The following is a 57,671-nucleotide window of genomic DNA, read 5'->3' as shown; positions in this document are numbered from 1 at the left end:
CTTTCTGCTGCAGACTCTTCCATGAACGGTTCCAGCGGCCTGAGCAATCACCGGATGGTGAACAGCTGCTCGAAATTGGAAATGGTTAGAATTTTGCGGACATCGTTGTTGCAGTTCTCAATGGCTATGCTGGCATTGTCACCCCCGGCATAGTCCCTCAACAGGAGCAACATGCCTAGCGCGGAACTGTCGAGGTAAGTCGCGTCTGACAAATCCACAACATAGCCGCCGACATCTTTACCGCCATGCTCGTATGCATCGCGAAACGTCTGATGGGTACTGAAGTCAAAGCGCCCTTCTATTTTGATAATCAGGGTTTGACCGTCGTGACTGCTGCGGGTTTCAATCGGCATCCGCAAAACCTCCGGTGGTATTCGCTGAAGCATCTAGCTGCCATGGTTCACGCAGCCTGTTTGTATAAGGATAGCCCAGCACCGCCAGTTTGCATAAAATTACGATGGATTCAGCGCAAGTGTTAACGGCGGCGACGCGTAAAAGCACGGCCCGCCGCCTCATCGGATAGTTTCTGCTCCTGCAGATCCTGCGCCTTTGACTCTTGCTGACGACAGGTCGCGATGTATTTTTCCATGCCTCGCCGACGCTCCCAGGCTCGCTGCCACTCCTGCCGGCGGGTGTCAAAAACCGCCTCGACCTGGGCCAGCTGCTTTTGTTGTTGCACAATAACCTGATCAAGTTGCGCAATAAATGCCTGCCATGCCTGTAACCGGCTGACCTGCACCACGCCATGCTGGCTATTGCGAATTTGATCCCGGTACTCCTGCTGATAGCGATTTAAGTTTTTCACCTGTTCGCTATGCTGCTCCACCAGTTCACGGGCTTTGCCCATGTGCCCCAGCGCTTCCTTCTCTTTGCGCTCTTCCAGAGCAAGCACTACCCCCAGGCGTTGGGAACGCAACATCAACCATCACCTCGGTTGGCGCTGGCAGCCGCAGGATCAGGAACGGCAGATTTCCGGCGTTCTGGGGAGTACCGCTCGGGCACAACCGATAGCAGCCCCTCAATACTTTCTGGCAGCGAAGCGCGTTCGTTTAGATCCTGTTGCAGGAACTGGCGCATATTGCTGATATGGGCTATGGCAAAGTCGGTTTCCGGGTCGGAGCCTTTCACATAAGCGCCCACACTGATCAGGTCCCGCGCTTGCTGGTAGCGTGAATAAACCTGCTTGAAGCGCTGGGCACGGGCGAAGTGTTCGGTTTCTGTTACTTGCGGCATCACACGGCTGATGGAAGCCTCAACGTCGATGGCCGGGTAGTGCCCTTCTTCCGCCAACCGGCGGGAAAGCACAATGTGGCCATCGAGTATCGCCCTAGCTGCATCGGCAATAGGATCCTGCTGATCGTCACCTTCAGTCAACACGGTATAAAACGCGGTGATCGAACCGCCTCCGGGCAAGCCGTTACCTGTGCGCTCCACCAACTGCGGCAGTTTGGCAAATACGGAAGGTGGATAACCTTTGGTGGCCGGGGGCTCACCAACCGCCAGCGCAATTTCACGTTGGGCTTGGGCGTATCGAGTTAACGAATCCATCAGCAAAAGCACACGCTTGCCTTTGTCGCGGTAATATTCGGCAATCCGTGTGGCGAGCATGGCTGCTCGCAGGCGCATTAATGGTGAGTCATCAGCTGGAGAGGCAACTACAACCGATCGGGCCAACCCCTCCTCACCCAGAATGTCTTCAATAAATTCCTTAACCTCCCGGCCCCGCTCACCAATCAGCCCAACCACAGTGACATCGGCATCGGTAAACCGGGTCATCATGCCTAGCAGCATACTTTTACCAACGCCACTGCCGGCAAAAAGCCCCAACCGCTGTCCCTGGCCAACGGTCAACAAAGCATTGATAGCTCGGATGCCTACATCCATAGACTGCCGCACGGGGGCACGATTGAGAGGGTTAATGATTTCGCCGGTAAGGGGAACCCGGGCCTCGGCCTGAAGCGGCCCTTTACCATCGAGAGGTTCGCCACTGCCATCCACAACGCGGCCCAGCATAAGGGGCCCAACGGGAACACGGCTGGCAGAGGATAACGGAACCACCATGGCGCCTGGCTTCAGGCCTTCAATGGCGGTTAGCGGCATCAGGTATACTTTGTCATCCTCAAACCCCACAACTTCGGCTTCAACGGTACCCGTACCCTGACCTTTGATCACACAACGGTCACCCACTACCATAGGGCAGCCAACGCATTCCAGCGTCAGCCCTACCATTCGGGTCAGGCGGCCGGAAAGCTCGGGCTCTAGATCCGTGCGCAAGTAGGTCTGATATAGGTTCAGACGATCAGCCAGGGAGGTCGTCATCACGCTCGCCTTCGGTGGGGTTTTCTTCTATCGGGTTGTCTTCAATAGGGCTGTCTTCGTTCGGGGTGTTATCCGGCGTGCTCAGTACATCCCGTTGAAAGTCCGTCAGATCATCCATCGGGGAGCCCAGTTCTTCGGGCTCGTCGTTCTCATTGTCATCTATTTGCTGTTCTAACATGCTCTGCACAGCACGCTGAAAGCGTTTTTCAACGGTAAAGTCGACGAGGCTGTTACGGGTTTGAACCCGGCAGCCGCCAGGCAACACTTTATCATCTTCCACAACGGAGGCTGTCGCCTCAAAACGTTCCGCCACGTCACGAACCGCACTGTAGTCGTCTGGATGAACATAAATACGGACGTTCTCCGCCGTTGAGGGCAGTGCCTCAACCGCCCTGCGCACCACCTGCCGGATTTGTGACGAATCGATCGTCAATTCACGATAGACCACCGCCCGGGCGAGCACCATGGTGAGGTTTAGCAGAGAGGTTTCAAGCTCATCTTGGTGTTGGCGTATCGGAAAAAGCAGCTCGCCCAGCAACTGCTCCAGGCGCTCTAAGCTCGCGGTTACTTCAGTTTGGGTTTCATCGTAACCTTCACTCTGCCCACGCTCTCGCCCTTCAGCTAGGCCGGCTTCTAGCCCTTCCTTGTGGCCCTGTTCGTAACCTTCAGAGCGGCCTTCCTGCATACCCTGTTCCCGGCCTTCGTTCAGGCCATCTTCCCGCGCAGCTTCGCGAATCTCGGCGATATCTCCGGCTGTCAGAGGTTTGACACTAAGTTCCTCCTCACGGGCAACCTCGTTGCCACGGGCATCCAGCAATGGGAGCTCCCACCGTTCATAGGCGGTTAGCTGCTCTTTGGGGATACGATTGAGATCTTTGGAGGGGTCTTTCATCACATCATTTCTTCACCCGCACCGCCAAGCGTGATTTCTCCCGCTTCGGCCATGCGACGGGCAATGGTAATAATGTCTTTCTGAGCCGATTCCACGTCACTCACTTTAACCGGGCCTTTGGCCTCAAGGTCGTCTTGCAGCAACTCGGCAGCGCGCTTGGACATGTTTTTGAAGATCTTTTCCTGAACTCCATCATCGGCACCTTTGAGTGCGACAACCAGCACTTCTGAAGACACTTCTCGCAGCAGCGCCTGAATACCCCGATCTTCAATATCCTTCAAGTTATCAAACACAAACATGAGGTCTTCGATGGTGGTCGCTAGATCTGGGTCCATATCCTTGATGGAATCCAGCAGAGTGCCTTCAATACTGCGATCCATAAAGTTCATGATGTCCGCAGCACGCTTTACACCACCAATGCGGCTGGTCTGGGCCGCTGAACCGCCAGAGAACTGTTTCTCCAGAATGTCGTTCAATTCCTGCAGGGCCTGGGGCTGGATACTTTCAAGCGAAGCAACCCGCAGCATCACGTCGAGGCGTACTTTATTATCGAGGGTCGCAAGAATTTCGGCGGCTTGGTCAGGATCCAGATAAGAGATAACAATGGCCTGAATTTGGGGGTGCTCGTAGCGGATGATGTCGCCGACGGCTCTTGGCTCCATCCATTTCAGCGTATCCAAGCCGGTGGTATTGCCACCAATGAGAATGCGGTCGATCAGGCTGGCAGCCTTGTCGTCCCCCAAAGCCTGGGTGAGCATGGCACGGATATAGTCATCATTACCCACGCCCAAACCGGTCTGGCCACCCACAGCGTCCACGAACTGAGTTAGAACGTAAGAGACGTCATCTTTACTGACGTCTTTCATCTGGGCCATGGCAACACCCACCCGCTGAACTTCTTTCGGGCCCATATGCTTGAGCACTTCGGCTGCATCTGCCTCGCCCAGAGACATCAGCAGGATCGCAGCCTGCTCTACTCGCGGAATTTTCCGCTGAGACTTCTGTGGCGAATCACCGCCCGGCGGCACGGATTGGTCAGTCATCAACATTCACCCACTGGCGCATCACCTGAGAAACCCTCGCCGGGTCTTCGGCAATCAGGCCTTTAAGAGCATTCAATTGCCTATCATAACTGTCTGTGGCGCCCGGCAAAAGCAAGTCGTCCTGTGAGGACATGGCCTGGCGCAAGGCATCGTTGCCTCCCGCTCCTTCAAGACCATCAGAATCCGAGCCATCTCCACGCTCACGGCGCCCACTGCCAGACAAACTCTTTAGCGTCGGGCGCAGCAAGCCAAGCACCAGCACCAAGATAACTAAACCTGCCAATACCTGCTTCATCAGATCCCAAAACCAGGGCTGTTCCCAGAACCCCGGGGTTTCAAACTCAAATTCCTCTTCCGGCGCAAACGCGGTATTCATCACGGTAACGCTGTCGCCCCGAGCAGCAGAATAACCTACTGCATCCCGCACCAGCATGCTCAGGCGCTGCAACTCCTGCTCAGGCCAGGGCTCGTAGGTCACCGCGCCGGTATCCGGATTAACCACTTTCATATCGTCTACAGCGAGCGCAACGGTTATCCGTCTCACGCGCCCCATTTCCTGCCGGGTGTAGCTTACCGTGCGATCCATCTCATAGTTGCGCGTAGATTCTTTACGCACATTAACTGGCTGTGCCGGCGCTACGCCATCCGCGTCAACCGCCTTTGTATTTACCTGTTCTGGCACGGTAGCATTGGCAGGAGGCTGGTTGGACAATGCCCCTGGGATGCCGCCGTTGAAGCCGGCAACACGCTGTTCAGTCAAATTACGCTCACTGCGAACCGCTTGCTGTTCAGGGTTGAACAGTTCCTCAGCCTGCTCTACCGACGAAAAATCCAGATCTGCAGACACTTCTGCCCGATACCGGCCTTCGCCAACAATAGGTGCGATCAAAGAGGAAACACGGCGTGCCAGGCCATCTTCCACGCGCGAGGTGTACTCGTACTGATCCTGCATGCGCTCGCCATCGCCACGGCTTTCTTTCCCAGTCAGCAGGTTGCCATTTTGATCAACAACCGTGACATGGTCTTTATTCATCATCGGAATACTGCCGGCGACCAAGTTCACAATCGCTGCAATTTGCTCCTGCTCGGGGCGGCGCCCTGCAAACGTTTCGAGAAAAACGGAGGCCGTTGGATCACGGGCATCCCGAACAAATACGGAACGCTCCGGGATCGCCAAGTGAACCCTGGCAGCGCGAACGCCACGCATGCTGCTGATGGTGCGCGCCAGTTCACCCTCAAGGCCACGGCGATAGTTAACGGTTTCCATGAACTGCGACGTACCCAGCCCACGATCTTTGTCTAGCAGCTCGTAACCCATGGTCTTCTGATCTGTTACGCCCTCGGCAGCCAGCTTCAAGCGCGCATTGTAAACTTGATCGGACGGCACCAGCAGGGCGCCGGTGCGCGTATCCATTTTGAAATCGATGCCGTTGCTTTCAAGAATAGTGGTCACATCCTGAGGGTTGTACGCCGATAGATCCCCCACCACTGGCTGGTAGTTTGGCTCCTGGGCCCAGAGTACAACCGCGAGGCCCAGCGCAACGCTGGCAGCAAGCCCAACCATCAGGCCAACCTGACGTAGAAGGTTTAAGCGATTAAATCCCAGAAACAGGTCGCTGTTGCTCTCGGAGCTATCGCCACCCTGGGCGGCTGGCATGTTTGAGGAGGTTTCTGCGGGAACGCTGGCCATGTCTGTGCTCCGTTATCAGATTGGCATATTCATGATGTCTTCATAAGCCCTGACCACGCGGTTACGCACCTGGGTCAAAGCCTCGAAGGACACCGTAGATTTTTGGGCAGCAATCATCACGCGGGTAATGTCCACATTGGGGTCGCCCATATCGTACGCTGTCCGCAGGTCGTTGGTATTTTGCTGAACCTCGTTCACATTATTGACAGCGTTGCTCAGCATATCACCGAAGTTTGATGTCTCTTGGGTTTGGTCAACCTGGCGCGGCCCGTCGATACGGCCACGCACTGACTGATCCTGATCAACACGCTGGTCCTGATTCATTTGCGAGCGCAGTGAACGAATATCGGAAAGAACGCTGTTGATATCGGCACGTTGAACCATAACTTTCTCCTGACACCACCCCGGCGTGGATGGTCTTGCTGGTCTAACTCTATGGTTAAGGCTAAGCAATGGTCAGGCCACAATTATTTTTCTGCTAAATTACAGCTAGTTAGGGCGAACTTATAGAGGCGAGTATTAATTTCCGGCAGAGTTTTGACAGGGTATCGACTGAAGTGAGAGCTGAGCCGCTGAGAGCATCGATTTCATCGTGCAGCCACCCACAAAAAAAGGCACCCATGGGGTGCCGTAATGAAGGGGTACTACAAACGGGTACTACAAAGGGTTTACTAAAAAGACTTACGCCATCTCCAACTCGGCATCTAGATCAATTCCGGCGTCACGCATCTGGGCCAGTTTGTACCTAAGCGTTCTTGGGCTTATGCCCAGCTGCTCCGCGGCTTTATTGCGGCGCCCGCGCTCATTTCTGAGTGTCTGGATAATAATACGAAACTCCTGCTGGCGCAGATCATCTCCCAGCGACCCGACTTCAACTGCTTCTGGGGCTGGGTGATTTGTTTCAGAAGATCCTGAGTTAGAAGCTACCGCAGTTGGCTGCTCAGCGTACTGCGCATCTCTCTCTTCGGCCGGCTCAGTCGCGAAGGGCGCTGTTACCGGAGCTACAGCAGCCCCATTGCCATCAAAACGGCCTGTGGCGCCAAGATCAAGACACAAATCCCCGGCGTGGATCACATTGCCCTGATGCAAGACCAGCGACCGCTGGATCGCGTTATCTAGTTCGCGAACGTTGCCGGGCCACCTGTGCTGCATGAGCGCATTGCGGGCATCGGCAGCAAAGCTGATACCCGTAAGCTTCATCTTGCGACAATGGTTTTTCAGCAGCGACATGGCCATCGGCAATATGTCTAACGGGCGCTCCCGCAGCGGCTGCCAGTGCAGGGGGAATACGCTCAGCCGATAGTATAAATCTTCACGAAACCGCCCTTCCCGCACAAAATCCGCTAGGTCCCGGTTGGTTGTGGCAATCACTCGAACATCCAGCGTGATGGTTTTTCGACCACCTACCCGCTCGACTTCCCGCTCCTGCAAAACACGGAGTAGCTTTGACTGCAGTGCCGGATCCATTTCTGAAACTTCGTCCAGCAGAATCGTTCCGCCATTGGCCTGCTCAAACTTGCCAGGGGCAGAGGCAACCGCACCGGTAAAGGCACCTTTTTCATGGCCGAACAGAATCGCCTCGAGCATGCTCTCAGGGATAGCTGCACAGTTAATGGCCACGAATGGCTGGTCCGCCCGTGGCGACTGCTGATGAACGTATCTGGCTAAAACCTCTTTACCCGTACCACTTTCCCCGGAAATCATCACGGTAGAATCACTGCCAGCCACCTTGGCTGCCAGCTGAAATATACGTTTACTTATCGGATCCTCGGCCACTGGCTCATCACCGGTTTTCTGACGACTGCCTCCCACTACCTTGGTAACTGCGTCTACAAGCACCTTGGGCTCAAACGGTTTAACCAGATAATCCACCGCCCCGGACTGCATAGCAGACACGGCATGGCTGATCTGCCCATACGCGGTAATCAGCATCATCGGCAAACCTGGGTGTAACCGTTGCACCTCACCCAATAGCTCGTGGCCAGAAAGCCCGGGCATGTTGACATCACTAACCACCATGTCGACCGGTGCCTCTGCCAGTCGTGCCAGCGCCTCCTGGGCATTCGAAGCCTCACACACGCGAAACTTCGCCAGCTCCAAAGTGGTTACCAGCGCTTCGCGCAGGTCGCGGTCATCTTCAACAATCAGAATCTGGGCTTTGGCCATGGTTGCCTCCGATCAGCCTTTATTACGCAATAGCGGCAGACGCAGAGTTGCAACAGCGCCACCCTGCTCCGGCGATTCAATAGAAAACTGCCCTTGATGAGCTTTAACAACAGCCTGCACAACCGCCAGGCCAAGCCCGGTGCCGTGGGATTTCGTGGTATAGAAAGCCTCCGCCAGCCTGTTTGCTTCGGTTTTGCCAAATCCTGGGCCGTTATCCATCACCTGGATCAGCATGTCGCCCGCATCCGATGTAACCTGGACAGCAACGGCTGTAGCACCGGCTTCAAGACTGTTATTCACCAGATTGGTGCAGGCTCCAACCAACGCATCCCGGTTACACATCAACAGGTAATCCGCTGGCACATCATTCTTTAACATCACATTCGACCCGGCTGCAGGCCTGAGCCCATCCAGCGCGGATTGCAGAGCCGAAATCAATGTTGCTGCAGGCAGCTGCTCCGCCAAACGGGTTTCGCCCCGGGCAAAAATCAGCATATCCCGCACCTGCTGCTCTAGGTGCGTAAGCCGCGACATCAATCGGGTTGCGCAGCGCTGGCGCATTTCCTCATCCAAATCGTCCTGAGTTAAATGGCCGCCATAGAGAATGGCCGCAGACAAAGGCGTGCGAATTTGATGCGCAAGCGAAGCCACCATCTTGCCCATCGCAGAAAGCCGCTGCGCATGAGCCAGTTGTGATTGCAGGTGACGGGTTTCTGTCAGGTCAGTGAGCAGAATCAACTGCCCCGGCTGGTTGTCCATGGTGCGGATCTCAATGCTTACTCGGCGCCCATCCTTCAGGGACACCTCATGACCATCATCCTGGCGCGGAGAGAAACAACGACGAATCACATCCACCCAGCGCTCGCCATCCAACGGCTCACCCAGCAGCGCGATAGCCGCAGGGTTGGTTTGAGACACCGCACCCTGGCTGTCCAGAACCACCACCCCGGCCGGCAGAGCTTTCAGCAGAGTAGAAAGCCGATCGGCCAACTGCTCCTTCTCCTCCAGCTCCTGCTGCCGCTGCAGCGACTCGTGGCTCAACTCGCCAGACAACTGATTCACCCGCGACTCCAGCGTGCGATAAGAATCGGTAATCTGCCGCGACATTTGGTTAAACATGTCCAACGCAGAATCCACCGCCTCATCGTCCTGCTGCGGAAACAGCGCCCTAACCTTATCGTTAGCATCCGCCGCCGCATTGGCCTGGGCCTGGTGCTCCGCCGACTGAATAACAAACTGTGCCTGACTCATAACCTGACTCCCCGATCCGCCCGTTACACCGGGCCGCACCCTTCGGATGTTTCGTTTACAAGTCATCAAGCCAGCTCCGTGCCAACTACGATTTTTTCTTTAATATCAGTAGGTAAGGAATTCATAGAATGGTGATATGACGGTTTTACGTCGCCAAAAATGAGAAAAACGCCAAAGGCCACAAACCTTTGACGTCTTATTGTCACGGAAAAACAGGGAGGTCTATTTACTCAGGACTGCTCAGGTTCCTCCTCCCGAAGCCCATACTTTCGAACCTTCTCCACCAGAGTCGTTCGCCGAATCCGCAGCTTCTCCGCCGCCCGAGCAACCACACCCCCAGCCTCATCCAAAGCCTGTTGAATCAGCTGCTTCTCAAGGTTCGACAGATAATCCTTCAGATCAATACCATTCACTGGCAACAAAGCCGGAGCGTCCAGCCCCACCAACCCCGGAATACCAGAAGGCATACCCGAATCTTCAATCGGCCGATTCTCTTCAAAATCGTCTACATACCGAAACTTCTTCGGCAACTCCTGCACCCCAATAACCGAATAGGGATGCATAATCGACAGCCGCTCCACCAAATTCGCCAATTCGCGGACATTTCCCGGCCAGTCGTGCCGACATAAGCTCATGATCGCCGCCGAATTCATCCGCAAAGAGCCGCGTTTTTCCTTCTCCATCCGGGAAATCAGCTCATTGATCAACAGCGGAATGTCCTCTACGCGATCCCGCAATGACGGAACCTCGATGGGGAAAACATTCAGCCGGTAATACAGATCTTCCCGGAACTCGCCCGTTTCGATCATGTCCTCAAGATGCCTGTGGGTGGCCGCAATAACACGAACATCTGCAGACATCGTCCGGTTGCTACCCACACGCTCAAACGTACGCTCCTGCAGCACTCGCAGGATCTTTACCTGCATATTGAGAGGCATATCACCGATTTCGTCCAGAAACAGAGTGCCGCCTTCCGCCAGCTCGAAACGCCCAACTCGGGCCGTTATCGCACCGGTAAACGCGCCTTTTTCATGGCCGAAGAGTTCACTCTCTAACAGCTCTGCGGGTATGGCACCGCAGTTTACGGGGACAAACGGCTTATCCCGGCGTGAGGAGTGGTAATGAAGGTTTCTGGCAACAACTTCTTTACCGGTGCCAGACGGCCCGGTAATCAACACGCTCACGTCTTTGTCGGCGACCTGCTCCATGAGCTGGCGCACCTGCTGAACCTTGCGGCTGGTACCTACCAGGCTGCGAAACAACTGCAGGCTTCGCTGCTGACCGCGGCCTTTGGCACGAATGAACTGATCCGCGTAAATCTGTGCACGATATAGAGAATCAACGAACTTGGTGTAGTTAAGCGGCCATTCCATGCGGGCAATAACGCGGGCGGCATCTGGCTCCGTCAAGCCTTTGAGCACCGGGTCGCCCACCATCAACAAAGGCACACCCTGAACCGCCTTACACACCTTTTCAATGGCGCTGACGATGGTGGAGTCGGCGCCGTTTACGACAACCACAGAAATGGCCGCTAGGCTCTCCTCATCTGCAGATTCCAGGAGCGCCAAGGCGTCATTGCCAGCAATAACCTGCTCTTCGCCAATGAACTCCAGAATGGTCGTCATATCCCGGAGCCTCGATTCGTCCTCGCTCAGCACCAGCACCTTGTTATTTTTAGACATTCACAAGAGTCTCTTTGGGGATTTGTGCAGTATTTAAGACTGTAAAACCAAGAGAGTCAATTTTATGACGCTATTTAGAGCTAGGGATTGAAATATTTTGATATGCCTTAGCCGCATTCCGGTTACGGTTCACCCCTTTAAGAGCTTGCTCAGCTTCGGCCTTGGCCTGAGTAGCCCCCTCGCCAGCCGCGTCTACAAACTGGCGCAGTTCTTCAAGCCGCGTTCGTACTATCTCCGGGTCCACCTGCCCAGCCTCCAGCGCAGTCATCAAAGGCTCTAGTGCCGGCTTGACCTGTGTGTTGAGGCTAACCAGAGCATCCCAGTCCTGATCGGCCAGGGCGCGGCCAAGATCCGTTATGAGCTGATCGAGGCTATCCAGATGGGGTTTAAGCTCAGACGGGGCACTATTTTGAGGGTTCGCCATCACGTTTTCTCCTTGCACAAAGGGATAAGGAACGTACGACCCGCACAGATCGCCAGCGAACACCGGCGATCTGTCGTTATTGCGAGAACTCAGCGGCGGGCGGCTCGCCTCGCAGAGGAAGCGCTAAACTCGTCGCCACGAAACCCTGGGTTAAAATCGTAGGCTGGGTAGTTGTTATCCAAGCCATCAATGTAATAACGCTTCGCCTTGATATCGTAGGTCATCTCCATGGTAGTCCAGAACACCGGCTCTTGGTAATAGCTGATGTTATGGGCCTCGGAAACCCGCCACAGATCGCCGGAGTCGTCATACTCTTCCGACATCAGGATCTGCCAGCTGTCTTCATCCACGTAGAAAACACGACGGTCGTAGATATGCTTGATGCCGGTGCGACGGGTTGCCTCAACCACCCATACCCTGTGCAGCTCATAGCGTGCCAGCTTCTGGTTAATGTGGCCGGCACGGATAACATCATCTGGGCTAACCGACTGATCGTGCAGCTTGTAGGCATTATAGGGAACGAACAGTTCACGCTTGCCCTTCAACTCCCAGTCATACTGATTTGGCGCACCGTTATACATGTCTTTCTGGTCTACCGAGCGCAGGGACGAGGAGTTTGGCAGATCCGTCTCGTAGGCAAGGTTCGGTGACCGCCTCAGGCGCCGAGAACCCGCATCATAACGCCATGCCAGCCGCGGCGAACGCACCTGATCAAGGGTTTCGTGCACAAGCGTTATAGTGCCGGCCAAGGTAGAAGGCGAGATGGTATCGGTTTTGAGGTAGAAAATTTTGTTGTCTATATCAGCAAGTTCTGCATCCTTCTTGCTGTAAGCAATATAGTAATCGTACTGGTTGACCACCGGGTTGTAGGAGCCGTCCACCTGTGGTGTAGCCGCTGCGCTTCGGAACGATACCTCTTCGCCGCGATATCGCAGCATGTGATTCCACATAACCTCCAACCCATTTTTAGGGATAGGAAACGGGCTGGTCATAATCGTGTTCCGGAAACGCGGCGGTGCGGCGGGTTTGATAAACCGGCATGAAAAAATCCGGGCCGTACTGGCTCAGCATCCGCCGCGAGCCCTCAGAAAGCTTGTCCTTATAAAGATGCATATTGTCCGCCGTAATCACAAACAAGGCGTCATCTTCAGGAAACGGATCCTTTTCAACCAGGCCCTTACGCCAGTTGGCGGGAGCTTCACGCAAGCCGCCGGTCCACTCAGGAATACTGCCAGAAGCATTGGCTCCCCGCTCGGCGCCAACCGGCGTCAGGTCTTGCTTCAGCCGTTCTGCTTCGGAAACCGTTACTGCTGACAACGCCTGCCCGGAAAACCCGAACAAAAGCACTGCAATACATGCGACAAATTGGCTCCGCATTCCGTATTCCTCCAGACAATCCAAAAACCCATACTTATGATGCCATTTTCGCTAAATTCAAACGCCCGTTTCAAGCGAATGTTTGTGTTTTATTGTCACCTGAGAGCTAGACGGAAGGCGTAAAGAAATCTGCGCGTCAAAATGATATGATGGTTGATTAATTCGGGCGCCTAATTGGAAGGTTTATTGAGATGTCACCATCGTTTTTCGAGATTGTACAATTGAGCAACGGCGATTACGCCCTGCGGCGCATCGACGACGACAGTGAGCCACTGGTGAAGGTTTCGTTTTCTTCTGAAGCTCGCGAAATGATGGAAGACCGGGAAATGTCTGTGGCCAAGGCAATGATTGCCGCTGGAATAGAAGCCGCTGGAAGTGTCACACAAGATATCGACTGGGACGATGACGAGCTGGACGTCTCAGACGCTCAGCCCGCCTACACGCTTCACTAAAATGCTGTTCAGCGCTGCCTGAGCACCACGCCGTGGCTGTTGCCCTCAGCTGCAGCTCTTTGTAGAGAATCGAAAGCTGTTCTACCCAGTTTACCTGTCCACATAACCACTGCGTGACAGGTCCCCGCGCTCAGGGCAATCTCCGCAAGCTTACGAGCCGGGTATTCTGCAGTAGAGCGCAAAACCAGAAGCTCTCCTGTGACAATACCGTGCATTTTCTGCCACTTGCTAACCAGCGCTTGGGGCGGATCGATCCACGCCAGCCAACGCTTTTCCTGGTTGAGCTGAGTGAGCATAGGTAACAACAGCTGAAAGTTTTCCACCTGCCCTTCCGGCAGGATTATCTCCGTAACGTTGCCAGCCGGAGTGGGGCTTCCAACGTCCGGCTTATTCCTGGCGCGGATAACAGTCCGTTGTTTCCGGGCTGCGTATTCCGGCACGGGGCAAGGCAAGCTACCATGTTGCCACGCCATGTTCTCATTGAAGCTAAGTTGTTCCATAAATCACCCCTTTTTCAATGCGTCTGTGGTTACACCAGCCTTATCAGTGCAGATCAGAGCGCCGGATAACACCCACACCCAGCCCTTCAATGAACAGTTCCTGCTCTTTCAGGTCGACTTCTATCGGCGTGAAGTCTTCGTTTTCGGCGATCAAATAGACCTTCGAGCCTTCTTTTCGGAAACGCTTCACCGTCACTTCATCTCCCACCCTGGCCACAACTACCTGACCGTTATGAACATCTTGGGTGCTGTGTACGGCAAGCAGATCGCCATCAAGAATGCCGATGTTTTTCATGCTCATACCCCTGACACGAAGCAGGTAATCGGCGGAAGGCGAAAAAAATTCCGGCTTCAGCGCGCAATGATCTTCAACGTGTTCTTCGGCCAAAATCGGGCTGCCCGCAGCCACTTGGCCAATAATCGGTAACCCTGGGTCTTCGGCAACTTCTGGCAAGCGAATACCACGGCTGGCACCCGGAACCATTTCAATAGCGCCCTTGCGTGCCAGTGCCCGCAGGTGTTCTTCGGCGGCATTGGCAGAACGGAAACCCATTTCCGCGGCTATCTCTGCGCGGGTGGGTGGATAGCCGGTTTCATCGATAGATTGGCGAATAATTCCCAGTACTTGGGTCTGTCTTTCTGTCAGCTTCATTGTTTCGCTGCTCCGCTTGCTGCATGCAGGGCTTATGCATGCTGGGCCTAGTATCTGATGGCGTATACAGTGAACCGACCATCCTGTTTGTTTATACAGTGTTTTGACTATATACAGTGCTTTATCCAGTGTAAAGCCGAGCGGCCAATTTTCTTGCAAGCCCTTAATAATTGGCCGTTCGGTAGTGTGATATGGTGAAAAGACCTTACATTCATCACCAGTGAGCCTTATGCGACAAGCTACCCCCTGTAAACTGCCAGACATACTAAACACCGCTGACGGAAAAGAGCGCCGAGTGGGCGTGGAAATTGAACTATCCGGGCTTGGCTACGAACAGCTTGTAAACTTGGTTGCGGAGCTGCTCGAAGGTGAAGCAGCATTAGAATCCCGCTATGTGAGCAAGCTTGAAACGCCCCTAGGGTGCTTTGTTATCGAGCTGGATTCAGATCCAATCAAAGACTTGGATCTGGCAGACGAGCGCTTGCCCCTGTCCATCCGTGAATTTGGTGGGCAGGCTATGGAGGTTATCGATGCGGCGGCTGAGCGGATTGTGCCACTGGAAATTGTCAGCCCACCCATGCCGTTTTCTGGGCTGAACCAGATTGAAACTCTGGTCGACAAGCTTCGAGAAGCCGGGGCCCTGGGCAGCAGAGAGGCAATCTATTTCGCATTCGGCCTACAGCTGAACCCTGAGTTGCCCGATCTCAAGCCAGCAACGTTGGTCCGCTACTACCAAGCGTTTGCGATACTTTACGAGTGGCTAAAGGCACGTCATCAACTGGATATCAGCAGAAAGTTCACCACCTACATTGAACCTTGGAGCAGCCGTTACACTGATTTGTTGATCGCTGACGACTACGCGCCAGACCAACAGCAGATGATGGTGGATTATCTGGAATCCAATCCCACCCGCAACCGCGCTCTGGATCTGTTGCCGCTGTTTGCCCACTTGGACAAACCGCTTCTGGATCAGTACGTGGAAGATCCTCGCATCAAAAGCCGGCCAACGTTGCATTACCGGCTTCCGGACTGTGACATCGATAACCCCGAATGGCACTTTTCTAATGTTTGGAATGACTGGGTAGTGGTAGAGCAGCTCGCTAACCATGCTGAGGATTTGGCGGAACTGCGCGCGCTATTTCGGGACAGCCGAAAGATCAACTTGCGCAATCTAACCCGAAGCTGGCAGGAAACCTCAGCGAACTGGCTAAAAAGTAAAGGCTATGTCTGAACAAAACTACCCGGAAGACAGCCCGCCGGGCCTAACGATCGGCATCAGCGGCCCTACGAGAAAGCGTATGGCTCAACGCCTGATCGGCTTGGGGCTTCGGCTGAAAGGCGCGCACACGTATTATATCCGCCCAGGCGCCCGGGTGGATGTATCACTACTGGATGGGCTGGTGCTTTCCGGAGGTACCCATGTGCATCCCGAGAGGTATGGCCAGGAACCTCAGGTCAGCGCCCAGTATGACCGGGCGCGGGATACCACCGATCAGCTGCTGCTGGAACAAGCAGAGGCTATTGGGATTCCGGTGTTGGGCATTTGCCGGGGCGCGCAATTCATCAACATATTCCACGGCGGCTCTCTGTGCCAGAACGTAACGCCGTTAAGGGTGAATACCAAGCACCGCCCTCTGTTGTTTCCCATGCAAACCGTTCGCCTTGTAGCCACAAGCCGGCTGGGCCAGCTTATGGGGGCGTCGGTAATCGGTACCAATCGGATTCACAGCCAGGCAATCAAGCGCCTGGGCAAAAACCTGAAGGTAGTGGCGGTGGACAACGACCTGTTTGTTCAAGCCATCGAAAGCACCCGCGGTCAATGGCTGATGGGGCTTCAGTGGCACCCCGAATACCTGCTATACCTTGGTGGGCACCGACGTATCTTTGGCCAGTTTCTACAAGCGGCCCTCTCGTTCAAACTGGCCCGACTGGAACCTGAAGCCAGTGCGTCGGTGAACGCAACATTCGATCTGGACTGAACTCAGAAATCCCGGGTATAAAAGATATCCAGAGAAGCTGCCAGCCCGCTGGCAGCTTCAAGATAAAAGTACCTGCCCAAATCGTAGCGCAAGGCCACGGTGCTGATAGGCTCAAAGATTCCGACCCCGTAACGGACACTGAGATCGTCGCTCAGGTAACCGCTGGCCACAACCGACGCCTGGTCTCCGCTGCCCTCGGCTTCCAGCGTTAATTCGCGTATACCAAAACCTTCTCCAATTTGCCCAGTTATCTTGTTTACCTGGGTCAACCCCAATGAGATGGCGGCACGGCTCATTTGCCCGTCATCACTCTGGCCCCTAGGGGCCCGACCAAGAATCACGTAAGACAAAGCATCGGCTTGCGGCATATCCGGGCTGGAGAATACTTCGGTAGTGGGCGACTGAACCGGCCCACTCAGGCGAATCCCCGCCACAACCGTGTCTACCTGCCTAACCGCTTCAATATCGAGATACGGCTGAACCAAGTTGCCAACAAAAAGCAGCCGTGCGCGCCGCAGCACCAGCTCTTGGCCATACGCTTCGTATTGACCATCAACCAGCTGCAGGTTGCCCCGGGTGTCCATGTCGTTACCGATACGCAGGGTGCCCTCTAGGTTGCCCGTTACGCCGAACGCAACAAAGCTAACCCGGTCTTCGCCTACAACAACGGTAACGTCCATATCCAGGGATCGTATAAGCGGCTCTTCCTGCTCAACGCCTACAATCACTTCATCTTCGGATACCGACACAGCCTGGTCGGGCAACCCCTCTATTGTTATATCGCCCCGTGGCACTTCAATCCGGCCTTCCACACTCAAGGCGCCTTCGCGGAAGGCGATGGTCAAATCCGGCGCCACCTCCAGATGGGCGTAGGGCTCTATGCTGAAGGGTAATCTTTCACCGGTAATACGAACCTCTCCACCAGGAGCATCTTTCCAGTCGACCTCGCCTTGAATAATTGCCTCGCCGCGGGCATTGCTGCTTATCCGGCCGCGAATATCTGCGGAATAGCCGTCAAGCTCGACACTGATAACCACTTCCTCCATGGGGAGCGGTAAGCGGGGGTCCACCACGCGACCGTTAATCAACGCTATTTCGCCCTTCACTGCCGGGTTCATCAGCGGCCCAGAAATAGTGCCTTCACCATTGACCTCACCGGCTACTTCTTCAAGCCCAGTAAACAGACCGGCTAGGGCGATATCCAAGCCTTCCAGTTTAAACTGGCCTTCAACCGGCCGGCCTTCAGCCATCGGATCCAGCTTCATATCCACTGAGAGCTTACCAAGTTCAGGGCCAGACAGCCGCAAAGCGAGATCGGCTTCTTCAGGCTTAAGGTCCAACTCCGTCGTAAGGGTGTCGTAACTCAGGGTTTCCCATTCGCCATCCAGCAGCAATTCGAAACGGCCTTCGCCTGCATCGAGCGCAATCCGTCCATCAGAGCCCTTACTGGTGGAGGTAAAACTAATTTCGCCATTAATGTTGGAATGCCAGCGCAACGTCTCAGGCAAAAGCGGTGCCAGGGCTGCGGCGGGAAAGCTGCCAATACGGTAGGCAAGGCTGGGCACTGGCAGCAGGGCCTGGTCGTCTGCGCAAACTGAGCTTTGCTGCCAGCGCCAGCAATGGGCCGCAAAACTGAGTTCGCCGTTTTTTCCATAAGCGAGCCCGGCGGGGGACTCCAGCGCCCAGCTCTGCTCCTGCCCGGGTACATCAATAACGCCCCGGGTAAGCTTACCTTGCCAGCTTGCCCAAGCCTCGCCCGCTGCCCCCTGGAAATCCAGCTGCAGCCGCGCGTCTTTGTGCTGCGCATCGATTGCGACCTTATGGTCACCTTGCGTGCCCTGGGCCTTAACGACAAGCGATTCAACCTCTTGTCCGGCGACAGTAATGCCTTTACTCGCCCATTCACTATTAAAGCGAAAACCAGATTCTAGCTGTGCATCCAGGCTGAAGGTTTCAACAACCAACAAATCCTTCCAGCGCAGTTCGGTAGCACTCGCTGCCAGCTCTCCACGAGGATCGTCGGGGGTGCCAGCGAGAGTGAGCTGAAGATCCGCCCGCCCGGCCAAACCCGGTAAAATCTTTTCTGGGTTTGGCAGCTTGAGGTTCAAGCTGGCCTGCAATTCTTCGCCCCACTGGCCGCTGCCTTCTAGGCGATTATCACCAATAACCAGCTTCAGCTCCGGCACAACCCAGTCACCACTTGAAGTATCAAGCCGCCCTGCGGCAACCGTAGGGCTGGCGCGCCACTGGCCCTCCAAATCCCAGCTGGCTTCCATAGCAGGAACCGGTCCATCGGTGAGCTGCCCTTCTGTGGTGACCTGGCCGCTAAGGCTGGCTTCCAGAAACGGAACCCAGTATCCGGGGTTAAAATCCTCAAGTTCCAGAGCCGCTTGCCAACTCAGAGGCCCGGAGAAACTCACGGAGCCATCCCCCGAGAGGGAGCCGGCACCGGTCATCGCCGAAAGTTCCGTTACCCGTGCTTGGCTGGTATCACCGTCAATTGCCGCAGCCAGCTCTGCACTGCCCTGGGGCCCGTCCACTTCAGCGGTCAGGTTGGCCTGATAACGACCCTCACGCCACGAGGCTTCACCATCCAGTTTGCGAAGCGCAACTGGCAGCTCATCCAAACCGGGAATCAGTGAATACCAAGGGAACTGCCGTAGTTTTATATCCGCATCCGCACTGAGGCCGCCCTGCCATTGGGTATTACCAGTGACCACCAAGGTTTGGGGCGACTCACCCGCCTTACTCGTTTCCGCGTTATTCAACGCAGAAAGCTCCAGCCGGATATCTCTGGCTTCAGCCGTTGTAACTAGGCCAGAAAGTGCCAGATCAACCGGCCCTTCGGTGCCTGGCAGCGTGGCCTGCCCTTTTGTTTTGAATCCGTTCTTCAGGCTACCTGCGGCCTCAACAAACCAGTTTTTCAGCACCAGCGTTTCCGGCAAGGCTTCGATGGCCTGGAAGGTTTCTGAGGTAACCCTTAAGCGCGCAGGCAGGCTCGATGCCAACGGTTCCACTTTGCCCTCCAGCGCAGCGTCAAGATAACCGCGACTCTGTCCTGAAAGAGCAAGATCTCGCACACTGCCCGAAAGCGCTAAGTCGATTGTCCAAGTATCGCCATAAGGCGGCGGCAGAGTCGCGTTTACCTCGAGATTGACCGGCCAATCCCGCCGCGTTTCCACACGGCCTGAGGCCACCACGGTATATTCATCAAGCTGGTAGTAAACCCGCTCCAGTTTCCAGTCGGCCCCAGAGCCGCCGGCATCAAGCTCAAGTTTGTCCCATACTTTGCTGCCATTGAAGGTAAACGTACCGAGCCTTACATCGCTAACTCTCAACCCCAGCGGTAACTCAAGCCCGGGCAGGCTGATATCCCCAGACGAATCCTGTTCTTCTTTAGAGGGCTGAACGTTAACGTCGAGCTGCTTCACGTGTAGGGTTTCAAGGCAGAGTTGCAGATCAAAAAGACAGGAGGGAGACCAATCCACAAGCGGGGATTCAACCGCCACATCAACCCCGTAACCGCGCCATTCAAGGCGGTCGGCCTGCCAGGTTCCAAACAACGAGCCATGATCGTTAACCGCTTCAAGCCCGGGTATCTGGTCGATCACCCATGCCGTACCGGTCTCAGAGCGCAGCGCCAGCAGGATCGCCGAAACCAAAACCACCGGCAGTAACACTAGCAGCCCAAGAAGCAGAAGCACCCAGAACCGAAGGCGGTGTGTTTTCGTCATAACTCCGGCCCCATCGAGAAGTGAATCCGCCACTCGCCACCAAATTCAGGGTTCAGGCCCTTAGCAAGATCCAAACGCAAAGGCCCCAGCGGGCTGATCCACCGAATGCCGACACCTGCCCCGGAGACCAGGGGGTCAAACAGATCGTTAATGGCGTTGCCATGGTCAAAAAACAAAGCCGCACGCCAATTGGCCGCAAATTGGTACTGGTATTCGACACTGCCCACCACCGTGTAACGGCCGCCAACCGGAACGCCGTTATCGTTCTCGGGTGATAACGTCTGGTACCCGTAACCGCGCACACTCTGGTCGCCACCGGCGAAGAAACGCAAAGACGGTGGCACGTCTGCAAACCGGTTAGTCCCCACGCCTCCGAGCTGAACGCGAGACAAAAATCGGTGCTTTCCGGCAAGTGTAAACAGGCCCTTAGCAACAGCGTTCACATGTAGGATATCCACACTGGATAGAGCCGCCCTGTGAGAACCGCTCACATTTATCTGCAAACGGTAGCCCCGGGACGGATCCAACGATGAGTCGGCGTGCAGTTTGGAATATGCCACACCCGGGAGCAGCAGAGTACTGGTGCCCTTTTCATCATCGCCAATATTGAATTGCTCGCCTTCCCAGCGTATTGACAACACTTGCAGCCAGCCATCATCCAACTGGTGCTGCCACTGCTGCCCAAACGTTAGCAGCTCGGACTCAACGTTCTCAATATCTTCGCGTTGATAACCTGCCGTAAACCGGATCAAGTCTGTCATAGGTGGGTCCAGAGGCAGTTCATACCAGGTACTCAGGTTTTGCCTGGGCGCTGAAAGCTCCGTTTCAGCCCCGCGTTTGTGCCCCATCTGGTTGACCCAGTGTTCCCGCCAGGTGCCCCGGAAGCGCGGCCCGACATCCGTAGAAAAACCGAGGCCGGTAGCAATGGAGTGGCGATCTCTACGAGTCACACCGATGCGCACGGGAATCACCCCATCTTTAGCGTTCCCCGGAACCGCATCTATGTCGACACCCGAGAAATAGCCACTACCAAGGAGATCGCTGTTAAGTTTTGCGATTTCATCCGCGTGATAGGGAATGCCCGGCTCAAAGGTCACAAAATCTTGAAGAAGACTGCGTTCAAACCAGTGCCCGTCTTCGAACGTTACCACTCCAAGCTGATACCGGTCACCGCTTTCAAAAACCAGAGTAATGTTTGCTGCCAGGGCTTCTGGATCAACCTCGAGCGCGCGGGTAACAAGGCGGCCATCAAAGTAGCCCCTGCGCCGGGCCCGGGTTTGCAAGGTGTCCCGAAGATTGGTGTAGTCGCCATGATTCAGGACATCGCCCTCGGCGGGGTGAACAGGCAGGTTATCTGTGAAGCGCGAGTCCGATGCGGCGGCGCCCCGGATATCAACCGTCCGGGATTTGATTCGCACCGGGTCACCCGGCGTAATAGTTAAAATCAGCCGGGCCGTGTTTTCTGCATCACCGTCTTCTACCTCCCAGTCCACAACCGGGCTGTAATAACCCAGTGCACGCAGCGCTTTGCTAGCTTGGCTGACCGCCGTTGACGCATAACGACGAAGGTTACCGGCGTTTCGGCCCTCCACCTCGCCAACGAATGCGTTAGCGTTTTCCTGAAGCCCGGGATAGTCACCCTTTACACGAACCTCAACTTGTTCGGCAAAGCTCGGGGAAGACCACAGGAAAAGCAACAGGCCCAGAAGCCGGATTCGGCCCGATTTAAAAATGTGATCAAGTGATAGCATCCGGCTGTTTCAGTGTTGGTCGTGATGGGATTGGTGGTATGGATGAAAGCAATTATCGCTCAAGCGTGAGAGTTTAATGCTAGCTGGTCAAGTTAATCCGCGCCCAGACAAGTCGTCGGCCGGGTTCAAATACGCTAACCTGTAACAAAATCTACGGCCGCCATTACACCATCGAAGACGGATACCCGCGAATGCTGAAAATTAACCGCGAGAACCTGAAGTCCAGCCATCAGCTTACCTGGTTTATTATCGACTTCCTGATGCTGGGCCTGCTTATAATCAACCTCGCGTTTATTATCTGGGACTCTGTCTATAACTTCGTCGCTATCCAGAACGTGTTGAAAGAGTATCTTCCGGCACTTAAGGCTATCTACCACCCAATACATGAAAACTTCATCCTGTACGACGCAATGTTCGTTGCGGTTTTCCTGTCAGAGTTTTTTGTGCGTTGGGGCTATGCAATCAGGGCCAAAGTGTACGACCGCTGGTACTTCTATCCCTTTATCCACTGGTATGATGTGGTGGGCTGCATACCGGTAGGAAGCCTACGATTCTTGAGGATTCTGCGGGTTATTTCCATTGTGTACCGCCTGCACCAGTACAAGGTAATCGATGTTACCGGTACTGGCATTTACCGTTTCGTAAACTTCTACTACGAAGCCTTCATGGAAGAGCTTTCTGATCGCATCGTGGCCAAAGTATTGAGCGGTGTTCAACAAGAGCTAACACTCGGCTCTCCGTTGTTCGAAAAAATCCAGAATGACATCCTGTACCCACGGCGTGAGATGCTTTCTGGGTGGATTTCGCTCCGGGTGGCAGAGGCAGCACAGGAAGGTTACATCCCCAACCGCGGCGCCTTGAGAAGTTACCTTGAAGCCAGGGTCGATCATGCGCTTGAGCAGAATTCCGAACTTTCGCGGCTGAAATACCTGCCGGTGGTGGGGTCGACTATTAAAGATACTCTTGAAGATGCTGTGGGCGATATTGTTGCCAACGTTATCCAGCAGATTCTGGAAGATTTGGCTTCCGCCTCAAACCACGGTTTTATTGAAGACATTGTAAATGCTTTTATTCGCGAGCCTGGCGAACCAGGTAACAACGAAGAAAGAAACGAAGCATTGATCGCGCTGATCATCGAAATTATTGACGCGATTAAAGGCCAGGTAAAGGTCAAGCGCTGGCGTGAACAGCTTCCCTAGACACCAAAGAGATGTAACATGGATGCACTGCATTACCAGCCAGCCCATGAGCTGCTGACACGACTTGAAGCCGGCACACTAAGCAGCGAAAAGCTGGTGACCGCCCTGCTCGCAAGAATCCGCGAACACAACCCAGCGGTAAACGCCATTGTTACGCTCGACGAAGCTGGCGCACTTGAGCAGGCACGAGAGTCCGACCAGAAGCGTGCTGCCGGTGCAACAACCGGCCCCTTGCACGGCCTACCTCTGACTGTAAAGGACACTTGGGAAGTGGCGGGAATGACCTGCACCGCCGGTGCCCGCGCGCTGCGCGACCACAAGCCCGAACACCATGCCGATGTTGTGCAGCGCCTTGAAGATGCCGGGGCCATTATTTTGGGCATAAACCGTCGCGAACACTGGTGTCCTTTCGCGGGCACATTCCGGGGCCTCTTGGCACCCAGTCGCAACCAGATCTTGCGGAAGGCGGGCCTCTTGCCCGTAATACCCGAGACCTTGAGCTGCTATTAAAGGTAATCGCCGGGCCAAAACCAGTTGATACCCGATGCTGGCAACTGGAAATGGCCCCCTCAAGGCTCGAAACCTTGAAGCAAGCGCGGGTCGGTCTATGGCTTGAAGATCCTCTGTGCCCGGTTGAAAAAGAACTGACCGATGGCTACCGCGCACTGGGCACTAAACTTGCGGATCAAGGCGCTCTCGTATCCGAGGCCAACCATCCCCTGTTAAGCCTGGAGCACATATTGCCCGCCTACTTCAATCTGCTGGGCAGCCTGCTAAGCACCTCCCTCAAGCCTGCCCAACGCCGATAACACCCACAGCGGCTATCCGGCACGACCATTCACAGCCTGTTTTCAAACGCCGCATCACGGTAGCTGGGCAACCCCGCGCCTACATGGATCAGTTCTGTTGGATCGCCTTCGCGACATTGCTCGGCTTACCGGCCACCTCTGTGCCTATCGGGCGCACAAAGGAAGGGCTGCCGTTTAACGTGCAGGTTATTGGGGCACCAGGAACGGATCTCACCACAATCGGGTTTGCTCGATTGCTTGAAGAGGCTAATTTGGCTGGATTTCAGACCCCCAAAGGATTCTGAAACCCCTGAAACGAATACCAAACCGCCCCAGTTATCAGCCTCGCAGAGGCTGATGCAACATAGCCGGCGTGCGCTCTTCCTCCACAATACCAGTCCTAACTAGAAAATCACCAAACCGTTCTTCAGAATTCCGCTCCTGCTGATACGAGCGGAACAGTGGCCGAAGTTCGCTCAGAATCGTGTCTGTATCTATATTCTCCCGGTACAACCTATTCATGCGTTGGCCGGAGAAATCTGCGCCTAGGTAGAGATTGTATTTGCCCGGCGCCTTGCCGGTCAGTGCAATCTCGCCAAGATAGGGACGAGCGCAACCGTTGGGGCAGCCGGTAATGCGCACGTTGATCGCATCTGGCTCCAACCCCTCTTCCGCCATGGTTTGTTCCACGCGGGTTACAAACTCCGGCAGGAAACGCTCGGCTTCAGCCATAGCCAAACCACAGGTTGGAAACGCAACACAAGCCATAGAGTTCTGGCGCAACGGCGAACTGCGGTTGCCGGTATCCAGTTTGTATTCCTCTACGATGGCATCCACCGCCGCCACTGTCTCTGGTAGTACGTTGGCAATAACCAGGTTCTGATTACAGGTAATACGAAAGCTGCCGCTGTGAATTTCCGCGATTTTACGCAGCGCTGTTCTCAGTAACCCGCTTTCAGTATCCGCCACCCGGCCGGTTGGGATAAGCAGCGTTAAGTGCTGGTTGCCATCTTCACCTTCAACCCAGCCAAACCGGTCGCCATTTCGGCTCAAGCTGAAAAACCTGGGCCTCTCAAATTCCTGCCCGTGATATTGTGCAAAGCGTTCCTGAAACCAACCCATGCCATAGTCATCAATGGTGTATTTGAAACGGGCATGGGCGCGATTGGTGCGGTCACCGAAATCCCGCTGAATGGCACAAATGGCTTCGCAGGCATCGACAATCTGCTCTTTCGGCACATAACCCGCCATGGTTGCCAGGCGCGGATAGGTGGCCGGATCACCGTAGGTTAGCCCCATTCCGCCGCCAACCACCACGTTGAAGCCGCGGATTTGGCCGTCTTCAACAATGGCAATCAGGCCAATATCGTTGGCGAACACGTCACAGTCGTTTTCCGGAGGTACCGCCAGCGCAATCTTGAACTTGCGGGGCAGATATTTATTCCCATAGAAGGGCTCTTCTTCCTCCCCAAACTTTTCGACGCACTCTTCACCCAACCAGATCTCCGCATACGCTGCCGAGCGCCAGCGCAAACGCTCGCTTATCGCCAGAGATAGCTCATGAATTTCCCCATGCAACTGCGACTGATGAGGGTTCACGTTGCTGATCACGTTACGATTCACATCCCCGCAGGCACCCCGGCTATCCAGACCAAGCGCGTTTATCTTCTGCATAAACGGCTGCATGTGCTCCTTGAACACGCCATGGAACTGAAACGTTTGGCGCGTGGTCAGGCGCAGAGTGGAATCGGCACACTCATCGGCAATCTTATCCAGCCCCAACCACTGATCCGTGGTTAGCACCCCACCCGGCAAGCGCAAGCGCACCATAAACTGGTACAGCGGCTCCAGCTTTTGGCGCCGGCGCTCGTCCCGCACCTCCCGGTTGTCCTGCTGGTAGGCGCCATGGAATTTGGTCAGCTTGGTATCATCTTCTGGCAAGGCGCCGGTGGTACGGTCAGCCAGTCCTTCCAGAATGGTTCCGCGGAGGTAATTGCTCTCGCGCTTAATCAGTTCGGCTTCTGGCAGTTTTTCACTCATTAGTACACATCCCGCAGGTAACGTTTATCCCGGTTTAGCTGGCGCAGGTAATCTTCGGCTTGCTCTTGGCTCAACCCGCCCTGTTCACTGGCAATATCCAGCAGTGCCTGGTGCACATCGGGGGCCATTTTGTCGGCATCGCCGCACACATACAGGCTGGCGCCCCGCTGTAGCCAAGCCCATACATCGGCGCCGTTCTCTTTCAGGCTATGCTGCACATAGCGTTTTTCTGCTTGATCCCGAGAAAAAGCCACATCCAGCCGCGTCAGCAAACCTTCACGACGCCACTTGAGCCATTCCGACTGATAGAGAAAATCACTGCGGAACCGGCGATCGCCGAAGAACAACCAGTTATCACCCTCGGCCCCCCGCTCCTCGCGCTCTTGCAGAAAGGCACGAAACGGCGCAACACCTGTGCCCGGGCCAATCATGATCACCGGCGCGCTATCTTCAGGCAGGGCAAACTTCTTGTTTGGGTCGATATACGCCCGAACCTCGTCTCCCTCACCCATGCGATCAGACAACCAGCCAGAAGCAACACCTTCGCGATCTCGGTCATGGCTTGAATAGCGCACCGCCGCTACGGTGATATGCACCTCATCTTCTACAGACGCCTGGCTGGAACTGATGGAATACAGCCTTGGGGGAAGTTTTCGCAGTAGGTTTACAAACTCCTGCGGCTGCAACTGAGCAGCTGGCCAAGCGCGAACCAAATCCAGAACGTCTCGGCCTTCCGCCCATACCCTCAGTTCACTGCTGTCAGCCACTAGGGCCTTGAGGGCATCGTCATCCACAAGCTCCGCCCAATGTTTCATCAGCGGCGGTGTCAGTAAAGTGATTTCACGGTAGAAAGCCAGCGCCTCCCGCAACGGAATCTCTAGCTCGTCCGCAGACACAACCTGCTTGCCGTCAAACGTCAGCGTGCCCAGCAACTCGTCAACCAGAGCCGGGCTGTTTTCAGGGTAAACACCCAAGGCGTCTCCCGGGTTGTAGGAAAGCCCGGAGTCTTCCAGTGACAGCTCAATGTGCCGCACTTCTTTGTCGGAGCCACGACCACTCAGTAGTTGATTGGTCAAAATAACAGCCGCATACGGATTCTTGCGGTTAAAGGCGGAAGCCGGGGCCTGCTCTGCGCCTACTGTAGTGGCAGCCGCTGGCTGGCTAGCGCCGGCTTCACTGGCAATGGTTTCCAGTACCCGGTTAATCCAGTCTTCAGCCAGGTCTTCATAATCCACATCACAATCCACCCGTTCGGCCAGAGCCGTCGCGCCCAGAGTGGCTAGCCTGCCATCAAAATCCTGGCCGGTTTTGCAGAAATGCTCATAGCTGGAATCGCCCAGCGACAATACGCTGTAACGAAGCCCCTCCAGCTTGGGTGCTTTTTTGCCATTAAGAAATTCATGGAAATCTAGCGCGCTGTCTGGTGGATCGCCCTCCCCATGTGTAGACGTCAGCACCGCAAGATACTGCTCTTTTTTCAGCTGCTTAGGTTTGTAATCCGCCATATCGACCACCTTGGCGGATACACCTTTATCAGCAGCGCGGGCGGCCAACTGCTGCGCGAGCTCTTCAGCGTTGCCGGTTTGCGAACCAAACAAAATAGTCAGTTCAACGGCTGCTGGGGCTGCAACGCCGGTCGCATTCGCAGCCGTGTTTGCGAGAGCGCTAGCAGAACCACCTGAGCATTTGCCGGCGAGAAAGCCAGCAAGCCAGAAAAGCTGTCCTTCATTCATGCCAGTAAGAAGGTCGGCCAAACGCGCTTGCTGATCCCCGGAAAGAGGAGACGAATTCAGATCTGTCGTCATTTTGGATGATCCGTGTGGGCTGTAAATAAATGGCTGATTTCAGATAAACCTGAACGAAACCTGCACCCACTCTATGAACCACGGAATGAACGACAAAATGAAATAGACAGGACAAATAAATCGATAAAATCGATAAAGACGTCAGCTCGCTGATTTCAAAGCATATTAAACATATTCCAAATAGCTCTAGATGAAATGATCTTAATCATTTCATGGAATAACAGATTTATTTTATGCTAACGCTACTTATTTTCCATACCTTTACATACTCAGGGAGCCGCTCAATATGCCCCTGCAAGGAGCATTCGCAATGCCTCAGAGCACATTCCCCTACACCCATCAGGTGGTCGTGATCGGCGCCGGCGCCGCAGGCACCAGTGTCGCCGCCTCGTTGCTCCGCCAAAGGCCCGGCTTGGATGTCGCCATCGTTGAACCCAGCGACGTTCACTATTACCAGCCGGCCTTCACACTTGTGGGTGGCGGTGCCTATTCCTTGGCAAAAACCGCACGCCCCCAAGCCAGTACGCTTCCAGAAGGAGCTCGCTGGATTCGAGCGGCCGCGCGCGAGCTTCAGCCCGAACAGAACCGAATCGTTCTGGAAGATGGACGCGAGATTGGCTATGAGACTCTGGTGGTCACGCCGGGCTTGAAGCTGGATTGGGATAAAATAGAAGGTCTAAGGGAAACTCTCGGCGTTAACGGCGTTTGCAGTAACTACGACCCTTCACTGGCAGAGTACACTTGGCAGTGCATTCGGCAGTTCCGAGGCGGCAAGGCCTTTTTCACGCAACCGCCTGCGCCCATCAAGTGCGCCGGCGCACCCCAGAAAATCGCCTATCTGGCGGCAGATTACTTCCGCAAAAAACAGATATCCAGCCAAAGTGAATTACGGTTCTACGCCGCCGGTGGCGCTCTTTTCAGCGTTCCAGATTTCGTTCCACATCTGGAAAAAGTAGCTCGCGGATACAACATCGGCCTGCTTATGAATCACAACCTGATTGCGGTGAATGGCGACAAAAAAGAAGCCACATTCAGCTTCACAGACGGCGATGGAAAGACCCAAGAAATAACCGAGTCCTTTGATCTGCTTCACGTAACGCCACCTCAGTGCGCGCAGGACTTTGTAAAGAACAGCCCGCTGGCCAACGCCGATGGCTGGGTAGATGTGGATCAGCACACCCTGCAACACGTGCGCTTTCCCAACGTATTCAGCCTGGGCGACAGCAGCTCCCTACCCACCTCAAAAACCGCGGCAGCGGTTCGCAAGCAGTCCCCCGTAGCCGTCGCCAATATTCTGGCCCGTATTTCCGATAAGCAGCTGAGAGCAAGCTATGACGGCTACACCTCCTGCCCCATCGTGACCGGCTATGGCAAAGTGATGCTCGCGGAGTTCGTGTATGGCGGCAAGGTAACGCCCACACTGCCGCTGAGCCCCTTCAAAGAGTCCGCATTCTATTGGCAGGTGAAGAAGCGCGCCCTGCCTCCGTTCTACTTTGATTACATGCTCAAAGGCCGTGAGGGGGATATTGCCCATAAAGCACGCGACTGAATTATGCCAGGCCCGGGAAGCACTTTCCCGGGCTTTATAGCTTAAGGTCGCCAAAGCACGCTATGCACCTTGGTCATCCCCCCTTGGCAGCCGCACAGGCTTCCTGCCCCACCTAGGCCACTTTGTAGTACCCTCAATTACATCAATACAGAGCTCGCGCATTACTATTTAAAATTCAAAGCAGCCTGAATATTTGGTGCTCCTCCGATGAATGAAGAAATTAACGCCCGAACCCAGGCATACATGGTGTTCCGGCACCAACACCCAGCCTGGAAGCTGCTATCTGCCACCAGAGGCCCGCTTGTTCTAAGCTGCCTCCAATCTCTGCTCGAACAAAACCACGACGACGTTCTGTTCGAAGATGCCCAACAAGCACTAACCGACATCCTGACTCAGCATGCTAATAATGAAGAGTTTGATCTGAACACCGATGACCCCGCAGGGGACGCACGTCGGGAATTACGGTCCTGGATTCGTCGCGGTTTAATCGTCGAACGAGAAGGCAAACTGATCGCGACAGATGCGCTACAAAAGGCGCTTTATTTTGTTGAAGGCCTGGATGATCGGGTCATGACATCCACCGCGTCTCGTCTGGCGACCGTGCAGCGGGAAATTGAAAATCTCGAAACCCGTCTCAATCCAAATGCAGAGAGCCGGGCTGACTATCTCCGGCAAAAAATAAAGGCTCTTGAACAGGAACTTACCGATGTTGAAGCAGGGCGGTTCAAGGTGCTGGAAGGGGCCGAAGCAACCGAAGGCATACGGGAAGTGTTTAACCTTGCAACCAGTTTGCGAGCGGATTTCCGGCGGGTCGAGGACTCCTATCGGGACGCGGATCGGCGCTTGCGTCAATCCATTGTCAGCGACCAGCACCATCGCGGGGAGATTGTCGACCGGCTTCTGGATGGGCACGACCATCTTCTGGAAACCGCCGAAGGCAAGGTGTTCCACGGTTTCCATGAGCAACTGAGCCGTTCCACAGAACTGGATAACATGAAGCATCGGCTGCGGACGATTCTCCGGCATCCATCAACACGTCATGCCTTAACCCGACAGCAGCAGGATGATTTGCGCTGGCTGGTGATTCGCCTGGTGCAAGAATCTGCGACCGTCATTAAGGCCCGCGCCCGCAGCGAGCGCGATGTTAAAGGCTTTCTGAAAACGGGGCTGGCTGCGGAAAACCACCGGGTTGGGGAACTGCTGAACGGAATCCTCAACGCCGCACTTCAGATTGACTGGCCAAGCCACGCCATCCGTAAAAGCGCAACACCCCTGCCCCCAGTTGCCCTGGCCACCCCCAACCTGCCACTGGTCGAAAGGCTGAGATTCAAAGCCGCCCTTGAAGGTGAGGCGGAGGGACTGGAGCTGGCAGAGCAAAGTGTCAATCTGGACGACGTAGGGGATGACTTCTGGCGAGCCTTTGATGGCCTCGACCGGGAAGCGCTTTTTCAGGAAACCGTGAAATTGCTCAAGGTTACAGGCAGGCCCATGAGCATTGCCGATCTGGCCAGCCACCTACCGCCAACCCATGATCTGGAAACACTTGCACTCTGGCTGAGCATGGCGCGAGAGGCAGACGCGGTCATTTCTAAAGAACAAGAAACCGTCGACATAAGTGACAGCAGCGGTAAAAAATTACGTTTTTACACGCCAAAGCTGTTGCTGACACAAGATGCCGTACAAGCTATCGATTGGGAACTATAACGCGATGTCTAATATTTTTGATCGTCTTACCGCCAAGGCGGAAGAGCAAACGCCTGGCGAACACAGCCAAGAGACTCCGGCTGAATCAATCAGTGCTGAGGCGGCAACCCAATACACCTCCAAGAACCTGAAAGCAACCGCTCAGGAACTGCTCAAATTCGGTTTGCTTGAGGCAGACTGCAAGCCCAACCTCTATCAGGTGGCCATGAACCAGACGGCGGCGATTAATGGCATTCTTGAGCCTCTGGACCTACGTCTGAAAGTCGATGACATCCGTGGCCTGGCGTTTCTGGCCGTGTCTGATCAGCTTTTTGCCGAAGAAGATGACGAATGGTCTCATCCGCTGATGCGCCGCCAGCGTTTGACCATGGAGCAATCACTGCTCATTGCGATTCTACGGCAGCATTTCATTGTCCATGAGCAGGAAGCGGGAATTGGCGCCGGCGATGCGGTGATCGAGCTGGATGAATTGTTACCTCAGATACAACTGTACCTTGGCGACATCGGCAGTGATGTGCGCGAGCAGAAGCGCTTGCGCAACTTGCTGGAGAGTCTGAAAACCCACGGTATCGTCTCGGACATCGACGCCAACGAGCAAGTGATTATCCGGCCCATCATCACTCACTTGGCTAACCCTGAAAACCTGAAAAATCTCCTGCATCACTTCCGAAAACTGGCAGGCCAGGAGTCTGACGCGGGAGCGGAAACCCCATGACATTGCCGCAGAATGACTTGTTTGCCGCTGAGGTCATGCCGTCCTCTGCGTTCATCCTCACCCATCTGGACCTTTATAACTGGGGGCCCTTTGGCGGTCGTCACTGCGCGGACATAAACTCCAAAGGCACCGCCATTATCGGCCCCACCGGAAGCGGCAAGACCACACTGGTGGATGCGCTTATGACGCTGCTGACCCACCAGCCGCGCTACAACCTCGCCTCCACCGGTGGGCATGAGAGCGACCGAGACCTTATATCTTACATTCGCGGCGTTTCTGGGGCCGGCAATAATTCGGGAGACAACAGCCACATTGCGCGCCCTGGAAAAACCGTTACGGCTGTCTCTGCCCGCTTTCATAATGGCGAAAAAGCCGTTCGGATTGCGGCCTTGTTCTGGGTTGAGGGCAGCAGTTCTTCAGCCAGTGATTTAAAACGCCTTTGGCTATTTTCGGAGCGAGATGACCAAGGACTGGACGATTGGCTGGCCATTCACCACGCAGGGGGTGCCCGCGAACTCAAGCAGCATTGCAAAGACGCAAGCGGAATTCAGATCAACGATAGCAAAAAAGCCTATCTGGCTCAGGTTCGACGTTTTTTTGAGGTAGGTGAAAACGCTTTTACCCTGCTAAACCGCGCCGCTGGGCTCAAACAACTCAACAGCATTGATGAAATCTTTCGGGAATTGGTGCTGGATGACCACTCGGACTTTGACCGCGCCCGCGAAGTGGCCAGTGAGTTTGATGATCTGGCGGCGATTCACGCCGAACTGGAAACAGCTCGTCGCCAGTACCAGTCGCTGACGCCCATTGCAGAGGCGCACAAGAGCCATCAGGCGGCGCACGAAGCACTCAACAAACAGCAAACTCTGCTTGAAGTACTGCCTGTCTGGTTTGCCCAGGCGGGCTACCAGCTCTGGACAGACAAGGCGAGCGAGCTGAAGAGCCAGGTTGATACTGGCTACAATGGCATAAAGTCGCTTGAGGTCACCGCCACTACGCTCAAAAGCAAAGCGGAAACGCTCAAAGACATATACCTGCAAGCTGGCGGTGCCAGTATTGAGCAGCTGAAAGACCAAATAGCCCAGCAAGAACGATGGCTAAACGAGCGCGAACGCTACGCCAGTGACTATCTCACACTGGCCAAAAGGCTTGGCCTGCGGGAGACGCTGACCTCCGAGGCATTGGCAGCCAACCAGCAGACATGCGCAGAACAGCAAAAAACGCTGGCCAGCTTGCAAGAGGGTCAGGGTAAAAAAGTTCTGGAACTGGGGATAGAGCACCGTAAATACACAGACAACATCACCGAGCTCGAAGATGAAATGCAGCGCATCACGACGCGTCCTGGATCCAACATCGACGGCCGGTTTCAGGAGTTTCGCAGTGAGCTGGCAGAAGCCCTGAATCTTCCAGAAGAAAGCCTGCCGTTTGTCGCGGAACTGGTGGAAGTAAAGCCCGAGCAAAAAGCCTGGCGCGGAGCCATAGAGCGTGCTCTTGGGGGCCACCGGCTACGGCTTCTGGTGCCACCCGCCGCCATGAAAACAGCACTGGACTGGATCAACCATCGTGATAACCGCCTTCACGTGCGCTTGCTGGACGCACAAACACCGCAGGCACCGGCGCAGTTTATGGACGATGGTTTTACCCGCAAGCTGAACTTCAAACAGCACCCACATCGCGAAGCGCTGAAGCATCTGCTGGCAGGCACTGATCGCCATTGTGTGTCATCCCCTGAAGACTTGCGTGAAACGCCACACGGCATGACCGTGCAGGGTCTGATGTCCGGCAAGCGCGGCTTTTTTGAAAAGCGGGACAATCAGCGGCTGGACAAAGGTTGGATGACCGGTTTCGATAACCGGGACCGACTGGCCGCGCTTGCTCAGGAGCTTAGCGAGAGCAAGCACAGCGCGCTCCAGATTCAACAAGATCTGACCGCCGCGCAGACGGCCTTGCGCGATACCCAGGTGAACATCGACCTGAACGCCAGGCTCACCGATATCCGCTTTAGCGACATTGATCTGCCGAGCGCGGAAGCCGAGTTGAAAGAGCTGTGCGGGCGCCTTGAGATGCTGACAGCTCCCGAGTCCGATGTTGAAAAGGCCCGGCGGGAATACGAACAGGTTAATAGCAGGCTCGAGAAAATACAGCAGGATCTTTCCGACGAGCGCTCCCGTTGCGCCGTTCTTGAAAGTAAGCGTTCTGGAGCGATCGCCCATTGCGCGGAGATGCTCGAACGAATCGGCAAAGGGCTAACGGATGAAGAACAGACGTTGGCCGACAAACACTTCACCACGCCCGGGTCAGATCAATATGAAAAACTGGACCAGCTTGAACGCACTGAACGCTACCGTCTGGATAAACACATCAAAACCCTACACAAACGGGTAAGCGGATATGAGTTGATTCTTACCCAGTTCATGGAAAAGGCCAAAACCATCGACACAGGCGCACTCTCAGAGACCGGTAGTGAGATTCGAGATATACCCGGGTACCTAGAGAGGCTGAGGGTGCTCAAAGAGGAAGCCTTACCCGAAAAGCTAGAGCGGTTCGTTAACTACCTGAACCAGTCGTCTGATCAGGGCGTTACCCAGTTACTTGCCCACATCCAGAACGAAGTGGCCGTTATTGAAGAGCGCATTGCAGACCTCAATGAAACCTTGAGGCGAGTGGACTTCCAGCCCGGCCGATACCTGAAGCTTGAACCCAGGCGGGTCACCCATGAGTCGCTCCGCACCCTGGAAAAGGCCCAACGCCAGTTACGGGCCAATGCCCTGAAAGACGATCAGGGAGAGAGCCACTTTCTGGCCCTTGAAAACATGGTCGGGTTACTCCGGGACGCCAGCGACAACAAACGAACAGTCGGCGCGCGCGCCCTGCTAGACCCACGTTACCGCCTGCAGTTCGCCGTTTCGGTACTGGATCGGGAAACCGCAACGGTGATCGAGACCCGAACCGGCTCTCAAGGTGGTAGCGGTGGTGAGAAAGAAATCATCGCCAGTTACATTCTGACGGCGTCACTGAGTTATGCCTTATGCCCAGACGGCGCCACCCAACCATTGTTTGGCACCATCGTTCTGGATGAAGCTTTTTCAAAAAGCTCGCACGCCGTTGCTGGCCGGATTATCTCGGCACTCAACGAGTTCGGTTTACACCCTCTGTTTGTGACACCCAACAAAGAAATGCGACTCCTGAGGACCCATACCCGATCAGCCATATTAGTACACCGGAAAGACATGCAGGCAACGCTCACCTCCCTGAGCTGGGAAGAATTGGAGACCGTCGCAGAAAAAATGACCCGGAAACCCGATGAAATCCCCAGCTGATCTGGCCGTGAAGCTGGCCCGGCAATGGCAAAACGCCGACCTTCGGGAGCAGCGTCTGTTCAGCGCAGATAGCTGGCCCCTTCGGCTTTCGATCGGCAAGCCGACTGGACGGGCGATCACCGAAGACCTCAATCAGGTACGGCAACACCTGCATCTTTGGCGCAGCGTAACTGTAGGAAAAGTTGTGTGGCAATCCCAGCGCTTTCGCGGTGCGAGTGAAGAGGTCAACGTCCCGACTCACTGGACTCTGCACTCGCCCACTGAGTGGATTGAGGCGGCGAATAGCTCCGAAGTTCGCAGCGAATATCAATCTCTAAGCCGCTTAGTAGCGGAAATCGATGAGCGTTTTCATCGCCTTGTGATCCGCAAACGTCGCTTGATACTCGACAGGCCAGAGAAGGAGGTGATTCAAGCAGCCAAACTGGCGAGCTGCCTGACACCGGATTGCGCGGAGGGCAGGCCGCTAAGGGCACTATCGATGGCCGGGATCGATAGTAAATTTTTTGAACGAAACCGTCAGGTACTTATCCAGATGCTGGACATCCTGTTCCATGACCAAGCGAGTGAACAGGGGCTGGAAACCTTTCTTGGAGCCGAAGATGAAGGTCATCATTGGCTGCTGGTTGCCGATCTTGATGGCGGCTTGCTTCCATTTTCACAGCTACGCATCAGAGCAAAAGAGCTGATGTCTAAGGCCCTGCCCGGGGCCGTTATTCTAATCGTTGAAAACGAGCGCTGCCTCCACCAACTGCCAAACCTTCAGAACACCTTAGCCATACTGGGTGCAGGAATGAACCTAGCGTGGATGCAGGCAACCTGGCTTAAGGAAAAGAAAATTGCCTACTGGGGTGACATCGACACCTGGGGCTTAACCATGCTGGCTCGAGCCAGGCAGCATCAACCTGAGCTACAACCTCTTTTAATGAATGGAGCGATTTTCAAGGCATTTTCAGCTGGAAGGGCTGTCCCGGAGCCACAGGTATCAGAGCGCGTTCCACTTGATGGCCTTACACCGGAGGAGGAGGCATTTTTCACAGACCTGAAGCACTTGCAGAGCGGGAGGCTGGAACAAGAATTCCTCCCGGAAACCACTGTGCATCTGGCTATTCTAGAGTGGCACCGGAAAATAGCGACGATCCCGTTAAACGCGACCATCAACCCGATTTGAACGCGCTGACAGACCAGTATCGCAGCCGCCGACGGACACTGTGGTTACGACATTCCATGGATTACCGTACCTACCGCGACAAACTTCAGTCTAGGTTTCCCGATCCCGTACTGGCGTTCGAGCCGAATGAATACGAGGCACGGCTCGCCTCCGTTCGTCGGGGGATGGCTGAAGCCGGATTTGATCTGCTGCTACTGACCGACGCTGGAGAACTGTGTTATCTGACCGGATATACTACCTTCGAGGTCTCGGTTCAGTGCGTGCTACTGGTCGCAAGCGATCGAACAGTTCTGTTCGTGCCGGCCATCGAGATCGGTCCCGCAGTGTGTCTGAGCCGGGTGGACGACGTTATCGGCTATCCGTGGCAAGCTCCCGAAGCGGGCGTGGTCGACCATGAAATCGCCAGGGCCGGTGCCAGTTCCATGCTGGGGGCTGGCAGCGAATTCATGAGCATGCAACCGATTGTGACGACCGGGGCGCGCAGCGGCATCATCCATACCAATCATGCTGGTTATGAGGTTGCACCCGGTGATGTGGTGTTCACCGAATTAGGTGCGGTTCGCCGGCGCTACACCGCGCCAATGATGCGTACCGCCGTCGTCGGTCAAGCTTCGCCTCAGCAGCCCGCGCCGGCGAGGCCGCACTGGCGCCGATTGTCGATCGTGCCTTTTTCTCCGGCGTATTTGGCTATCCGGTTGGCGCGGCGTTTCCGCCATCCTGGGTCGCCGGCTCAATGTTCATAGCCACCGACAACGAGGCAATTCTGGAAGAAGACATGGTGTTTCATCTGCCGATCTGCCTGCGCAAGCCGGGCGAGTTTGGCATCGGTTTCAGCGAAACGGTGCGCATTACAGCAACGGGGGCCGAGCGGATCACAACTAATAGGCTTTCCCTGAAGGAAGTTTTCTTATAGCAGCCGGAAATCCGGAAGTCAGAAGCAAGAAAAGGCAGACCAGTAAGTTACTGATCTGCCTTCCTTTTATATGGTAGCGGGGGCAGGATTCGAACCTACGACCTTCGGGTTATGAGACGGACAGAACTAGCACACTTTTTTTGTTCTTAATTGCCATTAATTGCTTTAAATCGTACAGTTAACTAATATTCTACAGAGATAAGTTGCTGCGCGCGAGATCCATTAATGACAGATTACGACAATCAAAATTGGCACAGAAATGCCGACGGGGAAGTTTTGAAAACGACCGTAAGGCTTTCGAGCCCCGAATACGACAACCTCCATGCTTGGGCCCAAAGTCATAGCATCACCGAAGCGCTTGAAGTTGTCGCCCTCACCTTCGGGTTTTCCAAACATTTTACTGTTATCGGTAACTTGAGCCAAGAACTCTCCCACCCCGAGTCAATCAATATACTCAGTGCATGGATCACTAATCCATTCATCGCACAGCTATCTAAACTGCGTGGGCTCTACGAGGTCAGTCCCGATATTCATCGGAAATATCCGTCGATGCCCCACGCCGGAAATGCCAACCAAACTAAGAAAAAACTGCGTGACTTGGGTGCGGACATTGGAAAAAAACATTTCCTATTATGCTTAATGATTAACCCGTTGGCGGCTGACTGCTCTGAAGAGCAATATCACCTCCGCAGAGCTCTTAGAGTCTGGCTGATTGTCCAGTCGCTTGAACGAGCCAGCAACAGACACTGCTTAAGTGACAAGGGAACACAAAAGCTAGCCAGTTATCTCACTCAAGATACTTATCACAAAAACTGGCTGATCATCGATAGAACCCTTGAGCGTGCAAAGCGTCTTATAGGCGTGCAACCATTCACTTTCGACAGGTTCACCCTCGCGCTCAGAAACGCAGCCGCCGAACTTCAAGTTCAGTCAGAGGACATCAGTGCTAAACGATTCCTGGTCTCGCTGGCTCAAGTCGCAGAAGGCTACTGCGAGCCATTCGAATTGGAGGCGTGGTCTTCTCTGCCCTGTGAGAGCGTCTCCTACTTTTTTAATCGAGACCGACTTCCGCGGACGCAACAAATAGGGGAGTTCAGCTACCAAAGCTTCGATCTGCTCTGCGAGCATAGTGCAGACATCGACGACGACGCGGAACCCGCTCTGCTGTATTCCGTAGATCCAGATGACACTCCAGAAAAACAACGACTGACGGGGCAAAGCATCTTGCTCCAAACGACCGAGCTATCTCACTACTTACCATGGAGCTGGGACAAAGTGTTGCCTCCAGAAGTAGCGGCGTTAGAGGCGTGGCTTGGCTGTATGCTGGTTTCCCCCAATCTGCTTGACCGCCTTGGTGCTGCTGTCGTTTGGCTCGCTACCCGCTTGTCCCGCTCTTTACCCTTTGTGCTTGAGTTTTCAATCTCTTCAGTATCTGAAGACGAGTGGGCTTTATCGCCAGATTTCGCAATAGCCCACCGCCAGTCTCCGAGCAGGCACAATTCGTGGGCGCCCGATGAAAGCACGCAATCGTGGATAGAGCCCTTCGAGCAAAATCTGGCACTTCAGATACCAGAGGTTGTGCAACAGGCGCTGCACGCAGCCGCATCAGACACACAGGAATTCACGCGCTCCCTTCACGAGCTCTGGCACCAACTCTCTACAGAAGAGCCTTCCGCTTGGTTTACCCAGCATGCCAAGAATCACTTCCCGCGGCTAACGAGTGCCAAGCTCGCTAACATTCAACCCCAAAAAATCGTTAACCATTCTGGCGATCATTCCCTTGCACGACTTAGCTCAGCCCACCCCCGAGCCGCATTGCCCGCTGCTTGCGGGTACGCTAACTGGGACATCAAAGCGGTCGAGAGTGGTTTCAACCTTCCGCTCAAAGGTACGACCGAAGCATCTGGCTCGAGAGTAAATCTGCTGGGTAGCCTATTGGCTCCACTAGAGTCATTACTAATCGACCAGATCTCCCAAGCAACTGAAACTCTGGATAAGACAAGATCTGATGGCATCATCGTCTATCACAATACTCTTGCGCGCTATTGTGTGATGGCCCTGTACGCCGCCACGGGATGCCGGCACCTCACCGATCCGTTTGAATCGATTACCCATTTCTGTGCAGATCCACCGTCTGTTTTCATAAACGACAAAGCGGACGAAGGCCTTCATAACGGACGCCTTGTTCCCCTGCCCAAGACTGCTTTGCAACTCGTCACCCTTTATCAAGCACATCTGGCGCATTTGGCTAACGCTGTAGAGCCCATTCGTCCTAGCTTTGCCGCTGAGATAACGCGATTACGTGAAAAGCCGTCGAGCAAACTACCGCTGTTCTTCCTGCTGGACGACACAGCTCATTGGCACTCAGTGACAGATTCAAAGATACCTGGGAAAGGCCTGTTTCGTTGGCCGCTTCCTCCGAACCTGTTCCGGCATCGATACGCTCAGAAATTAGCGCGCGAAGGGGTGCACCCCGAAGTTATTGATGGGTGGATGGGACACGCGGAACGCGGTGTCGGAACCTACAGTGATCAGTCGGCTCGCTGCTGGCTGAGTGATTACAAAACATATCAGCAGACCGTTAATGATGTGTTCGATCAGCTAGGTTTCCGGCTCACAACAGCTAGTTCACCGCAACCCGCCTTCAGCGAGACTCTGGAGCACGAGGATTCAGGTTACCAAGAGCCCCAACTTTTTGGCGCAGAAAAAAGACGGCAAAATCGTGTTCTTGCAAGCGAGAGAGCCGAGCAAGCTGCCAATGACGATTTAGATCTTTTCTTAGGTCCAAAAGCGCTGGAAGAGCTTGACGAGGATCAGATCCAACAGATAAGCAACCTGATGCTCTTGCGGGAGAATGGGCTACCTCATCCAAATGCTGCGACCCGCTATGCGGTTATGATTGATCGCTTAGACAGTCTTGGCGCTTCGCAGTCGAGCGGAATTCGTCGCCGAATGACGGCTATTGAAAACGAGCGCTCATTGTTAACGGATCGAAGCCCTGCGGCACTTGCAACAAAAACGAAACTCGACAAGTGGGTACAACAAACGAAGCGTGCTATCGATAAAGCAAACGTTTCTAAATCAGAGGCGCTGATACTCGCTGCGGCGTTCCTCGCGATTGATAAATACTTGGCATATCCGGACTTGCTTGAAGATGTTGTTAAGGGCGTTCACTACCGCCTGATTCAGCATAAGAAAAGGTTTTACTTCGAATACAACGAGGACCTTGATCATGAGAGTTATTCGCAACCGGTTCAACGACACGAAATTGACTACAAGACTGCAACGCTGCTGAGCTATGGCAAGGGCATCAAATCCAAGATTGATCTGAACAAGCCGCTCTCTTCTGTGCGATTACAGTCCCTGTCTGACATTCTTCAAAAAACAGCAGCCTGTCCTCAAACCGAGAAAAATACGGGCACAACCAAGTGGCTCTTCAGAGAACTCGCAACTCTCATAAATCAAGCCAGCCTCATCCAGCTACCGGGTGCGGTATCAGCGGCGTTGAGTGGCCGACAACCGCCAACTAGTTGCAGTCTCGTTGATTATTTCCGATTGAGCGATGGTGTTTCGTATCAACTCCCCGATACGCCTGCGGCAGAAATCCCTGCTATCACCGCCCAAGCCTTAGCTCTCCCTGTCCTGAAAATAGGGAGCACCGATAAAGACCATCTGTACGCCAGCGCCAAGGCTTTTTTTCAAGACATTCGGGATTTACTGAAAAACTACACGAAGGCTACTGCTCGTGAGACCGCCGATGTTATTGAACGTTTTACTTCAAAGAGAAAAACAGACGTAAGCTCAGCGGTGCTGCACGTTGGTTATTGGCTTGCAGACCGAATCAAGCGCGGTAAAGGCCGGCAGCACACAAGCTATAACGCTTACGCTGCAGCAACGGCCGAACGCTATCTCAACGCATTGAGCGAGCCTTTCCAGGGCTTGGCCTATGAAGTCAATCTGAGCGCTCTCGACGAGGAAGACATCACCTCTTTGTGCTCTGACATGATCATTCTCAAGCGCAACAATCGAACGGAGCTAGATTATTTCGGAGCCCGCCTGCAGGAGTTTTTTCGATGGGCCAGCGAACGCGGTATTGCAGAACCCATTTGGGAGGATCTTGATTTAGGTAGTAAGAGGCGTTCGGTTCGACCAGGGCTGTTTTCTGGAGATGAGTATCAGAGATGCCTTCAACTAATTCTCAACAGTACCTCATCGTCTTCTGATCAAGCCTTGCTCATAGCTTTCGTTTTAATTTTGGCATTTCGCTTTGGCTTGCGGGCCCAGGAGGCCATTGGCCTGCAGCGAGCCGACTGGTGTGAATCCGGAGAGTTAAACTGGGTTTTAGTCAGAAACAACGAGTACCGAGAACTAAAACGACCAAGCAGCCGGCGGGCGGTGCCGTTAATGTTCCCTTTATCGGATCGAGAGCAATCAACAATAGAATCTGTTCTCAGTCGTCATGACAGCCTAGCGGGTCATACTCCGAGAGCCCCTATTTTATGCGCAATCGTTAATGGAAAATTGGATATAACACCGCTTGGTCAGTACAACATCTCAAGCGCTATCTCCCAGTCACTCAAACAAGTGACCGGAAACCCGATGATGACGCTTCATCATGCGAGACACAGCTTCTATAACATATTGGGCTCAGTATTATTCGGACTTGAATTGCCTTTGACCCAAAAGCTGACAGGTCACCTAATGCCGGATCAGATTCGCACAGTCATCTTGGGACAAAATGATTCCTCGACTAGGCGCTCAGCCATGGCCCTGGCACGAGCGATGGGGCACGCCACTCCAAATACCGGTTTCAAATCGTATAATCGCCTGATAACGGAATGGGCAGATAATCTGACACCGGTGCGCAATATTCGGGTTCGGACGATACCCAACGCAATACAAATTCATGAGTGGGCCATCCAAAAGCTACAATCAGATGACACTGATTTCCCGCTGCTCCCAACACAGCTCCCGACGCCCAGAAATATTGCACAGGCCTTGCGACTCCGAGCTCTAGGGTATTGCTATAATCGTACCGAAGCTGTTCTGCAATTGCGCCCCGGTTCTCTCAAATCTCTGGACTGGTTGGTCGACAGAGTAAACCGTAGACATCGATTTAAAGTCTTTGATGTCGCCAAGCAGAAAATAGTGCAAGAGTATGGTGATAAGCACCCAAATCTTCTCTTAGAGAAAATCACACCGGACGCATGGGTTCGGCTAATTGACCAAACAGCTCGCTTTCCACGTCATGATGACCTGCAGCAAGCCGCTTTGCTTCCGTCCATCGAGCATGTACCGGCGCTTGTTGGACGAAATGGGCAGCTATTAATGAGCAAACCCGAGCACTGCGAACTCATCAAATTGGTGCTTGAACTGTTTCAGTTGCCGGAAGGTAGTTATGGCGTTTTCGCCAGAAAAAATCATTTCCAGGTAAAGGAGCGACTGACTCAACACGGCTTTAAGGTCTTTCCAGTGACTGAAACCGATACTGGAGAAAAACCACAATTGGATACATTCAGCATTTATCAGTCTGACTCAAGAAAACTTGAGCGCCAGTATGGTGGAGTGATCTTCAGTCGAAGTTTTGGGGGGTGCATTCATAATAGCCATGAGCTAGTAATAGCGTTGCTCATTGCTGCCGCCTCGTACGGTCTAAGTAAAACAGAGCCCCCCGATGCATACCGGATTTGATTAAGAGTGTGCTAATAATGACTGCACCGTTCATGTCAGCCTGAAATTTCCATCATTCGATGCATCAATTTCTAACGAAATTAAATTTAAAACCACGTTATTTTCAGATGGTGCTTTGGAGCGCAGAGCAGTAAACCTAACACGAGATCGACTCAGCAGTGCTTGCGCGACAGTGTCATAATGGTCTTGATGATTACATTGAAACGTGGTTTTTTGAGCACCTAACTTGCTATCTATGGCTATTAGCAGATAGATTTTATTTCCAGAGAGCGAGTATCCATCGGGTTTTGCGAGACCATACTCCTCTTCATAAATTGCCTCTCCATTTTCCGCCGCAGCGTACCTATCCTTCACATAGAAGCCCTCACGATCGTCAAATCCTGTGTAAACATAGAAATCTTTTTTTACACGCTGACCGCCATTTTTTTTGAGAAAACCCTGGGCTTCGTCTCGAAAGAAGCTGTGGTCATTAGGCGAAATTCGATCGTCAAAACCCTGCTCGCTCAAAAGCGAACCTTGGCCAACTAGCAGAGCGCACAAAAATGAAATAACTGCCCTAAAATACTCAACCCTCTCATTCGATACATCGATTCCCTCAAGCATCAACACTGAAAACGCGGTATATCCAGATGACGCGGTAGGATCGACATAAAACTTCGACGTTACAACGCATTCCCCCTCAGGATCGCTCTCCTCGATATAGCTGTTCAAAGTGGTTTTCAAAAATACTTCGACTGCTTCTTGGTTAGCATTTGCAACGGCGGAACGCTCAAACCCCACCAACGAGCCCGTCGTGCTAACCTCAGGAAGAAACCCGGGGCGCAGAACAGCGATTACGCACTTCTGCTGTAAAATAGTATTTTGATGCGTATTTTCCATCTCAATTCTCCCATTATTATTTCATCGGACTGAATGCTATATATCGATTTCGAGATATCCAGATCCTCCTTTTAGCCGGCAAACTCCACCTCCAACCCTCGCAGAGGTAACGACCACTAATCAGTCTCTGAATATCGCAATTTATAGATAACACGGTCTGATCCTCAAAAGGGAAGTTGGGGTATAAATAGCTTTAATTTTCAATCGTTTGTTCACTTTGGTTGACACTTTTTCGTGCTTTTCAGTTCTGGTGGCCCCCAATCCACTAACCAAGGATCAACCGTAATGGCGAGCCAACCGTCTCATTCAAAAAATCCATGTTTGTTGAACACTCACATCTTGAATCCAAGATAAGACATCTCTTGTTCCTATTCGTCGGTGGCGTCAACAGAGCCAGCATTTCTGCCAGGCCTGCCTTGCTGAGCTCTTCCTTTCACTAATCTGAACGCAAAGTGATGTAGTGACCCCAGGCCCATATCCAAAACCTCTTGCTCTTGATTGATACCCAGAAACCATTACAACAGAACAAGATTTGACTGTGTCGAGGATCTAGAATTACTGTATAATTTTGTGATTAAACAATAAATTCAAAGTCTTAGGCCATTGGCCTACGCGACTATGTGTTTTGATGCAGGCGGAAGAAATAATGGAAATGGGGTGGGAAATACTGGTTACGTTCATCCGGTCAAATTTGACCGCCCACTCCAAACAACAACACCTCCCATAGGGACTACGGCACCGTGATACCTCATCCGGAGCGTTTATTGTTTTTTGGCTCGGCTATAACAATCTGGCGGCGTGGTGGTACGGCGGAATAATGAAGAACCGTGTCGTGACGGCTTCTAGGACTGGTGACTATTTTGATTTCTAAGCTAACAGTACACGAGGCTATCGGGCCCAACAAAAACGGCATCGACTGGCTCTGTGGTGACCTACATGGCCAGTATGACGCACTGCAATCTGCTCTATCTGATGCAGGTTTTCGCCCCGATTACGATCGACTATTTCTGTTGGGCGACGTCATTGATCGTGGTCCAAAATCGCGAGAACTACTGAACTGGGTGTTATCCACGGATTATGTGCACTGTCTCATGGGAAACCACGAATTAGTGTTTGCGGCTAGTTCGTTCAACGTCCGGTATAGAGATAAGCATCGAGCGATTGGAGGTGAGTGGGTCGATCACATCGACTTTTCTGAGTATCGAAAACTGACTACCCAGTGCATCCAGAAACTGCCTTTGACGATCACGCTCGCATGCCAAAACGGCAGCCTCGGTCTTGTGCATGCACAAAGCCCTGCGGATAACTGGCAGGATGTTCAACAAGCGGTATCGACTGACCGATTTGCGATTGATTGCACCTGGCCCTGGAATCGAGCACAGGGATCAGACCAAGCAATCGCTGGCGTGACGGCGGTTGTGTCTGGGCATATCGGTACGGCTAAAGTGATTCAAAAAGGAAATCAGGTCTGGATCGATACCCTGGAGCAAACCGGGAAAATGACGCTGGTACCCGTTAACGATATTTTTGACTGGGTTAGGAGATATACATCGAATGGATGAGCGCCCTCTGTTAATTGTTGATCTGGAAGCAGAGCTGTTGACCCAGCCCAACATCAAGCACCTGAAAGGCTGCGTTACGTCGGATCGAGTCATCAGTATTGAGGAAATGGATCTGGCGATCCGAGAGAAAGCCGGGCGTGTTTCTGAGTGAGTTTTCACAATTAGTACCAATTAGTAATGCGCTTTACTAATTGGTACTAAACGTATTTGGAGAAGAGCTTTGAGGCTCGTTTGTATTTCTGACACCCACAGCCTACACCGGCGCATTCCAGACATTCCGGACGGCGACGTATTGATCCATGCCGGTGATTGCCTAGGTGCGGGCACCCTGGAGAATGTGGAAGACCTCAATGATTGGCTGGGTACCCTGCCCCATCGCCACAAAATTGTGATTGCCGGAAACCATGACTGGGTATTTCAGGAGGCGCCGGCGCTGGCCAGAGACGCGCTGACCAACGCAATCTATCTTGAGGATAGCGGCATTGTAATTGAGGGTGTCAGATTTTGGGGGTCACCCTGGACGCCAACATTTTTGGATTGGGCGTTCATGCTGGATCGCGGGGAAGCCCTGCATGATCGATGGATGCAGATTCCAGAAGACACTGATGTACTCATTACCCACGGCCCGCCAAAAGGCATCGGGGATGAGGCGTCCATGGGGTTTCGATGCCAAAATGTTGGGTGCGTGGACCTGCTACATCGAATAGAACAGATGCGGCTGAAAGCGCATGTTTTTGGCCACATTCATGAGGGCTATGGAGAGTACACCCTGGGCAATACCCGTCTTGTTAATGCCAGCACATGTACGGTCCGATATGAGCCGACGAATCCAGCTATCGTTTTGGACATCTGAATCGGAAGGAGTTCCCAATGACCGCGTAAGAATTGATCAAACACTTAACGCGCCTGCCTGCTGATACACAGGTGCTCGTGGAGGGTTACGAAAATGGCTACGATGATATTGTTGAGCTGCGGGAACTGGATGTGTTTCGGTACAAAACCGCGCAGGAATGGGATGGCGAGTACCAGACGATCAAAGCGCTCCCCGGTTTCCGGGATAAAGAGACGTTTCCAGCTGCGGTGATCCAAGGTCGTCGCGGTAATTTGAGATGAAATCATGACCGACAGAAAAAGATACTCCCTAAAGAATCTTGTAAAACAGTGTGACCCCGATGCGCCAGTTTCCCAGGACATGATCGACTGGGAAAATGCAAAGCTGATCGGCCTTGAGCAAACGGTAATGGATAATCAGGTTGATATCCGGGAGGCCGTTCTAAAGTTTCGGGAGTTACTTTCAGGTGAGGTCACACAGTTGGTTCTGTTTGGTAGCCGAACCCGTGGCGATTACAGGCCCGACAGTGATGCCGATGTGGCCGTTCTACTTCGTGGCGAGCCTGGGGATTTTGTCGAAATGAAACTAGGCCTTGCCTGCCTGGCTTACGAAGTGCTGCTGCAGACTGGCGTTCGTATTCGACCATTTCCGGTTTGGGAAACCGAATGGTGTGACCCTGAAAAGTCCCAGCACCGGGATACCCTGGAAGTCATCGCCCGCGAGGGCATCACCCTCTGGCAAGCCTGACGATTAACCCTATACTGGCCAAATCATGACTTCAAAACTCGCCATCACGCCATTTATTCCCCAAGAATCTGCGCTTCAACGGCATGGAATTTTTGACCTGGTGAACCAGTTAGATCGTCAAGCAGCACAGCTCGCGAGGACGTTGCCCGCCGACAATGCTAACGCTATCCGGCGCCACATGGCCGTCATGAGTTCCTACTACTCCAACCTCATCGAAGGAAGCCTAGTGCTTCCACATGAAATTCGGGAGGCTCAGCGTGGGCACTACAGCGATGACCCAGTTAAACGTGGTCATCAATTAGAGGCTGTCGCGCATATAAAGGTTCAGGAATGGATTGAAGGCCAAGAACTAACATTGGAAACGGTTTGTTCGACGTGGTTCATTCTCGAACTTCATCGTCGGCTATATGAAGGGCTTCCAGAATCCTTGCGACAATTACATGATGAGAATGAAATCGTCGCAATGGTTGAGCCGGGCCAGTGGCGGCAACGGGATGTAATAGTCGGAGGGCATATTCCTCCCGTTGCAAAAGGACTGGCTAGCTTGATGGAGGGGTTTTGTGATGAATACCGCTCTGCCCACTATCAAGGCAAACACCGGCTTATCAGCCTCACTTGTGCTCACCACCGCTTTTTATGGATTCACCCGTTTTTGGACGGGAATGGACGGGTAGCTCGATTATGGACGGAAACTCTTTTTCGAGCAGGGGGATTGGAAAGCTGCGGCATCTGGAGCCTCAGCCGAGGGCTGGCCAGTCAGTCTCCAAACTACAAGGCAGCCCTGGCACAAGCAGACTATCCTCGGCAGGGTGCCAGTGATGGCCGTGGCCCCTTGAGCCAGGAGCGCCTAGCACTGTTCTGCAAGTTCACTCTAGAAACTGCGCTGCAGCAGGTTAACGACATTTCGGACATGCTTGAACGCAATGCAGATGAAAAATGGGTGCCTAATGCCGAAACCGTTCAGGCCATGAATGAGTTAGAGAGCGGGGCAGGAATTAAACTGAACGATCTGAGCACACTATTCCCTAGCGAGGATGAAAATAACTGAGAAAATTAACGCACTTTCCAAGACGGGCTTGGAGGTTCATTCCTGCAGCTCTTCCAATTTCTAACCAAGCCTGCATGGCAGCCCCGGATGGATGAGGCACAAAGCCGTGACACCAGTGACACAGGGAGTAGCCATCCCCCCTATCCTTTATCCGAAGGCGGCGATGGCTGGTTCCGATCTTCCATGAAATCATCTGTCACGCCTTCGTCGGAATCAAAGAACTCCTCCCATACGGGATCGGTTGGCCGATCGTAGCGTTTGACTGAATCTTTGAGTCGTTCTAGAGGCGTAAGCTCTTGCAGGAGAAGCTCAGCCAATTCGTCGGCATGAGCGCCTTTGGCGTCGAGGCCTTCCAGCAGTTCCTTTTCATTGATACGTTTTATGCTCACTGGACTCTCCTTACTGATTACAGGACATCCTACTGACACGATCACCTCGGGCCAAATGTATATTGAGCCACCTCTTCCCGATTGACCACAACCAGCGGTTGCGCAGCTGGTTCAAAGCTCTCATTTCTCAAAAATGATATTCAAAGACAACATCAGATAATGCACCAACGCGCAGCGCACAGGAATCCTCAGCTCATGCGACTGACTCATTCCATAATCCATTGCCACCATACTTTACTGGGCTTTGGTTAACCCGTGGTTCGGACCGACGACTAGATCAATGTGGTGTTGCCAGTTTTTATCATTTTCTGGATTGGCGTCCGGAAGGGCTTCACCAACTATTTCGGCCCCGGGTGCAATGCGCGTCAACACAAAATCACGAAAGTCTCTGTGCTTCTCGCGCCAAGCTCGAACATGCCAGCGTAATCCGCAATAAACCAGCGTATTGGGCGCAATAATCCGGTCTTCACCTTCCGGGCTCGAGTGAGAGTCTTGGAATCATAGAATAAGTGCAGCACTTTGGATTAACAGGTAGAGGTAGGAGGGCCCTTGCCGGTACCCTCATTCGCTTTACCGACCAAAGTGAAGAGAATCATGGGATACCGACAACTGACCCAGGCACAACGATACCAGATTTCGGCCTTCTTGAGAGTAGGCTGGAGCCAGCGGAAAATAGCCCGGGAGATCAACTGCCACAGCTCGACCATCAGTCGGGAGCTACGTCGTAATCGAAGCCTGACTGAATACGAGCCGATGGAAGCCAGTCGTTTGTCCATACATCGGCGCAAAGGAGCTCGCAAATCTCATAAACGAGCGCCCTCATTGATAGATTGGGTGGCCAAGCAGATTCAGAGTGAATGGAGTCCTGATCAGATAGCCGGTTTTATGAGGCGAGTTGGCAGTATCCAAGTCAGCCATCAGTGGATTTACAATCTGATTTACCGGGACAAAATAGCAGGTGGCGACCTCTGGAGGTATTGTCGCTTGCCTTACCAGAGACGTTATCAGCGCCATCTTGCCAAGCGAGCGGGGTTAGGCAAGATCCCGGATCGCGTAGGCATTGAGTGCCGCCCTAAAGCCGTCGATGATCGCCTGCATATAGGCCACTGGGAAGGAGATACAATCCTTCACGGGCATAAGAATTCAGGCGCGGTCACTCTGGTTGAAAGACGGTCCGGCTACCTGCTCGCAGGCTGTGTGCCGAAGCTGAAAGCCGACTTAGTTACAGACGTCATCATCCGTGAGTTAAGGCCGATCAGAGGGGCCGTACAGACGATGACACTGGACAACGGTTCTGAATTTTCGGACCACCAAACATTTAGCAAAGCGTTGTCGCTGACGTCGTATTTCTGTGACCCTTACCGGTCCAGTCAGCGTGGCTCCAACGAGAATACGAATGGCCTATTGAGGCAATACTTTCCGAAAGGCACTGACTTCGCCAAGGTGTCCAGAAAGGCAACCAGGCAAGCGGTGAACAGACTGAATAACCGACCACGAAAACGGCTGGGTTATCGCACACCGGCAGAAGTTTTCTGGGGCGAATACTCAGGAGGCTTGGATACGAGCGGTGCTGCACTTATTACTTGAATCCAGGTTACTAAAGGTAAAAGAAATAGGTCTGGAGCAAAAATCAATATTAATATTACCGCAATTACTGAACCAAAGATAAAGCCAAACCATAATACAAAAGCAGTTACCAAAAAAATTGTAACGAGCAAATTCCATAAAGCGCGAAATGGTAGCAATACGATATTTTTTAAAAGTAGCTCGTCCACAAATTTATAGCCTTCCAATTATTGTGTACATAACAGTATACCGCATTCCACGATATTGCAGAAAAGTGCGTTCTCGATAATGCCACTTTTCTGTTACGCTTCTCGTCAGAAAATTTTATATTTTACAATAGCTTAGTAAAATTATTCCTACATCGCCATGTAATCGCTTGGCTTCTTGATTCCTTGTTTGGCCTCCTAACCGAACCGCTCACCTGTTGCTCAGTAGAAAATATCATGCCTAGAAAATAAATATTTGTGCTCAGTTTAATTCCATCGGCTGCGCCAGCCGTTGAAGAGAAGCCTTCAGTGTCGTGCGACTAACAGCAAAGTGTTCAGCCACTTCTTTTTTCGTGATGTTCGGGTCTAACAGCATGGCCGCAGCCTTCTTCACATCAGCGTCTGACATGGCCGGTTTCCGGCCACCTTTTCGCCCTCGGGCCCGGGCTGCCTGCAATCCGGCTATCGTCCTTTCCCGAATCAGGTCGTGTTCAAACTCAGCCAAGGCACCGAAGATATGGAATACCAAGCGGCCACCAGAACTGGTGGTGTCGATGGATTCCGTCAGTGACTTGAAGCCGATTTCTCGATCATGGAGTTCCTGGACTATTTCAACCAGGTCTTTCAGCGAACGGGCAAGCCGATCCAGTTTCCAGACCACCAGAATGTCGCCCTTTCGGAGGGTACGCAGACACTGCGACAGCTCAGGTCGTTCCCGGAGCTTGCCGGTAAACTTTTCTTGAAAGATCTGTTCGCAACCGGCTTTCTCCAGAGCATCGACCTGGAACTCCGGATTTTGATCTTGGGTACTGACACGTGCATATCCTATGATCATCAAACGAGCCTTTTCTGGTCATAGTTTTTTGCACGTGATTCTTGGACGCAAAACAATAGGAAAATCGGTGTTTTTAGGATATGAAGCGGGCGTCCAGAAAACGACCGTTATATTAACGGCCAAGAACATTCTTGCGGTGGGGCTGCACCGCTCTGTTGAGGGAAAGGTCACGGAGGGGAGAAGTAAAATTTTAGCTTTTATGGTCGGTGCCGGGGAATGCACGAGGATTGAAAATGTCTGATCGCTCTTCCACCAGTCGCACATCGGAAATACCGCTGTGACGCGGATTCACCACCAAAACCTCTCCCAACCCACCTGAAACGGCGCAACTGGGAACAATTAACCCGAAACTCCCGCCCTTCTCCAACCACTGATCACCAATTTCCTGAGTTGACTCCGGAGCTGGGAATTGAGACCAGCCCTCCGGCCAGTCCTCCGGCTCCAGTCGATCGATCGGAGTATCATCGGCGATCTCGTAAATGCCCAACCGAAAAGAAGGCGGTGCCATTCGAGGCGTGCTCGTATAGTTAGCCATTTCCAGCATCGCCACGGCCGCCGACATTCCGAAATACAATACAGGCGTACCCGGCTTGTTCCACCGGGCACCATCCTCGTAGCTGCCACCCAACCCGTTAAGATTGTTCAGGTACTGTTTTTTTGTGATTCGAAAAATCAGCATTAGCTGAAATCTCCGTGCTCTATCTTATTGAGCACTTGGGACACCCACTGCCGGCCTTCAAACGTATCGAATAGATTGATTGGATTCTCGCCATCAAGGGCTGAAACTGGGCTGTTAAGCCATTGAATGGCCAACTCCCGAGACTCCCAAACATCAACAGCCTGACGAATCAGGCGAACGGCATCCAAGACTTCTTCGGACGTTTCTTTTGCTAGCGCCTTTTTTCGGTACTCACGACTCAGATTGCCCGATGACACATTCAAAATAGACAAAAAGGTATCTCGGAAACCTGTCGCATCGACCACGACCTTAACCCAGCTACCGGGAATACCTTTCCGGGCCATGTTAATAAAGGCTTTTTTGTTAGCAAATATCTCTAATGGAATCGTATCGAACACTGTACGATCCGCCGTAGCTTCCAGCTTTTCTAGCTGCGGACGGTACGTTTTCACTGCCTGAGCCCCAGCACTAACTCTGCCCGCATCGTTCTCTACCTGAGTATTCATAATGCACCTCGCCTCACTATGAGGTGATAATAACATCAAAATGATGATTGCGCATTAATTTAAGCTGCCAACTGTAAGCTCTTAATAAAGTTGGTAACAAAACGCCGTTATAGCCCCGCTATCATCCGTACTGAAAATTCCAAAACAAATAATAAAGTTGGTAACTTTTAGCAAAAAATCGCTATTTAGGTGCCGAAAAACCTGAAATCCGTACTAATAAAGATCGCGCCTCTTGATCGAAGAATTGCCGGGCGCAAGCCCGTTTCTTTAGTGGCGGGATAGCCCGGTTTCAGTTTGGTCTTTGCTGGCTTTGGACATAGTTTTTAACCACATCGAGCGAGGCCCCACCGGTTGGAACCTCGCAATAGCTGGGACTCCAAAAGTGGTTTCCCCACAGCCAGGGGCTGATTTCTTCGTGGAATTCACGTCGTAAAACGTAAGCAGTTTTCACTTTGCGATTCCCAGGAAGACAGCCAAACAGCGCTCAACCTCTACCAGTGTATCTGCGTCGATACGGCCAAAGGCTGCCCCTACTTTGTCGAGTCTCACCGTCACAGCCTTGTCGATCATTACCTGCGAAGGCTTCTGCAAACCGTTCTCGGCGTTTGGCTGAATGGTGATGCGCAGCAGTGGTGCAGAAACAAGCGTGCCGGTAACAGGCAAAACCGTTGTGCTCGTATGCTCCCTGAACTGATCAGCCTGAATAACCAAAGCAGGGCGCGGTTTTCCAAAGTCCCCTTGCACGGCGATAGTGATGAGATCACCGCGCTTCATTCTGTCCAGCCCTCAATATCATCCAAGGCTTCATCCATAAGCCGCTGCGTTGCTTTGTCGGCGCTATCGGCCTGAGACACAATCAGGCATTGGCGGCGGCACTCTTTCGCAAAGTCAGGGCGGCGAGTGTCCGGCACCCAAATCTGAATAGGTCGAAGCCCTGCCATGCGCAATGCGTCGCGGTGCTTTTGAACTCGTGCGTTAACGTGGTTAGTGGCCATGCAAATCTCCATAGGTGATGTTACATGTTACATATCACAATCGTTACATGCAACGCGCTTGGAATCAGCAGATACACCCCTCTGTACCTACCTTCATTTGCCAAGACAGCCTGAAAATGGTGATATTGAGCGTAAAACGCACCTAATAGCGTAAGTTTCATAAAAAAACCACGAATGAAGGTAGGTACAGGGGGGGGGTATCTACTCTTCTGGCAGGTGCCGGTTAGTGCCCTGCCCTTCCGACGAAATAACCCACGGTTTTGCTATAGCGTTAGCAGCTAGCGGTTCCACATTTCCCACCATGCTGCCTGGTACGACATTCCACGACTTATTGCCGCGTTAGGAGCTAACGGGCTGCTGATTGTAGATGCCATGGCATCGCGCTCTCAAAACGCACAGAACTAGGTATCACGCGACAGTTAAAAGCACTTAGCTAATCAAAATTACAGTGTATTCGCTTTGTTTTTAGTGAATGGAAGCACAATTCTATTACTCAACTCTTACCTCGGGTCGCATCAATATACATGAGCACCCGAACCAGGCCCTGGCAGCTCTCCATCATCTGTCGAGGTGATTGCCCGAAATACCGGTTCTCGGTTGCCACCCAGTGCTTCATGTTTTTTTGGTTACCGTTAACCAGCGCATACAGGCCCTGGTATACCCGAATGAACATTAGGGCCAATTCACCAGCTTTTGAGTTCGGGTCGATACCGTTACGGACTACACCGGTGCGTTCACAACCGATGATTGCAGCAGCCTCTGTCTTGCTGAAACCCAGAGCTTCTGCGGCATTAAACAAGGCTTTGCCCAGAATCTTCCAGTCATGAATCTTGTTATCTTTTCGTGTAACCGTAATCACAAAGTATCTCCTATACTGTTACGGCAGTTAGTATAGTGGATAAGCAAAGCCGCGAACGTCACGGCATCATCGCCATGGCCTTTTCAAACCTGAAAAAACGAATGCTAAAGTGACTGTTTTGATTTCTAGGCTAACGACGCACAGGGCTATCGGGTGCAATCGAATTGGTATTGACTGGCTCTGTGGCGATCTCCATGGCCAGCATAACGCACTGCAAAGCGCTTTAGACGTCATTGATCGTGATCCAAATTAGTCATCATCCTCACTTGGGAATAGCGTACTAAGGTCGTCTAATGTTGGCCGGCTGATCACCTCAAATGAAATCTCAAGGCCGAGCGTGGCTAAGACACGATACAAATCAGTGATGCGGCCGGTATACCTTCCATTTTCCATTTCATTGACCCGCTTGCGTAGAACGCCAGTTTCATCTGCTAGGGCCTGCTGTGTTTTGTAGCCCAGCGCTTTTCGACGCGCCCTTATTTGTTCGCCACGTTGTTCTGCACTGTAACTCATGTAACTACCATCCTTTCTCACGGTGAAGCGTATCCGGCCATAATGCGTCAATATATTCACAATTCGGTACTACATTCCTTTTTTGTGAACATATTGGTGCATTTCAAGCAAATGATAAAATGTCCGCTCCTTGCTTTTACCAACCCATATTGGCCGAGGCTTTTGGTATCTGGGCCGAACTGTTCAGGCTGTTAAGCGTGGATAAGACGCACAGAACTAGGTATTAGGCGACATTTTTAGCACCCCACCCTTTCGGTGAGATAACCCACGGTTTTGCCAATAGTGTTCGCAGCTAACGGTTCCAAATTTCCCACCAGTTATCCGGCGTGATATTTCACGGCCTGTTTCTGGCCTGCTGGAAACTACCGCAAAACCAGATCAGTATAGGGAGTATCAAAAAAACAACATTCCAATATGTGGTGGTTCCGTGCGGTTTGAGTTGACTCCCCATCAATATATTCCTCGAAATATAGAGGGCCAGGACTGGCTCTGTGGTGATCTACATGGCCAGTATGAAGCACTGCAAGGGGCTCTGTCTGAAGTCGGTTTCAACTCAGCATTGGATCGGCTTTTCCTGTTGGGCGACGTCATTGATCGTGGTCCAAAATCGCGAGAACTACTGATTTGGGTGTTATCTACGGATTATGTGCACTGTCTCATGGGAAACCACGAATTAGTGTTTGCGGCTAGCTCGTTCAACGTCCGATATAGAGATAAGCATCGAGCGATCGGAGGTGAGTGGGTCGATCACATCGACTTTTCTGAGTATCGAAAACTGACTACCCAGTGCGTTCAACAGATGCCTTTGACGATCACGCTGGCATGCGACGACGGCAGCCTAGGCCTAGTGCATGCTCAAAGCCCTGCGGATAACTGGCAGGATGTTCAACAGGCGGTACCGTCTGACAAATTCGCTGTTGATTGTACCTGGCCCTGGAATCGAGCACAGGGATCAGACCAAACCATCGCTAGCGTGACAGCGGTTGTGTCGGGGCATATCGGTACGGCTAATGTGATTCAAAAAGGAAATCAGATCTGGATAGATACCCTGGAGCAAACCGGGAAAATGACGTTGGTACCCGTTAACGATATTTTTGACTGGGTTAGGAGATACACATCGGATGGATGAGCGGCCCTTATTGATTGTTGATCTGGAAGCGACTTGCTGGGAGAACCGGGTGACTCCGGAAGGCGAACCCCAGAGCATCCACAATATGGAAATTATTGAGTTTGGATGTGTACTGGCGACACGAGCCGGCGAAACGCTAGACAGCAAATCGTTCTTGGTGCGGCCAACGAAAAACCCGAAACTCAGTGAGTTCTGCACAGCGCTCACCAGTATCAGTCAGTCGATGGTTGAGACAGCGCCGCCCTACTCCGAAGCCTGCGAAATGCTCGATGCGTGGTTGGGACAACCGCATGAGAATTTTATCTGGTGTAGCTGGGGCAATTACGATCGTCTACACATTCGGGCTGCCGGGCAGGAGTATGGCACCGCTCCCACTTTCACACATTGCCCACACTTGAACTTAAAAAGGATCTGGCGCCGAACGACTGGGCAGAAACGGAAAAACGGAATGATTCACGCCCTAGCATTTCACGGTCTAACGATTGAGGGGCACCATCATCGCGGTGTGGACGATGCCCGCAACATGGCGCGCTTACTCCCTTTCATGGACTGGTCGCTGGAAGCAGAGTTGTTGACCCAGCCCGACATCAAGCGCCTGAAAGGCTGCGTTACGTCGGATCGAGTCATCAGTAATGAGGAAATGGACCTGGCGATCCGAGAGAAAGCCGGGCGTGTTTCTGAGTGAGTTTTCACAATTAGTACCAATTAGTAATGCGCTTTACTAATTAGTAAATCGCATTACTAATTGGTACTAAGTGCATTTGGAGAAGAGCTTTGAGGCTCGTTTGTATTTCTGACACCCACAGCCTACACCGGCGCATTCCAGACATTCCGGACGGCGACGTATTGATCCATGCCGGTGATTGCCTAGGTGCGGGCACCCTGGAGAATGTGGAAGACCTCAATGATTGGCTGGGTACCCTGCCCCATCGCCACAAAATTGTGATTGCCGGAAACCATGACTGGGTATTTCAGGAGGCGCCGGCGCTGGCCAGAGACGCGCTGACCAACGCAATCTATCTTGAGGATAGCGGCATTGTAATTGAGGGTGTCAGATTTTGGGGGTCACCCTGGACGCCAACATTTTTGGATTGGGCGTTCATGCTGGATCGCGGGGAAGCCCTGCATGATCGATGGATGCAGATTCCAGAAGACACTGATGTACTCATTACCCACGGCCCGCCAAAAGGCATCGGGGATGAGGCGTCCATGGGGTTTCGATGCCAAAATGTTGGGTGCGTGGACCTGCTACATCGAATAGAACAGATGCGGCTGAAAGCGCATGTTTTTGGCCACATTCATGAGGGCTATGGAGAGTACACCCTGGGCAATACCCGTCTTGTTAATGCCAGCACATGTACGGTCCGATATGAGCCGACGAATCCAGCTATCGTTTTGGACATCTGAATCGGAAGGAGTTCCCAATGACCGCGTAAGAATTGATCAAACACTTAACGCGCCTGCCTGCTGATACACAGGTGCTCGTGGAGGGTTACGAAAATGGCTACGATGATATTGTTGAGCTGCGGGAACTGGATGTGTTTCGGTACAAAACCGCGCAGGAATGGGATGGCGAGTACCAGACGATCAAAGCGCTCCCCGGTTTCCGGGATAAAGAGACGTTTCCAGCTGCGGTGATCCAAGGTCGTCGCGGTAATTTGAGATGAAATCATGACCGACAGAAAAAGATACTCCCTAAAGAATCTTGTAAAACAGTGTGACCCCGATGCGCCAGTTTCCCAGGACATGATCGACTGGGAAAATGCAAAGCTGATCGGCCTTGAGCAAACGGTAATGGATAATCAGGTTGATATCCGGGAGGCCGTTCTAAAGTTTCGGGAGTTACTTTCAGGTGAGGTCACACAGTTGGTTCTGTTTGGTAGCCGAACCCGTGGCGATTACAGGCCCGACAGTGATGCCGATGTGGCCGTTCTACTTCGTGGCGAGCCTGGGGATTTTGTCGAAATGAAACTAGGCCTTGCCTGCCTGGCTTACGAAGTGCTGCTGCAGACTGGCGTTCGTATTCGACCATTTCCGGTTTGGGAAACCGAATGGTGTGACCCTGAAAAGTCCCAGCACCGGGATACCCTGGAAGTCATCGCCCGCGAGGGCATCACCCTCT

At 53.2% G+C, this 57,671-nt stretch carries 56 protein-coding genes and 1 pseudogene (2 of these 57 running past the window's edge); 27 read left to right on the top strand and 30 right to left on the bottom strand.

All coding sequences use genetic code 11. The features are described 5' to 3' along the window. The 13 genes and pseudogenes from CPH80_RS22875 to CPH80_RS01675 all read right to left on the bottom strand — a co-directional run. On the bottom strand, positions 1-23 hold the beginning of the coding sequence (locus CPH80_RS22875) for a hypothetical protein (protein WP_264754809.1). The gene continues 109 nt to the left of window position 1, outside the view; the window shows 23 of its 132 coding nt (coding positions 1-23); its start codon is at positions 21-23; the stop codon falls past the left edge of the window. A gap of 24 nt (positions 24-47) precedes the next feature. Then, a complete protein-coding gene (locus tag CPH80_RS01730; RefSeq protein WP_096275322.1) occupies positions 48-353 on the bottom strand; it encodes an STAS domain-containing protein in 306 nt (101 codons plus the stop codon). A 122-nt stretch (positions 354-475) separates the two neighbouring features. Next, positions 476-919: a flagellar export protein FliJ gene (gene fliJ, locus CPH80_RS01725; protein WP_096275321.1), complete on the bottom strand. Its 444-nt coding sequence runs from the start codon at positions 917-919 to the stop codon at positions 476-478. Then, positions 919-2,319 (bottom strand): flagellar protein export ATPase FliI, encoded by a 1,401-nt coding sequence (gene fliI, locus CPH80_RS01720; protein WP_096275320.1) that lies wholly within the window; start codon positions 2,317-2,319, stop codon positions 919-921. Before fliI ends, fliJ begins: the two co-directional genes overlap by 1 nt. Next, positions 2,300-3,211, bottom strand: coding sequence for a flagellar assembly protein FliH (locus CPH80_RS01715; RefSeq protein WP_096275319.1), 912 nt, complete (start codon positions 3,209-3,211; stop codon positions 2,300-2,302). The genes fliI and CPH80_RS01715 overlap by 20 nt, the downstream gene beginning before the upstream one ends. Next, the gene (gene fliG, locus CPH80_RS01710; protein WP_096281306.1) at positions 3,211-4,254 is read right to left on the bottom strand and encodes a flagellar motor switch protein FliG; all 1,044 of its coding nucleotides are present in this window, start codon (positions 4,252-4,254) and stop codon (positions 3,211-3,213) included. Before fliG ends, CPH80_RS01715 begins: the two co-directional genes overlap by 1 nt. Next, positions 4,247-5,944 carry a flagellar basal-body MS-ring/collar protein FliF gene (gene fliF, locus CPH80_RS01705; RefSeq protein WP_096275318.1) on the bottom strand — a complete coding sequence of 566 codons (1,698 nt, stop codon included), beginning with the start codon at positions 5,942-5,944 and terminating at the stop codon, positions 4,247-4,249. The genes fliG and fliF overlap by 8 nt, the downstream gene beginning before the upstream one ends. Before the next feature lie 15 nt (positions 5,945-5,959). Beyond that, positions 5,960-6,328, bottom strand: a complete 369-nt coding sequence (gene fliE / locus CPH80_RS01700; protein ID WP_096275317.1) for a flagellar hook-basal body complex protein FliE — start codon at positions 6,326-6,328, stop codon at positions 5,960-5,962. 297 nt (positions 6,329-6,625) lie between these two features. Then, complete coding sequence (locus CPH80_RS01695) at positions 6,626-8,110, bottom strand: sigma-54-dependent transcriptional regulator (RefSeq protein ID WP_096275316.1); 1,485 nt, start codon at positions 8,108-8,110, stop codon at positions 6,626-6,628. A 12-nt stretch (positions 8,111-8,122) separates the two neighbouring features. Further along, positions 8,123-9,361 (bottom strand): sensor histidine kinase, encoded by a 1,239-nt coding sequence (locus CPH80_RS01690; protein WP_096275315.1) that lies wholly within the window; start codon positions 9,359-9,361, stop codon positions 8,123-8,125. A 230-nt stretch (positions 9,362-9,591) separates the two neighbouring features. Beyond that, positions 9,592-11,043: a sigma-54 dependent transcriptional regulator gene (locus CPH80_RS01685; protein ID WP_096275314.1), complete on the bottom strand. Its 1,452-nt coding sequence runs from the start codon at positions 11,041-11,043 to the stop codon at positions 9,592-9,594. Between the two features lie 70 nt (positions 11,044-11,113). Then, positions 11,114-11,467 carry an SOS cell division inhibitor gene (locus CPH80_RS01680; RefSeq protein ID WP_096275313.1) on the bottom strand — a complete coding sequence of 118 codons (354 nt, stop codon included), beginning with the start codon at positions 11,465-11,467 and terminating at the stop codon, positions 11,114-11,116. A gap of 89 nt (positions 11,468-11,556) precedes the next feature. Beyond that, positions 11,557-12,538: pseudogene (locus tag CPH80_RS01675) on the bottom strand (DUF1329 domain-containing protein). A gap of 497 nt (positions 12,539-13,035) precedes the next feature. On the opposite strand from CPH80_RS01675, the gene CPH80_RS01670 reads away from it, so the two are divergent. Further along, a complete protein-coding gene (locus CPH80_RS01670) occupies positions 13,036-13,296 on the top strand; it encodes a hypothetical protein (protein WP_096275312.1) in 261 nt (86 codons plus the stop codon). An 8-nt stretch (positions 13,297-13,304) separates the two neighbouring features. Here CPH80_RS01670 and CPH80_RS01665 read toward each other — a convergent pair whose 3' ends face one another. Both CPH80_RS01665 and lexA read right to left on the bottom strand, forming a co-directional pair. Beyond that, positions 13,305-13,796, bottom strand: a complete 492-nt coding sequence (locus CPH80_RS01665; protein WP_096275311.1) for a cell division inhibitor SulA — start codon at positions 13,794-13,796, stop codon at positions 13,305-13,307. Between the two features lie 43 nt (positions 13,797-13,839). Further along, on the bottom strand, positions 13,840-14,448 hold the full coding sequence (gene lexA / locus CPH80_RS01660) for a transcriptional repressor LexA (RefSeq protein ID WP_096275310.1): 609 nt from the start codon (positions 14,446-14,448) through the stop codon (positions 13,840-13,842). A 229-nt stretch (positions 14,449-14,677) separates the two neighbouring features. Between lexA and CPH80_RS01655 the strand changes: the two genes are divergently transcribed. Together CPH80_RS01655 and CPH80_RS01650 are read left to right on the top strand one after the other, a co-directional pair. Beyond that, positions 14,678-15,679, top strand: a complete 1,002-nt coding sequence (locus tag CPH80_RS01655; RefSeq protein ID WP_096275309.1) for an amidoligase family protein — start codon at positions 14,678-14,680, stop codon at positions 15,677-15,679. Continuing rightward, positions 15,672-16,427, top strand: coding sequence for a gamma-glutamyl-gamma-aminobutyrate hydrolase family protein (locus CPH80_RS01650; RefSeq protein WP_096275308.1), 756 nt, complete (start codon positions 15,672-15,674; stop codon positions 16,425-16,427). Before CPH80_RS01655 ends, CPH80_RS01650 begins: the two co-directional genes overlap by 8 nt. A gap of 2 nt (positions 16,428-16,429) precedes the next feature. Here CPH80_RS01650 and CPH80_RS01645 read toward each other — a convergent pair whose 3' ends face one another. Continuing rightward, complete coding sequence (locus CPH80_RS01645) at positions 16,430-20,161, bottom strand: translocation/assembly module TamB domain-containing protein (RefSeq protein WP_096275307.1); 3,732 nt, start codon at positions 20,159-20,161, stop codon at positions 16,430-16,432. Beyond that, a complete protein-coding gene (locus CPH80_RS01640; RefSeq protein WP_096275306.1) occupies positions 20,158-21,912 on the bottom strand; it encodes an autotransporter assembly complex protein TamA in 1,755 nt (584 codons plus the stop codon). Before CPH80_RS01640 ends, CPH80_RS01645 begins: the two co-directional genes overlap by 4 nt. A gap of 191 nt (positions 21,913-22,103) precedes the next feature. Here CPH80_RS01640 and CPH80_RS01635 point away from each other — a divergent pair, with 191 nt between their 5' ends. From CPH80_RS01635 to CPH80_RS22200, 4 genes are read left to right on the top strand one after another with little or no spacing between them, the layout of a single operon-like run. Next, entirely contained in the window at positions 22,104-23,111 is a 1,008-nt protein-coding gene (locus CPH80_RS01635; protein WP_096275305.1) for a hypothetical protein, read from the top strand. Between the two features lie 18 nt (positions 23,112-23,129). Continuing rightward, complete coding sequence (locus CPH80_RS22210; RefSeq protein ID WP_227520315.1) at positions 23,130-23,621, top strand: amidase family protein; 492 nt, start codon at positions 23,130-23,132, stop codon at positions 23,619-23,621. Continuing rightward, the gene (locus CPH80_RS22205) at positions 23,513-23,920 is read left to right on the top strand and encodes an amidase family protein (protein WP_264754808.1); all 408 of its coding nucleotides are present in this window, start codon (positions 23,513-23,515) and stop codon (positions 23,918-23,920) included. The genes CPH80_RS22210 and CPH80_RS22205 overlap by 109 nt, the downstream gene beginning before the upstream one ends. Then, entirely contained in the window at positions 23,812-24,204 is a 393-nt protein-coding gene (locus tag CPH80_RS22200; protein ID WP_319823059.1) for an amidase family protein, read from the top strand. Before CPH80_RS22205 ends, CPH80_RS22200 begins: the two co-directional genes overlap by 109 nt. Positions 24,205-24,238: 34 nt before the next feature. On the opposite strand, the gene CPH80_RS01625 is transcribed toward CPH80_RS22200, so the two are convergent. Continuing rightward, positions 24,239-25,939: an NADPH-dependent assimilatory sulfite reductase hemoprotein subunit gene (locus tag CPH80_RS01625; RefSeq protein ID WP_096275304.1), complete on the bottom strand. Its 1,701-nt coding sequence runs from the start codon at positions 25,937-25,939 to the stop codon at positions 24,239-24,241. Further along, positions 25,939-27,744 (bottom strand): assimilatory sulfite reductase (NADPH) flavoprotein subunit, encoded by a 1,806-nt coding sequence (locus CPH80_RS01620; RefSeq protein WP_096275303.1) that lies wholly within the window; start codon positions 27,742-27,744, stop codon positions 25,939-25,941. The genes CPH80_RS01625 and CPH80_RS01620 overlap by 1 nt, the downstream gene beginning before the upstream one ends. A gap of 310 nt (positions 27,745-28,054) precedes the next feature. On the opposite strand from CPH80_RS01620, the gene CPH80_RS01615 reads away from it, so the two are divergent. The 8 genes from CPH80_RS01615 (at position 28,055) to CPH80_RS01585 (ending at position 42,804) form a co-directional block, all read left to right on the top strand. Then, entirely contained in the window at positions 28,055-29,293 is a 1,239-nt protein-coding gene (locus tag CPH80_RS01615) for an FAD/NAD(P)-binding oxidoreductase (protein WP_096275302.1), read from the top strand. Positions 29,294-29,500: 207 nt separating this feature from the next. After that, complete coding sequence (locus CPH80_RS01610; protein ID WP_096275301.1) at positions 29,501-30,997, top strand: DUF3375 domain-containing protein; 1,497 nt, start codon at positions 29,501-29,503, stop codon at positions 30,995-30,997. Positions 30,998-31,001: 4 nt separating this feature from the next. Continuing rightward, positions 31,002-31,712 carry a DUF4194 domain-containing protein gene (locus CPH80_RS01605; protein WP_096275300.1) on the top strand — a complete coding sequence of 237 codons (711 nt, stop codon included), beginning with the start codon at positions 31,002-31,004 and terminating at the stop codon, positions 31,710-31,712. Beyond that, positions 31,709-35,032 carry an ATP-binding protein gene (locus CPH80_RS01600; protein WP_096275299.1) on the top strand — a complete coding sequence of 1,108 codons (3,324 nt, stop codon included), beginning with the start codon at positions 31,709-31,711 and terminating at the stop codon, positions 35,030-35,032. Before CPH80_RS01605 ends, CPH80_RS01600 begins: the two co-directional genes overlap by 4 nt. Continuing rightward, on the top strand, positions 35,016-36,200 hold the full coding sequence (locus CPH80_RS01595) for a Wadjet anti-phage system protein JetD domain-containing protein (RefSeq protein ID WP_096275298.1): 1,185 nt from the start codon (positions 35,016-35,018) through the stop codon (positions 36,198-36,200). Before CPH80_RS01600 ends, CPH80_RS01595 begins: the two co-directional genes overlap by 17 nt. 56 nt (positions 36,201-36,256) lie before the next feature. Beyond that, positions 36,257-36,943 carry a M24 family metallopeptidase gene (locus tag CPH80_RS01590; RefSeq protein ID WP_227520314.1) on the top strand — a complete coding sequence of 229 codons (687 nt, stop codon included), beginning with the start codon at positions 36,257-36,259 and terminating at the stop codon, positions 36,941-36,943. Next, on the top strand, positions 36,934-37,113 hold the full coding sequence (locus CPH80_RS22195) for a hypothetical protein (protein WP_227520313.1): 180 nt from the start codon (positions 36,934-36,936) through the stop codon (positions 37,111-37,113). The genes CPH80_RS01590 and CPH80_RS22195 overlap by 10 nt, the downstream gene beginning before the upstream one ends. A gap of 225 nt (positions 37,114-37,338) precedes the next feature. Continuing rightward, the gene (locus CPH80_RS01585; protein ID WP_096275297.1) at positions 37,339-42,804 is read left to right on the top strand and encodes a site-specific integrase; all 5,466 of its coding nucleotides are present in this window, start codon (positions 37,339-37,341) and stop codon (positions 42,802-42,804) included. A 30-nt stretch (positions 42,805-42,834) separates the two neighbouring features. Here the strand turns inward: CPH80_RS01585 and CPH80_RS01580 are convergent, their stop codons facing one another. Further along, positions 42,835-43,683 carry a hypothetical protein gene (locus CPH80_RS01580; protein WP_096275296.1) on the bottom strand — a complete coding sequence of 283 codons (849 nt, stop codon included), beginning with the start codon at positions 43,681-43,683 and terminating at the stop codon, positions 42,835-42,837. An 860-nt stretch (positions 43,684-44,543) separates the two neighbouring features. Here CPH80_RS01580 and CPH80_RS01575 point away from each other — a divergent pair. The 6 genes from CPH80_RS01575 to CPH80_RS01555 all read left to right on the top strand — a co-directional run bounded on the left by CPH80_RS01575 (position 44,544) and on the right by CPH80_RS01555 (position 47,872). Further along, positions 44,544-45,245 carry a metallophosphoesterase gene (locus tag CPH80_RS01575; protein ID WP_157746838.1) on the top strand — a complete coding sequence of 234 codons (702 nt, stop codon included), beginning with the start codon at positions 44,544-44,546 and terminating at the stop codon, positions 45,243-45,245. Then, complete coding sequence (locus tag CPH80_RS21485) at positions 45,238-45,396, top strand: hypothetical protein (protein ID WP_157746837.1); 159 nt, start codon at positions 45,238-45,240, stop codon at positions 45,394-45,396. Before CPH80_RS01575 ends, CPH80_RS21485 begins: the two co-directional genes overlap by 8 nt. A gap of 69 nt (positions 45,397-45,465) precedes the next feature. Next, complete coding sequence (locus CPH80_RS01570; protein WP_096275284.1) at positions 45,466-46,098, top strand: metallophosphatase domain-containing protein; 633 nt, start codon at positions 45,466-45,468, stop codon at positions 46,096-46,098. 32 nt (positions 46,099-46,130) lie between these two features. Beyond that, positions 46,131-46,358, top strand: a complete 228-nt coding sequence (locus tag CPH80_RS01565; protein ID WP_227520311.1) for a hypothetical protein — start codon at positions 46,131-46,133, stop codon at positions 46,356-46,358. A 4-nt stretch (positions 46,359-46,362) separates the two neighbouring features. Continuing rightward, a complete protein-coding gene (locus CPH80_RS01560) occupies positions 46,363-46,824 on the top strand; it encodes a nucleotidyltransferase domain-containing protein (RefSeq protein WP_096275283.1) in 462 nt (153 codons plus the stop codon). Positions 46,825-46,849: 25 nt separating this feature from the next. Then, positions 46,850-47,872, top strand: a complete 1,023-nt coding sequence (locus CPH80_RS01555; protein ID WP_096275294.1) for a Fic family protein — start codon at positions 46,850-46,852, stop codon at positions 47,870-47,872. Positions 47,873-48,012: 140 nt separating this feature from the next. Here CPH80_RS01555 and CPH80_RS01550 read toward each other — a convergent pair whose 3' ends face one another. Together CPH80_RS01550 and CPH80_RS22190 are read right to left on the bottom strand one after the other, a co-directional pair. After that, the gene (locus tag CPH80_RS01550; protein ID WP_096275293.1) at positions 48,013-48,261 is read right to left on the bottom strand and encodes a hypothetical protein; all 249 of its coding nucleotides are present in this window, start codon (positions 48,259-48,261) and stop codon (positions 48,013-48,015) included. Positions 48,262-48,495: 234 nt separating this feature from the next. Next, a complete protein-coding gene (locus tag CPH80_RS22190; protein WP_413772280.1) occupies positions 48,496-48,702 on the bottom strand; it encodes a hypothetical protein in 207 nt (68 codons plus the stop codon). A 153-nt stretch (positions 48,703-48,855) separates the two neighbouring features. Here CPH80_RS22190 and CPH80_RS01545 point away from each other — a divergent pair, with 153 nt between their 5' ends. Continuing rightward, positions 48,856-49,848: an IS30 family transposase gene (locus tag CPH80_RS01545; RefSeq protein ID WP_096281304.1), complete on the top strand. Its 993-nt coding sequence runs from the start codon at positions 48,856-48,858 to the stop codon at positions 49,846-49,848. A 447-nt stretch (positions 49,849-50,295) separates the two neighbouring features. On the opposite strand, the gene CPH80_RS01540 is transcribed toward CPH80_RS01545, so the two are convergent. From CPH80_RS01540 to CPH80_RS01505, 8 genes are all read right to left on the bottom strand, one after another. Continuing rightward, on the bottom strand, positions 50,296-50,868 hold the full coding sequence (locus CPH80_RS01540; RefSeq protein WP_096275292.1) for a recombinase family protein: 573 nt from the start codon (positions 50,866-50,868) through the stop codon (positions 50,296-50,298). Positions 50,869-51,058: 190 nt separating this feature from the next. Beyond that, positions 51,059-51,547 carry an RES family NAD+ phosphorylase gene (locus tag CPH80_RS01535; protein WP_096275291.1) on the bottom strand — a complete coding sequence of 163 codons (489 nt, stop codon included), beginning with the start codon at positions 51,545-51,547 and terminating at the stop codon, positions 51,059-51,061. Then, the gene (locus CPH80_RS01530; protein WP_096275290.1) at positions 51,547-52,053 is read right to left on the bottom strand and encodes an antitoxin Xre/MbcA/ParS toxin-binding domain-containing protein; all 507 of its coding nucleotides are present in this window, start codon (positions 52,051-52,053) and stop codon (positions 51,547-51,549) included. Before CPH80_RS01530 ends, CPH80_RS01535 begins: the two co-directional genes overlap by 1 nt. Positions 52,054-52,342: 289 nt before the next feature. Further along, on the bottom strand, positions 52,343-52,504 hold the full coding sequence (locus CPH80_RS01525; RefSeq protein WP_227520312.1) for a transposase: 162 nt from the start codon (positions 52,502-52,504) through the stop codon (positions 52,343-52,345). After that, positions 52,501-52,827 (bottom strand): type II toxin-antitoxin system PemK/MazF family toxin, encoded by a 327-nt coding sequence (locus CPH80_RS01520; RefSeq protein WP_096275289.1) that lies wholly within the window; start codon positions 52,825-52,827, stop codon positions 52,501-52,503. Before CPH80_RS01520 ends, CPH80_RS01525 begins: the two co-directional genes overlap by 4 nt. Continuing rightward, the gene (locus tag CPH80_RS01515; RefSeq protein ID WP_096275288.1) at positions 52,824-53,048 is read right to left on the bottom strand and encodes an antitoxin MazE family protein; all 225 of its coding nucleotides are present in this window, start codon (positions 53,046-53,048) and stop codon (positions 52,824-52,826) included. The genes CPH80_RS01520 and CPH80_RS01515 overlap by 4 nt, the downstream gene beginning before the upstream one ends. A gap of 493 nt (positions 53,049-53,541) precedes the next feature. Continuing rightward, complete coding sequence (locus tag CPH80_RS01510; protein ID WP_197703592.1) at positions 53,542-53,907, bottom strand: MbcA/ParS/Xre antitoxin family protein; 366 nt, start codon at positions 53,905-53,907, stop codon at positions 53,542-53,544. A 249-nt stretch (positions 53,908-54,156) separates the two neighbouring features. Further along, on the bottom strand, positions 54,157-54,420 hold the full coding sequence (locus tag CPH80_RS01505; RefSeq protein WP_096275287.1) for a helix-turn-helix domain-containing protein: 264 nt from the start codon (positions 54,418-54,420) through the stop codon (positions 54,157-54,159). A 427-nt stretch (positions 54,421-54,847) separates the two neighbouring features. Between CPH80_RS01505 and CPH80_RS01500 the strand changes: the two genes are divergently transcribed. The 5 genes from CPH80_RS01500 to CPH80_RS01480 form a co-directional block, all read left to right on the top strand. Beyond that, entirely contained in the window at positions 54,848-55,549 is a 702-nt protein-coding gene (locus CPH80_RS01500; protein ID WP_157746836.1) for a metallophosphoesterase, read from the top strand. Then, positions 55,542-56,234, top strand: a complete 693-nt coding sequence (locus tag CPH80_RS01495; RefSeq protein ID WP_096275285.1) for a 3'-5' exonuclease — start codon at positions 55,542-55,544, stop codon at positions 56,232-56,234. Before CPH80_RS01500 ends, CPH80_RS01495 begins: the two co-directional genes overlap by 8 nt. An 89-nt stretch (positions 56,235-56,323) precedes the next feature. Further along, positions 56,324-56,956 carry a metallophosphatase domain-containing protein gene (locus CPH80_RS01490; protein WP_096275284.1) on the top strand — a complete coding sequence of 211 codons (633 nt, stop codon included), beginning with the start codon at positions 56,324-56,326 and terminating at the stop codon, positions 56,954-56,956. Between the two features lie 32 nt (positions 56,957-56,988). Next, positions 56,989-57,216 (top strand): hypothetical protein, encoded by a 228-nt coding sequence (locus tag CPH80_RS01485; protein WP_227520311.1) that lies wholly within the window; start codon positions 56,989-56,991, stop codon positions 57,214-57,216. Positions 57,217-57,220: 4 nt separating this feature from the next. Then, positions 57,221-57,671: the 5' portion of a nucleotidyltransferase domain-containing protein gene (locus tag CPH80_RS01480; RefSeq protein WP_096275283.1), read on the top strand. The gene runs 11 nt beyond the window's last position; 451 of the gene's 462 nt are visible here — the first part of the coding sequence; its start codon is at positions 57,221-57,223; the stop codon falls past the right edge of the window.

This window comes from Marinobacter sp. LV10R510-11A (assembly GCF_900215155.1).
GTDB lineage: Bacteria > Pseudomonadota > Gammaproteobacteria > Pseudomonadales > Oleiphilaceae > Marinobacter.
The sequence above is the reverse complement of the archived record's forward strand: the minus strand, read 5'-3'. Positions and strand labels throughout refer to the sequence as shown.

Excerpts from the sequence above, each read along its gene's own strand:
- CPH80_RS01730 (WP_096275322.1), bottom strand. The coding sequence starts at position 353 with ATGCCGATTGAAACCCGCAGCAGTCACGACGGTCAAACCCTGATTATC.
- fliJ (WP_096275321.1), bottom strand. The coding sequence starts at position 919 with ATGTTGCGTTCCCAACGCCTGGGGGTAGTGCTTGCTCTGGAAGAGCGC.
- fliI (WP_096275320.1), bottom strand. The coding sequence starts at position 2,319 with ATGACGACCTCCCTGGCTGATCGTCTGAACCTATATCAGACCTACTTG.
- CPH80_RS01715 (WP_096275319.1), bottom strand. The coding sequence starts at position 3,211 with ATGAAAGACCCCTCCAAAGATCTCAATCGTATCCCCAAAGAGCAGCTA.
- fliG (WP_096281306.1), bottom strand. The coding sequence starts at position 4,254 with ATGACTGACCAATCCGTGCCGCCGGGCGGTGATTCGCCACAGAAGTCT.
- fliF (WP_096275318.1), bottom strand. The coding sequence starts at position 5,944 with ATGGCCAGCGTTCCCGCAGAAACCTCCTCAAACATGCCAGCCGCCCAG.
- fliE (WP_096275317.1), bottom strand. The coding sequence starts at position 6,328 with ATGGTTCAACGTGCCGATATCAACAGCGTTCTTTCCGATATTCGTTCA.
- CPH80_RS01695 (WP_096275316.1), bottom strand. The coding sequence starts at position 8,110 with ATGGCCAAAGCCCAGATTCTGATTGTTGAAGATGACCGCGACCTGCGC.
- CPH80_RS01690 (WP_096275315.1), bottom strand. The coding sequence starts at position 9,361 with ATGAGTCAGGCACAGTTTGTTATTCAGTCGGCGGAGCACCAGGCCCAG.
- CPH80_RS01685 (WP_096275314.1), bottom strand. The coding sequence starts at position 11,043 with ATGTCTAAAAATAACAAGGTGCTGGTGCTGAGCGAGGACGAATCGAGG.
- CPH80_RS01680 (WP_096275313.1), bottom strand. The coding sequence starts at position 11,467 with ATGGCGAACCCTCAAAATAGTGCCCCGTCTGAGCTTAAACCCCATCTG.
- CPH80_RS01670 (WP_096275312.1), top strand. The coding sequence starts at position 13,036 with ATGTCACCATCGTTTTTCGAGATTGTACAATTGAGCAACGGCGATTAC.
- CPH80_RS01665 (WP_096275311.1), bottom strand. The coding sequence starts at position 13,796 with ATGGAACAACTTAGCTTCAATGAGAACATGGCGTGGCAACATGGTAGC.
- lexA (WP_096275310.1), bottom strand. The coding sequence starts at position 14,448 with ATGAAGCTGACAGAAAGACAGACCCAAGTACTGGGAATTATTCGCCAA.
- CPH80_RS01655 (WP_096275309.1), top strand. The coding sequence starts at position 14,678 with ATGCGACAAGCTACCCCCTGTAAACTGCCAGACATACTAAACACCGCT.
- CPH80_RS01650 (WP_096275308.1), top strand. The coding sequence starts at position 15,672 with ATGTCTGAACAAAACTACCCGGAAGACAGCCCGCCGGGCCTAACGATC.
- CPH80_RS01645 (WP_096275307.1), bottom strand. The coding sequence starts at position 20,161 with ATGACGAAAACACACCGCCTTCGGTTCTGGGTGCTTCTGCTTCTTGGG.
- CPH80_RS01640 (WP_096275306.1), bottom strand. The coding sequence starts at position 21,912 with ATGCTATCACTTGATCACATTTTTAAATCGGGCCGAATCCGGCTTCTG.
- CPH80_RS01635 (WP_096275305.1), top strand. The coding sequence starts at position 22,104 with ATGCTGAAAATTAACCGCGAGAACCTGAAGTCCAGCCATCAGCTTACC.
- CPH80_RS22210 (WP_227520315.1), top strand. The coding sequence starts at position 23,130 with ATGGATGCACTGCATTACCAGCCAGCCCATGAGCTGCTGACACGACTT.
- CPH80_RS01625 (WP_096275304.1), bottom strand. The coding sequence starts at position 25,939 with ATGAGTGAAAAACTGCCAGAAGCCGAACTGATTAAGCGCGAGAGCAAT.
- CPH80_RS01620 (WP_096275303.1), bottom strand. The coding sequence starts at position 27,744 with ATGACGACAGATCTGAATTCGTCTCCTCTTTCCGGGGATCAGCAAGCG.
- CPH80_RS01615 (WP_096275302.1), top strand. The coding sequence starts at position 28,055 with ATGCCTCAGAGCACATTCCCCTACACCCATCAGGTGGTCGTGATCGGC.
- CPH80_RS01610 (WP_096275301.1), top strand. The coding sequence starts at position 29,501 with ATGAATGAAGAAATTAACGCCCGAACCCAGGCATACATGGTGTTCCGG.
- CPH80_RS01605 (WP_096275300.1), top strand. The coding sequence starts at position 31,002 with ATGTCTAATATTTTTGATCGTCTTACCGCCAAGGCGGAAGAGCAAACG.
- CPH80_RS01600 (WP_096275299.1), top strand. The coding sequence starts at position 31,709 with ATGACATTGCCGCAGAATGACTTGTTTGCCGCTGAGGTCATGCCGTCC.
- CPH80_RS01595 (WP_096275298.1), top strand. The coding sequence starts at position 35,016 with ATGAAATCCCCAGCTGATCTGGCCGTGAAGCTGGCCCGGCAATGGCAA.
- CPH80_RS01590 (WP_227520314.1), top strand. The coding sequence starts at position 36,257 with ATGGATTACCGTACCTACCGCGACAAACTTCAGTCTAGGTTTCCCGAT.
- CPH80_RS22195 (WP_227520313.1), top strand. The coding sequence starts at position 36,934 with ATGTTCATAGCCACCGACAACGAGGCAATTCTGGAAGAAGACATGGTG.
- CPH80_RS01585 (WP_096275297.1), top strand. The coding sequence starts at position 37,339 with ATGACAGATTACGACAATCAAAATTGGCACAGAAATGCCGACGGGGAA.
- CPH80_RS01580 (WP_096275296.1), bottom strand. The coding sequence starts at position 43,683 with ATGGAAAATACGCATCAAAATACTATTTTACAGCAGAAGTGCGTAATC.
- CPH80_RS21485 (WP_157746837.1), top strand. The coding sequence starts at position 45,238 with ATGGATGAGCGCCCTCTGTTAATTGTTGATCTGGAAGCAGAGCTGTTG.
- CPH80_RS01560 (WP_096275283.1), top strand. The coding sequence starts at position 46,363 with ATGACCGACAGAAAAAGATACTCCCTAAAGAATCTTGTAAAACAGTGT.
- CPH80_RS01555 (WP_096275294.1), top strand. The coding sequence starts at position 46,850 with ATGACTTCAAAACTCGCCATCACGCCATTTATTCCCCAAGAATCTGCG.
- CPH80_RS01545 (WP_096281304.1), top strand. The coding sequence starts at position 48,856 with ATGGGATACCGACAACTGACCCAGGCACAACGATACCAGATTTCGGCC.
- CPH80_RS01540 (WP_096275292.1), bottom strand. The coding sequence starts at position 50,868 with ATGATCATAGGATATGCACGTGTCAGTACCCAAGATCAAAATCCGGAG.
- CPH80_RS01535 (WP_096275291.1), bottom strand. The coding sequence starts at position 51,547 with ATGCTGATTTTTCGAATCACAAAAAAACAGTACCTGAACAATCTTAAC.
- CPH80_RS01530 (WP_096275290.1), bottom strand. The coding sequence starts at position 52,053 with ATGAATACTCAGGTAGAGAACGATGCGGGCAGAGTTAGTGCTGGGGCT.
- CPH80_RS01520 (WP_096275289.1), bottom strand. The coding sequence starts at position 52,827 with ATGAAGCGCGGTGATCTCATCACTATCGCCGTGCAAGGGGACTTTGGA.
- CPH80_RS01515 (WP_096275288.1), bottom strand. The coding sequence starts at position 53,048 with ATGGCCACTAACCACGTTAACGCACGAGTTCAAAAGCACCGCGACGCA.
- CPH80_RS01505 (WP_096275287.1), bottom strand. The coding sequence starts at position 54,420 with ATGAGTTACAGTGCAGAACAACGTGGCGAACAAATAAGGGCGCGTCGA.
- CPH80_RS01495 (WP_096275285.1), top strand. The coding sequence starts at position 55,542 with ATGGATGAGCGGCCCTTATTGATTGTTGATCTGGAAGCGACTTGCTGG.